At 66.4% G+C, this 56,120-nt stretch carries 53 protein-coding genes and 1 tRNA gene (2 of these 54 running past the window's edge); 28 read left to right on the plus strand and 26 right to left on the minus strand.

The annotated features are described in order from the left end of the window. Positions 1-194, plus strand: the 3' portion of a protein-coding gene (locus tag ABG80_RS03505; protein ID WP_058086390.1) for a MerR family transcriptional regulator. It extends 826 nt beyond the left edge of the window; only the last 194 of its 1,020 coding nucleotides appear in the window; its start codon lies beyond the left edge, outside the window; it ends in the stop codon at positions 192-194. Next, a complete protein-coding gene (locus ABG80_RS03510) occupies positions 191-910 on the plus strand; it encodes an SDR family NAD(P)-dependent oxidoreductase (RefSeq protein WP_058086391.1) in 720 nt (239 codons plus the stop codon). Before ABG80_RS03505 ends, ABG80_RS03510 begins: the two co-directional genes overlap by 4 nt. On the opposite strand, the gene ABG80_RS03515 is transcribed toward ABG80_RS03510, so the two are convergent. Both ABG80_RS03515 and ppk2 read right to left on the minus strand, forming a co-directional pair. Next, complete coding sequence (locus tag ABG80_RS03515; RefSeq protein ID WP_058086392.1) at positions 911-2,776, minus strand: ABC transporter ATP-binding protein; 1,866 nt, start codon at positions 2,774-2,776, stop codon at positions 911-913. Positions 2,777-2,871: 95 nt separating this feature from the next. Next, positions 2,872-3,786 (minus strand): polyphosphate kinase 2, encoded by a 915-nt coding sequence (ppk2, locus tag ABG80_RS03520; RefSeq protein ID WP_058086393.1) that lies wholly within the window; start codon positions 3,784-3,786, stop codon positions 2,872-2,874. A 131-nt stretch (positions 3,787-3,917) separates the two neighbouring features. Here ppk2 and ABG80_RS03525 point away from each other — a divergent pair, with 131 nt between their 5' ends. Then, positions 3,918-4,799: an acyltransferase gene (locus tag ABG80_RS03525; protein ID WP_235513737.1), complete on the plus strand. Its 882-nt coding sequence runs from the start codon at positions 3,918-3,920 to the stop codon at positions 4,797-4,799. Positions 4,800-4,846: 47 nt separating this feature from the next. On the opposite strand, the gene ABG80_RS03530 is transcribed toward ABG80_RS03525, so the two are convergent. The 7 genes from ABG80_RS03530 to ABG80_RS03560 all read right to left on the minus strand — a co-directional run bounded on the left by ABG80_RS03530 (position 4,847) and on the right by ABG80_RS03560 (position 13,885). Beyond that, on the minus strand, positions 4,847-5,812 hold the full coding sequence (locus ABG80_RS03530; RefSeq protein ID WP_160322421.1) for an HD-GYP domain-containing protein: 966 nt from the start codon (positions 5,810-5,812) through the stop codon (positions 4,847-4,849). Positions 5,813-5,960: 148 nt separating this feature from the next. Next, positions 5,961-6,683 carry a hypothetical protein gene (locus ABG80_RS03535; RefSeq protein ID WP_058086396.1) on the minus strand — a complete coding sequence of 241 codons (723 nt, stop codon included), beginning with the start codon at positions 6,681-6,683 and terminating at the stop codon, positions 5,961-5,963. Beyond that, positions 6,680-7,438 carry a class II aldolase/adducin family protein gene (locus ABG80_RS03540; protein WP_058086452.1) on the minus strand — a complete coding sequence of 253 codons (759 nt, stop codon included), beginning with the start codon at positions 7,436-7,438 and terminating at the stop codon, positions 6,680-6,682. The genes ABG80_RS03535 and ABG80_RS03540 overlap by 4 nt, the downstream gene beginning before the upstream one ends. 82 nt (positions 7,439-7,520) lie before the next feature. Continuing rightward, on the minus strand, positions 7,521-9,098 hold the full coding sequence (locus ABG80_RS03545; RefSeq protein ID WP_058086397.1) for an AMP-binding protein: 1,578 nt from the start codon (positions 9,096-9,098) through the stop codon (positions 7,521-7,523). Positions 9,099-9,150: 52 nt separating this feature from the next. Continuing rightward, positions 9,151-11,544 (minus strand): sensor domain-containing diguanylate cyclase, encoded by a 2,394-nt coding sequence (locus ABG80_RS03550; RefSeq protein WP_058086398.1) that lies wholly within the window; start codon positions 11,542-11,544, stop codon positions 9,151-9,153. Positions 11,545-11,817: 273 nt separating this feature from the next. Then, positions 11,818-13,476: an acyl-CoA synthetase gene (locus ABG80_RS03555; protein WP_058086399.1), complete on the minus strand. Its 1,659-nt coding sequence runs from the start codon at positions 13,474-13,476 to the stop codon at positions 11,818-11,820. A 139-nt stretch (positions 13,477-13,615) separates the two neighbouring features. After that, on the minus strand, positions 13,616-13,885 hold the full coding sequence (locus ABG80_RS03560; RefSeq protein ID WP_058086400.1) for an RNA-binding S4 domain-containing protein: 270 nt from the start codon (positions 13,883-13,885) through the stop codon (positions 13,616-13,618). Between the two features lie 179 nt (positions 13,886-14,064). Here ABG80_RS03560 and ABG80_RS23910 point away from each other — a divergent pair, with 179 nt between their 5' ends. The 6 genes from ABG80_RS23910 (at position 14,065) to ABG80_RS03590 (ending at position 19,850) form a co-directional block, all read left to right on the plus strand. Further along, positions 14,065-14,589, plus strand: a complete 525-nt coding sequence (locus tag ABG80_RS23910) for a hypothetical protein (RefSeq protein WP_321166028.1) — start codon at positions 14,065-14,067, stop codon at positions 14,587-14,589. Positions 14,590-14,621: 32 nt separating this feature from the next. Further along, entirely contained in the window at positions 14,622-16,091 is a 1,470-nt protein-coding gene (locus ABG80_RS03570) for an aldehyde dehydrogenase family protein (RefSeq protein WP_083505784.1), read from the plus strand. Positions 16,092-16,183: 92 nt separating this feature from the next. Beyond that, positions 16,184-17,107, plus strand: coding sequence for a branched-chain amino acid ABC transporter permease (locus ABG80_RS03575; RefSeq protein WP_058086401.1), 924 nt, complete (start codon positions 16,184-16,186; stop codon positions 17,105-17,107). A gap of 72 nt (positions 17,108-17,179) precedes the next feature. After that, on the plus strand, positions 17,180-18,319 hold the full coding sequence (locus ABG80_RS03580) for a branched-chain amino acid ABC transporter permease (protein ID WP_058086454.1): 1,140 nt from the start codon (positions 17,180-17,182) through the stop codon (positions 18,317-18,319). Further along, positions 18,316-19,128 (plus strand): ABC transporter ATP-binding protein, encoded by an 813-nt coding sequence (locus ABG80_RS03585; protein ID WP_058086402.1) that lies wholly within the window; start codon positions 18,316-18,318, stop codon positions 19,126-19,128. Before ABG80_RS03580 ends, ABG80_RS03585 begins: the two co-directional genes overlap by 4 nt. Then, complete coding sequence (locus ABG80_RS03590) at positions 19,128-19,850, plus strand: ABC transporter ATP-binding protein (RefSeq protein ID WP_200964248.1); 723 nt, start codon at positions 19,128-19,130, stop codon at positions 19,848-19,850. Before ABG80_RS03585 ends, ABG80_RS03590 begins: the two co-directional genes overlap by 1 nt. A gap of 60 nt (positions 19,851-19,910) precedes the next feature. Here the strand turns inward: ABG80_RS03590 and ABG80_RS03595 are convergent, their stop codons facing one another. The 4 genes from ABG80_RS03595 to ABG80_RS03610 form a co-directional block, all read right to left on the minus strand. After that, on the minus strand, positions 19,911-21,176 hold the full coding sequence (locus ABG80_RS03595; RefSeq protein WP_058086403.1) for a HupA family protein: 1,266 nt from the start codon (positions 21,174-21,176) through the stop codon (positions 19,911-19,913). A 16-nt stretch (positions 21,177-21,192) separates the two neighbouring features. After that, the gene (locus tag ABG80_RS03600) at positions 21,193-22,476 is read right to left on the minus strand and encodes a tetratricopeptide repeat protein (protein ID WP_058086404.1); all 1,284 of its coding nucleotides are present in this window, start codon (positions 22,474-22,476) and stop codon (positions 21,193-21,195) included. A gap of 257 nt (positions 22,477-22,733) precedes the next feature. After that, complete coding sequence (locus tag ABG80_RS03605) at positions 22,734-23,150, minus strand: HIT family protein (protein WP_058086456.1); 417 nt, start codon at positions 23,148-23,150, stop codon at positions 22,734-22,736. Positions 23,151-23,183: 33 nt separating this feature from the next. Then, a complete protein-coding gene (locus ABG80_RS03610; protein WP_058086405.1) occupies positions 23,184-24,230 on the minus strand; it encodes a CDP-6-deoxy-delta-3,4-glucoseen reductase in 1,047 nt (348 codons plus the stop codon). A gap of 158 nt (positions 24,231-24,388) precedes the next feature. Here ABG80_RS03610 and ABG80_RS03615 point away from each other — a divergent pair, with 158 nt between their 5' ends. Both ABG80_RS03615 and ABG80_RS03620 read left to right on the plus strand, forming a co-directional pair. Further along, positions 24,389-25,312, plus strand: a complete 924-nt coding sequence (locus ABG80_RS03615; protein ID WP_058086406.1) for a Rossmann-fold NAD(P)-binding domain-containing protein — start codon at positions 24,389-24,391, stop codon at positions 25,310-25,312. Positions 25,313-25,378: 66 nt separating this feature from the next. Beyond that, the gene (locus ABG80_RS03620; RefSeq protein ID WP_058086407.1) at positions 25,379-26,389 is read left to right on the plus strand and encodes an SGNH/GDSL hydrolase family protein; all 1,011 of its coding nucleotides are present in this window, start codon (positions 25,379-25,381) and stop codon (positions 26,387-26,389) included. Here the strand turns inward: ABG80_RS03620 and nth are convergent. The 8 genes from nth to ABG80_RS03660 all read right to left on the minus strand — a co-directional run bounded on the left by nth (position 26,361) and on the right by ABG80_RS03660 (position 34,721). Continuing rightward, on the minus strand, positions 26,361-27,002 hold the full coding sequence (gene nth / locus ABG80_RS03625) for an endonuclease III (protein WP_058086408.1): 642 nt from the start codon (positions 27,000-27,002) through the stop codon (positions 26,361-26,363). The two genes, ABG80_RS03620 and nth, sit on opposite strands and share 29 nt — an antisense overlap. Before the next feature lie 32 nt (positions 27,003-27,034). Continuing rightward, positions 27,035-27,571, minus strand: coding sequence for a TPM domain-containing protein (locus ABG80_RS03630; protein WP_058086409.1), 537 nt, complete (start codon positions 27,569-27,571; stop codon positions 27,035-27,037). A 3-nt stretch (positions 27,572-27,574) separates the two neighbouring features. Beyond that, positions 27,575-28,477 carry a TPM domain-containing protein gene (locus ABG80_RS03635; protein WP_058086410.1) on the minus strand — a complete coding sequence of 301 codons (903 nt, stop codon included), beginning with the start codon at positions 28,475-28,477 and terminating at the stop codon, positions 27,575-27,577. Between the two features lie 17 nt (positions 28,478-28,494). Next, positions 28,495-29,124 carry a LemA family protein gene (locus tag ABG80_RS03640; protein WP_407638728.1) on the minus strand — a complete coding sequence of 210 codons (630 nt, stop codon included), beginning with the start codon at positions 29,122-29,124 and terminating at the stop codon, positions 28,495-28,497. A 150-nt stretch (positions 29,125-29,274) separates the two neighbouring features. Then, positions 29,275-29,496: a hypothetical protein gene (locus ABG80_RS03645; protein WP_058086411.1), complete on the minus strand. Its 222-nt coding sequence runs from the start codon at positions 29,494-29,496 to the stop codon at positions 29,275-29,277. A gap of 225 nt (positions 29,497-29,721) precedes the next feature. After that, a complete protein-coding gene (locus ABG80_RS03650; RefSeq protein ID WP_058086412.1) occupies positions 29,722-32,643 on the minus strand; it encodes an ExeM/NucH family extracellular endonuclease in 2,922 nt (973 codons plus the stop codon). A 115-nt stretch (positions 32,644-32,758) separates the two neighbouring features. Continuing rightward, positions 32,759-33,421 (minus strand): electron transport complex subunit RsxB, encoded by a 663-nt coding sequence (gene rsxB / locus ABG80_RS03655; protein ID WP_058086413.1) that lies wholly within the window; start codon positions 33,419-33,421, stop codon positions 32,759-32,761. A 43-nt stretch (positions 33,422-33,464) separates the two neighbouring features. Then, on the minus strand, positions 33,465-34,721 hold the full coding sequence (locus ABG80_RS03660) for a polyhydroxyalkanoate depolymerase (RefSeq protein ID WP_058086414.1): 1,257 nt from the start codon (positions 34,719-34,721) through the stop codon (positions 33,465-33,467). 328 nt (positions 34,722-35,049) lie between these two features. Here ABG80_RS03660 and ABG80_RS03665 point away from each other — a divergent pair, with 328 nt between their 5' ends. Further along, positions 35,050-36,627 (plus strand): glyoxal oxidase, encoded by a 1,578-nt coding sequence (locus ABG80_RS03665; protein ID WP_058086415.1) that lies wholly within the window; start codon positions 35,050-35,052, stop codon positions 36,625-36,627. 71 nt (positions 36,628-36,698) lie between these two features. On the opposite strand, the gene ABG80_RS03670 is transcribed toward ABG80_RS03665, so the two are convergent. From ABG80_RS03670 to ABG80_RS03680, 3 genes are all read right to left on the minus strand, one after another. After that, positions 36,699-37,343, minus strand: a complete 645-nt coding sequence (locus tag ABG80_RS03670; RefSeq protein WP_058086416.1) for a PEP-CTERM sorting domain-containing protein — start codon at positions 37,341-37,343, stop codon at positions 36,699-36,701. 40 nt (positions 37,344-37,383) lie between these two features. Further along, positions 37,384-39,591: a PhoX family protein gene (locus ABG80_RS03675; protein WP_058086417.1), complete on the minus strand. Its 2,208-nt coding sequence runs from the start codon at positions 39,589-39,591 to the stop codon at positions 37,384-37,386. A gap of 268 nt (positions 39,592-39,859) precedes the next feature. Next, positions 39,860-41,059 (minus strand): amino acid aminotransferase, encoded by a 1,200-nt coding sequence (locus ABG80_RS03680; RefSeq protein ID WP_058086418.1) that lies wholly within the window; start codon positions 41,057-41,059, stop codon positions 39,860-39,862. Between the two features lie 145 nt (positions 41,060-41,204). Between ABG80_RS03680 and uvrB the strand changes: the two genes are divergently transcribed. The 16 genes from uvrB (at position 41,205) to ABG80_RS03760 (ending at position 53,988) form a co-directional block, all read left to right on the plus strand. Continuing rightward, positions 41,205-43,364 (plus strand): excinuclease ABC subunit UvrB, encoded by a 2,160-nt coding sequence (gene uvrB, locus ABG80_RS03685; RefSeq protein WP_058086419.1) that lies wholly within the window; start codon positions 41,205-41,207, stop codon positions 43,362-43,364. A gap of 123 nt (positions 43,365-43,487) precedes the next feature. Further along, a complete protein-coding gene (locus ABG80_RS03690; RefSeq protein ID WP_058086458.1) occupies positions 43,488-43,973 on the plus strand; it encodes a low molecular weight protein-tyrosine-phosphatase in 486 nt (161 codons plus the stop codon). Between the two features lie 196 nt (positions 43,974-44,169). Continuing rightward, positions 44,170-44,703, plus strand: a complete 534-nt coding sequence (gene iscR / locus ABG80_RS03695) for a Fe-S cluster assembly transcriptional regulator IscR (RefSeq protein WP_058086420.1) — start codon at positions 44,170-44,172, stop codon at positions 44,701-44,703. A 169-nt stretch (positions 44,704-44,872) separates the two neighbouring features. Next, positions 44,873-46,093, plus strand: coding sequence for an IscS subfamily cysteine desulfurase (locus ABG80_RS03700; protein ID WP_058086421.1), 1,221 nt, complete (start codon positions 44,873-44,875; stop codon positions 46,091-46,093). Positions 46,094-46,111: 18 nt separating this feature from the next. Beyond that, positions 46,112-46,498: a Fe-S cluster assembly scaffold IscU gene (gene iscU / locus ABG80_RS03705; protein WP_058086422.1), complete on the plus strand. Its 387-nt coding sequence runs from the start codon at positions 46,112-46,114 to the stop codon at positions 46,496-46,498. A gap of 64 nt (positions 46,499-46,562) precedes the next feature. Then, complete coding sequence (gene iscA, locus ABG80_RS03710; protein WP_058086459.1) at positions 46,563-46,886, plus strand: iron-sulfur cluster assembly protein IscA; 324 nt, start codon at positions 46,563-46,565, stop codon at positions 46,884-46,886. Between the two features lie 111 nt (positions 46,887-46,997). After that, a complete protein-coding gene (hscB, locus tag ABG80_RS03715; protein WP_058086423.1) occupies positions 46,998-47,558 on the plus strand; it encodes a Fe-S protein assembly co-chaperone HscB in 561 nt (186 codons plus the stop codon). Positions 47,559-47,561: 3 nt separating this feature from the next. Then, entirely contained in the window at positions 47,562-49,430 is a 1,869-nt protein-coding gene (hscA, locus tag ABG80_RS03720; RefSeq protein WP_058086424.1) for a Fe-S protein assembly chaperone HscA, read from the plus strand. A gap of 52 nt (positions 49,431-49,482) precedes the next feature. Next, entirely contained in the window at positions 49,483-49,821 is a 339-nt protein-coding gene (fdx, locus tag ABG80_RS03725) for an ISC system 2Fe-2S type ferredoxin (RefSeq protein WP_058086425.1), read from the plus strand. Positions 49,822-49,881: 60 nt separating this feature from the next. Continuing rightward, the gene (dnaQ, locus tag ABG80_RS03730) at positions 49,882-50,607 is read left to right on the plus strand and encodes a DNA polymerase III subunit epsilon (RefSeq protein WP_058086426.1); all 726 of its coding nucleotides are present in this window, start codon (positions 49,882-49,884) and stop codon (positions 50,605-50,607) included. Between the two features lie 79 nt (positions 50,608-50,686). After that, positions 50,687-50,761, plus strand: a tRNA-Val gene (locus ABG80_RS03735). 232 nt (positions 50,762-50,993) lie between these two features. After that, entirely contained in the window at positions 50,994-51,611 is a 618-nt protein-coding gene (locus tag ABG80_RS21205; RefSeq protein ID WP_083505780.1) for a PAAR domain-containing protein, read from the plus strand. A gap of 34 nt (positions 51,612-51,645) precedes the next feature. Continuing rightward, positions 51,646-52,143: a hypothetical protein gene (locus tag ABG80_RS03745; RefSeq protein WP_235513738.1), complete on the plus strand. Its 498-nt coding sequence runs from the start codon at positions 51,646-51,648 to the stop codon at positions 52,141-52,143. Beyond that, the gene (locus ABG80_RS03750; protein WP_152987439.1) at positions 52,103-52,660 is read left to right on the plus strand and encodes a hypothetical protein; all 558 of its coding nucleotides are present in this window, start codon (positions 52,103-52,105) and stop codon (positions 52,658-52,660) included. The genes ABG80_RS03745 and ABG80_RS03750 overlap by 41 nt, the downstream gene beginning before the upstream one ends. A gap of 98 nt (positions 52,661-52,758) precedes the next feature. Beyond that, the gene (locus ABG80_RS03755) at positions 52,759-53,109 is read left to right on the plus strand and encodes a hypothetical protein (RefSeq protein WP_160322423.1); all 351 of its coding nucleotides are present in this window, start codon (positions 52,759-52,761) and stop codon (positions 53,107-53,109) included. A gap of 330 nt (positions 53,110-53,439) precedes the next feature. Continuing rightward, on the plus strand, positions 53,440-53,988 hold the full coding sequence (locus ABG80_RS03760; protein ID WP_058086430.1) for an isochorismatase family protein: 549 nt from the start codon (positions 53,440-53,442) through the stop codon (positions 53,986-53,988). 48 nt (positions 53,989-54,036) lie between these two features. Here the strand turns inward: ABG80_RS03760 and ABG80_RS03765 are convergent, their stop codons facing one another. Together ABG80_RS03765 and adeC are read right to left on the minus strand one after the other, a co-directional pair. Then, positions 54,037-54,651 (minus strand): TetR/AcrR family transcriptional regulator, encoded by a 615-nt coding sequence (locus ABG80_RS03765; protein ID WP_058086431.1) that lies wholly within the window; start codon positions 54,649-54,651, stop codon positions 54,037-54,039. 32 nt (positions 54,652-54,683) lie between these two features. Further along, on the minus strand, positions 54,684-56,120 hold the 3' portion of the coding sequence (adeC, locus tag ABG80_RS03770) for an AdeC/AdeK/OprM family multidrug efflux complex outer membrane factor (RefSeq protein WP_058086432.1). Its footprint extends 108 nt past the window's final position; 1,437 of the gene's 1,545 nt are visible here — the last part of the coding sequence; its start codon lies off the right edge, out of view; its stop codon occupies positions 54,684-54,686.

The raw sequence follows: 56,120 nt of genomic DNA on the forward strand, positions 1-56,120 counted from the left end.
AGCACCTGGCCGAACTCATCACCTTGCTGGGGCAGTTCGAGACCTACAGCGCCGATTGCGAGAGCCGCCAACCGGCGGACGTGGCCCTGCACGCTTACCTCTACCGCATCGCTGGCCATGCCCGGGCCATGATGGAGGAGGCTTTGGCGACCGTGGCCATCGCAGAAGGCGTGAGCCTGCCGAGGTCGGCATGAGCAGCGCCGCCGATCCGCGCGGGTTGGTGCTCGTCATCGGAGCCAGCGGTGGGCTGGGGGGGGCCTTTGTGGAAGCGGCGGCGCAGCGTTGGCCTCAGGCCGAGGTCATGGCCTTGTCGCGCCAATCAACGCCAGCGCTCGACTTGCTGGACGAAGCCTCGCTGCGGGTGTGCGCCCAGGCGGTGCAGGCACGCCTGCATGAAACCGGTCGATCGCTGGACTTGGTGATCGATGCGACCGGTTGGTTGCATGGCAATGGCTGGATGCCCGAGAAGAGCTGGCGCCAACTCGATCCGGCTCACCTGGCCCACCAGTTCGCGGTCAACGCCACCGGGCCCGCGCTGCTGATGAAGCACTTCCTGCCGCTGTTGCCCAGGCAGCAGCGAGCGGTGTTCGCGACCTTGTCTGCCAAGGTGGGCAGCATCGGTGACAACCGGCTGGGAGGTTGGTGGGGCTACCGCGCTGCCAAGGCCGCGCTCAACCAGTTCGTGCGCACGGCAGCCATCGAGCTCGCTCGAAGCCACCCGCAGGCCATTTGCGTGGCCCTGCACCCGGGCACGGTCGACACGGCGCTGTCGCAGCCCTTCTCGCACACAGGCCTGACGGTGCGCTCGCCAGCCGAGGCGGCCGAGCGCTTGCTGGCGGTCATCGACGGCCTGGGTACCGGGCACACGGGCGGGTTCCTGGACCACACCGGTGAGCCTTTGCCTTGGTGATCAGACTGCGCCCGCCGCGAGGGGGGCAGGTTCGCCGTCGTCCTCTTCGATGAGGAAGCCACCACTTTGGTGGGCCCAAAGGCGCGCATACAAGCCGCCCTTGGCCAGCAGCGAGGCGTGGTCGCCCTCTTCGACGATGCGGCCTTGGTCCATGACGATGAGGCGGTCCATGGCCGCGATGGTGGACAGGCGGTGCGCCACGGCCACCACGGTCTTGCCCTCCATGAGTTTGTAGAGGCTGCCCTGGATGGCGGCCTCGACCTCGGAGTCGAGCGCGCTGGTGGCCTCGTCGAGCAGCAGGATGGGCGCGTCCTTGAGCATGACGCGGGCGATGGCGATGCGCTGACGTTGCCCGCCGGAGAGCTTGACGCCGCGCTCGCCCACGTGGGCCTCGAAGCCGTGACGGCCGTGTGGGTCGGTCAGCGTGTGGATGAAGTCGATCGCTTCGGCGCGTTCGGCCGCGCGGACCATGTCGGCATCGCTGGCGTCGGGCCGACCGTAGAGGATGTTGTCGCGCACGGAGCGGTGCAGCAGGGAGGTGTCCTGCGTGACCATGCCGACCTGTGCACGCACGCTGTCTTGCTGCACCTGCGAGATGTCCTGCCCGTCGATCAGCACGCGGCCCGACTCGACGTCGTAGAAGCGCAGCAGCAGGTTGAGGATGGTGGTCTTGCCCGCGCCGGAGCGGCCGACCAGGCCGATTTTTTCGCCGGGGCGGATGCGCAGGTTCAGGCCGTCGATGACGGTGCGCTGGCCGCCGTAGCTGAAGCGCAAGTTGTCGAAGTGCACCTCGCCTTGGCTCACCTTCAGCGCGGGTGCGCCGGGGCGGTCGAGCACGGTGTGGGGCTTGGAGAGCGTGTTGATGCCGTCCTGCACGGTGCCGATGTGCTCGAACAGCGAAGCCATCTCCCACATCATCCAGTGCGAGATGCCGTTCAGGCGCAGGGCCATGGCGGTGGCCGCCGCCACGCCGCCGATGCCCACCTGACCTTGCGTCCACAGCCACAGGGCCACGCCCGAGGTCGACAGGATCAGCAGCATGCTCAGCGTGTGGTTGACCACCTCGAAGCCGGTGACCAGGCGCATTTGGCCGTGCACGGTTTTCATGAAGTCCTGCATGGCCGAGCGGGCGTAGCCGGCCTCGCGGTTGGCGTGCGAGAACAGCTTGACGGTGGTGATGTTGGTGTAGGCGTCGGTGACGCGGCCAGTCATCAGCGAGCGGGCGTCGGCCTGGCTGCGCGCGGCGCGGCTCAGGCGCGGCACGAACCAGCGCACGGCGAGGGCATAGAGCGCCAGCCAGCTCAGGAAGGGAGCCATCAGCAGCAGGTCGAAGCCGCCGACCACGGCCGTCATCGTGAAGAAGTAGATGACGACGAAGACGAGGATGTCACCCAGGATGAAACAGGTGTCGCGCACGGCCAGCGCGGTCTGCATGACCTTGGCGGCCACGCGGCCGGCGAACTCGTCCTGATAAAAGCTCAGACTCTGGCTGAGCATCAGGCGGTGAAAGACCCAGCGCAGGCGCATGGGGAAGTTGCCAGCCAGCGTCTGGTGCTTGAGCGTGGTGTGCAGCCAGACGATCAGCGGGCTGGCCATGAGGATCGCGGCCAGGGCCAGCAGGTGGCCTTCGGTGTTCTCCCAGAACTTGCCTGGCGGCACGTTCGAGAGCCGCTCGACGATGCCGCCCATCATGTTGAAGAGCAGGGCTTCGAAGGCGCCGATGCTGGCGGTCAGCAGCGTCATGGCCAGCAGCCATGGGCGCATGCCCTGGGTGCCGGCCCAGACGAAGGCCATGAAGCCTTTCGGTGGGGGACTGGGGGGCGTCTCGGGGTACGGGTCGACTCGGGTTTCGAACCAGCTCAGCACAGGGGGCTCCGCAAAAGGCGTGTAACCCGCCAGCGTAACGCGTTTGGCGAATGCGTGCCCGGGCCAAGTGAACCAGGCGGGTTCACCGTGGGCCCTCAGTAAACGTCCGGCACGTGCATCGAGGCGGGCACCGAGTTGCGGATGTAGTCTTCGCGGCGCTCGCGCGGGGGCAGGTGCACCGGCTCGTGCTCGACCTCGTGGTAGTCGAACTGCGACAGCAGGTGGTGGATGCAGTTCAGTCGGGCGCGCTTTTTGTCGACGGCCTGCACCACCCACCAGGGCGCCTCGGGGATGTGGGTGCGCTCGAGCATCACCTCTTTGGCGCGGGTGTAGTCCTCCCAGCGGCGGCGGCTCTCCAGGTCCATGGGGCTGAGCTTCCACTGCTTGAGCGGGTCGTTGATGCGGGCAATGAAGCGCGCGCTCTGCTCTTCGTCGGAGATGGAGAACCAGTACTTGATGACGCGGATGCCGCTGCGCACCAGCATCTTTTCGAACTCGGGCACGGAGCGGAAGAACTCTTCGAGGTCTTCGTCGGAGCAAAAACCCATGACGCGCTCGACGCCGGCGCGGTTGTACCAGCTGCGGTCGAACAGCACGATCTCGCCTGCCGCGGGCAGGTGGGCCACGTAGCGCTGGAAGTACCACTGCGTTTTTTCGCGGTCGTTGGGGGCGGGCAGGGCGGCCACGCGGCACACGCGCGGGTTCAGGCGCTGGGTGATGCGCTTGATGGCGCCGCCCTTGCCTGCGGCGTCGCGGCCTTCGAAGAGCACCACCACGCGCTCGCCGGTGTGCACCACCCAGTCCTGCAGCTTGACCAGCTCGCCCTGCAGGCGAAAGAGCTCACGGAAGTACAGGCGGCGCAGTTCCTGCTGCTCGCTGGGGCGCCCGGCCTGCTGGTCGATGAATCGGTCGTCGAGCTCTTGCTCCAGCTCCTCGTCGTAGCTGTCGAGGATGTCGTCCTGCAGGCGGCGAAGCAGTTCGGGGTCGAGGGGGGGCAGGGGCTGGTCCATGGCGGATTTCGGGTGTGGGCAACGCAACTGGCGAGCTTGACAGGTGTGTGTGACAGCCCGGCGACAGGGAGCATCGTGCGAATTGCTGCACATCTGTGCACATAATTCGGGTGTTTCAACCGAGGGGCTCGATGCCCCTTTTGCCCATGAATGCCCTCAAGGCCCTGTTCGCCAGCCTGGTGCTGCTGATCAACACGCTGTTCCACATCTCTTTCCTGCTGCCGCTGGCGCTGGTCAAGCTGGTGCTGCCCTTTCGGGTCGTGCGCCGCGTGATCGACGCGGTGCTCAGCGCCTTCGCCGAGAGCTGGATCGGGGTCAACAAGTTCTGGATGAACGCGGTGGGGCGCACGCGCTGGCAGGTCTCGGGCGTCGATGGCCTGCGTTACCGCGGCTGGTACCTGGTGAGCTGCAACCACCAGAGTTGGGTCGACATCCTGGTGCTGCAATGGGTGTTCAACCGCAAGATCCCGCTGCTCAAGTTCTTCATCAAGCACGAGCTGATCTACGTGCCGATCATGGGTCTGGCCTGGTGGGCGCTCGATTTCCCCTTCATGAAACGCCGTGGTGGCGCCTCGGCTCAGAAAGACCTGGAGACCGCGCGCAAGGCCTGCGAGAAATTCAAGGTCATCCCGACCTCGGTGATCAGCTTCATGGAAGGCACACGCCACACGCCGGACAAGCACGCGCAGCAGAAGTCGCCCTACAGGCACCTGCTCAAGCCCAAGACGGGTGGCGTGGGCATGGCCCTGGAGACCATGGGCGAGCTGTTCGATGGCATGGTGGACGTGACCATCGTGTACCCGGGCGGGGTGCCGACCTTCATGGACCTGATGACGGGCCGGATCCCGGAGGTGATCGTCCGGGTTCAGACGCGACCGATCCCCAAGGAGCTGCTGGTGAACGACCAGGGGCAGGCGGCCGACCGCGCGGTGCTGCAGCGCTGGATCAATGGCCTGTGGGAAGAAAAGGACGCCGAGATCGCGCAGATCAAGGCGGGCTTGACGTCACGCTGAGGGCTTGAGGGCGTCAGGTGTGACACGGCCGCTCTCGCCGGCGGGTTTCAGCAAAGCGCCAGCACCTGCCGCATGTCCAGGCGGTGCGCCCACTCGTTGGCCTCGTGCACCATGGTGATGGCCAGGTTGGTGTCGTGGGTCTGCACGCGGGCCAGGGGGGCCCACCGCCCGTCGCCGGTGTCTTGCAGGATGACGACCACGGGCAAGCCGAGGTCCGTGCCGCGTCGCACGGCCACCGCCTCCTGACCGCTGGACAAATGCACCAGGGTGCCGGGTGGGTACAGGCCCATCTCGCGCGTCAGCGTGGCGCCGAAGTAGTTGGCGCTGCGCTCGCGAAAGATCTGCGTGGCAGCCTGGGGCGACTGCATCACGCTGCGGCCCACGCGCGGCGCCATCTTGGCGCTGTAGACGTCACAGGTGCGCAAGGCGTCGGCCAGCAGGCTGACCTGGGTCATGCCGGCGGGGTAGCCCTTGCCATCGGCCTGCTCGTGGTGCTGCAGCACGGCCTGCAACCAGTCTTCGTCGGTGACCCCCAGTTCGCGCAGGCGCTGCACGCTGGCTTGCGGGTGGGCGTGGATGTCGGCGCGCTGGATCAGGCTCAGGGGCTCGGTTTGCAGCGCCAGGGCCGATTGCAGCGCGGTGATGGACAGGTTCATCGTCAGGCCGGCTTGCACGGCGCTGAAGGACAGCGTCGGGCTCCAGTCGCGGCGACGGGCGACCAGGGCCAGCAGCATGGCCGTGTGCACCGCATGCAGCACACCGTAGCGCAGCAGCTTGTCAGGGGTGTCGTGCACCATGAAGGCGATGGCGACGTCGGCGTCTTGCTGGCACAGGTTGAGCACCGTGCGTGCGCAGGTTTCGATGGATGGCCCGAATTGGGCTTGATCAAACGGGGCTGCGAGCAATGGCTCCAGCCGATCGGTGAGGTCTTGCCAGCCTTGCCAGCAGGTCAGGGCGTGGGTCAGGGGCGCCGGCTCGGCGGACGTCGGCGACAGGAGGGGCTGTGCCTGCACGGGTGTCTCCATCGGGGTGATGAAGCGACGATAAGGCAAGCCTGCCTTCGCGTGGCGATGCCAGCCAGGCAGGCAAGCGAGGCGGCGTGATGCTTCTCACGAGGGTGGGCGACCGAACGCCCGTTTGACACGCGGGTTTGACCCCCGATCAGGGCGCCGGAGGCTGGCTGGCAGCCAGCGGTGCGTTCAGTCGCTCGAAAGCCGCCGGGGCCACGTACTGCAGCAGCTCCTTGCCCTCCGAGTCGAGGATCACGTCCAGTCCCTTGTCGGGGTAGAGGAAGTGCTCCAGGTGGCCGTTGCTTTTCACGCGGCGCGCCGGTTGACCGAAGCGGGCCAGGATCGCATCGACGTCCAGGCGCGCCTGCGGGATGAAACTCAAGGAGGCGATCGGGGCCTTCAGGGCCAGGGCCTCGTCTTCGGGCGACAGCGTGTACTTGCGCGTGGCGCTCTCCATGAAGTCGCTCTTGAGGGCGCGTTCGCGCAGGCCTTTGAGCGCGTCGTTCTCGAGTTTCGCCGTGACCACGAGCTTGCCGCTGACGAAGCCCAGCTGGGCCGGGTCCACGAAGGCTTCGAGCGAGCCGGCTTCACCCGGCGCCGCGATGATGGCGACCTGCACTTCGGCGCCAAAGAGGCGTCGCACGTCGGCCAGCGTGCTGGCGTCGGGCCCGCTGGACAGCGTCAGGCCCATGACGCGGCTGCTGCCGTCGGAGCGCGCCTCGATCTGCCAGGGCAAGCCAGGAGCGGGTTCGGCGCCTGCGGTCTGGCTGTCCTGATGAGGCGGCGCCTTCATGCGATCGCCGCCGACCACCACCAGCGTGCCCAGCAGCAGCGAACCGGCGACCATGCCGGCCAGGATGGCGACCTTGTTCATGCGCGCCAGCCCGTGTCGACGCGGTCGAGCTTGCGGATCAGCGCGGGCCACACGAAGGCGCCGCCCATGCCGCCGGTCTGCACCTTCATGGCGTGAGCCACGCCTTGCACGATTTGCGGGTTGACCTCGGTCAGTGGCACACCGCCGCTTTGCGCGGCCAGCTGAATCTGGCAGGTGCTCTCGAAGATGTACATGTGCAGGAAGGCGTCGGCGATGGTGCGGCCCACGGTGAGCAGGCCGTGGTTGCGCAGCATGAGGAAGTTCTTGTCGCCCAGGTCGGCTTGCAGGCGCGGCTTCTCGTCTTCGCGGAAGGCCACGCCTTCGTAGTCGTGATAGGCCAGCGAAGCCAGCACGAAGGTGCTTTGCTGAGAGATGGGCAGCACGCCAGCCTGCTGGGCCGAGACGCCCACGCCGGCACGCGTGTGGGTGTGCAGCACGCAGCCCGCGTCTTCGCGCACGGCGTGGATGGCGCTGTGGATGGTGAAGCCGGCCGGGTTGACGGGGAAGGGCGAGTCAGAGAGCTTGTTGCAGTCCTGGTCGACCTTGACGAGGCTGGAGGCGGTGATCTCGTCGAACATCAGCCCGTAGGGGTTGATGAGGAAGTGGTGCTCGGGGCCGGGGATGCGCGCCGAGATGTGGGTGAAGACCAGGTCGCTCCAGCCGTGCAGCGCCACCAGGCGGTAGGCGGCGGCGAGGTCCAGGCGCAGTTGCCACTCTTCAGGGCTGACCTGTGCTTGCAGCGATGGGGTGTTCAAGTTGTTCTCCTCATGGTGGCGCCGGCCCTTCTCTTGGCGAGGGTCCGGTGCGGCGGTGCTGGGGATTTTGGCAGGCCTGGCTTCAGGAGCCGGTGCGCGCTTGTGTCGGCTGAGCCTCATCGGCGAACGCATCGGCATGCCGTTGGCGCAGCAGGTTCTTCTGCACCTTGCCCATGGCGTTGCGCGGCAGCTCGTCGGTCACGAAGATGCGCTTGGGGCACTTGTAGGCCGAGAGTTGCTCGCGCATGGCTCGGATCACCTCGGCCTCGTCGAGCACGTGGCCAGGCTGGGTGGTGAGCACGGCCACCACGCCTTCGCCGAAGTCGGGGTGGGGCACACCAATGACGGCGGACTCGGTCACGCCGGGCAGGCGGTCGAGCAGGCCTTCCACCTCGGCCGGGTAGACGTTGAGGCCGCCGGTGATGACGAGGTCCTTGGCGCGGCCAACCAGGTGCACGCGGCCATCGTCGTCGATGCGGCCAACGTCGCCGGTGCGGAACCAGCCGTCGGGCGTGAAGGCCTCGGCCGTCTTCTCCGGCATGCCGAGGTAGCCGACGAAGACGTTGGGTCCGTGGACTTCGACATGGCCGGTCTGGCCTTTGGCCAGCGCCGCACCTTCGTCATCGACGATGCGCAGCTGGGTACCCGGCAGGGGCTTGCCAACGCTGCCCGCCATGCGCGTGCCTTCGCGGCTGCGGCAGGGGTTGGAGCACAGCATGCCGGTCTCGCTCATGCCGTAGCGCTCGAGGATGGTGTGGCCGGTGCGCGCCTGGAAGGCTTCGAAGGCGGCGGGCAGCAAGGGCGCCGAGCCGCTGATGAACAGGCGCATGCCTTGCACCGTTTCATGGTTGAGCTGCGCTTGCGCGAGCAGGCGGCCATACATGGTGGGCACGCCCATGAAGAGCGTGGCCTGCGGCGCGCTGCGATCGGCGATGTGCTGGAGCACTTGCGCCGGCTGGAACGCATCGAGCCAGCGCATGGGCGTGCCCGAGAGCAGCGCGCAGTGGCAGGCCACGAACAGGCCGTGGATGTGGAAGATGGGCAGGGCATGGACCAGGCAGTCGTCGTGGCGCCAGTCCCAGTGGCGCAGCAGGGTGCGCGCGTTGCTCAGCAGGTTGCCGTGCGTGAGCATGGCGCCTTTGCTGCGGCCGGTGGTGCCCGAGGTGTAGAGGATGGCGGCCAGGTCGCCTTCATGGCGGCTCGCAGGTTCGTGCACATCGCTGTGCAGGCCGGCGTGGGTCAGCAAGCTGCCATTGCCTTGCGTGCCCAGCGTGAAGAGGTGGCCGACCTGCCCGTGCGCGGCCAGCGGGATCACCCATTCCTGGTCTTCGGGGCGGCACACCAGCACGGCGGGGCGGGCGTCTTCCAGGAAGTAGCCCAGCTCGGCCGAGCGGTAGGCCGGGTTCAGTGGCAGGAAGACGGCGCCGCAGCGCAAGGTGGCCAGGTACAGCACCAGCGACTCGACCGACTTGTCCACGTGCGCGGCCACGATGGGCGGGTGACCGTTGCGCTGCGGCAGGTGCAGGCTCTCCAACAGGTTGGCCACCATGGCCGTGGCGCGGTCCAGGTCGTCCCAGCTCCAGGTGCCTCGCTCGGTCAGGATGGCGGCGTCCTGGCGCGTGACGGGCCAGGCGCTGTGCAGCGCGGTGAACAGGTTCATGGTCGTTTCCGGGGCTGGGTCGGCGCGGGTTGCGCCAGGCCGTTACGGTAACTCAAGCCGCGTCGTTCGCCGCGCGCGGTGCGGGTGGGGTGGTGCCGGGGTCCAGGTCGTGGCGGTGCAGGTGGATGCGGTTGCGGCCCAGGCGCTTGGCCGTGTAGAGGGCCTCGTCGGCCTGGGCCATCATGGCGTCGATGCCGTGGTGCTCTGGGCGCCATTGCACGGCACCGATGCTCACGGTGGCGCGAATGCTGTGCGCGCCAACCTCGATGAGGCGCACGTCCAGCGAGGCGCGCACGCGCTCCAGCGCATGCATGGCCTCGTCCTGCGGCGTGTTGCTCAGCAGCACCGCGAACTCTTCGCCGCCGATGCGAGCGGCCGTGTCGCTGTCGCGCAGTGACTCCCGCAGCACCTCTGCAAAGACCTTGAGCACGGCGTCACCAGCCGCGTGGCCATGCGTGTCGTTGATGTGCTTGAAGTGGTCCAGGTCCATCAAGGCCACGGTCAGCGGGCTGCCGTAGCGGCGCGTTTGGGCCAGGCCCGCATCGGCCACGTCGAAGAACTGGCGACGGTTGGCCAGGCCCGTGAGCGTGTCGCGGCTGGCCAGGCGCATGAGCTCGGCCTCGGCGGCTTCGCGGGCGGTCTCCTGCTCGCGGGCGTGAAAGAGCGTGCCCAGCGTCACCACCAGGGGTTCGAGCAACTGCACCAGGGTCTCGTCGAAATCTTCCGGGCGGTTGCCCAGTCCGATCATGCCCACCACCTGGTGATCGAAACGGATGGGCAGGCCCAGGAAGTTGCGCAGCTCGGCGCGGTGCTGGGGCAACTCGCCGGCCAAGGGGTGTCGCACCGGGTGGTTGATCAGCACCACCTCGTTGGTCGTGACCGCCTGGCCGAAGCAGCTGTCGAGCGCGCGCAACACGGCCGATTCGCGGCGTGGGGTGTCCACCAGCGGGTCGGTGAGCGTGTCGCGCCATTCGTTGTCGGACAGCGTGGGGATGCGCAGGTAGGGCCTGCCCTGGGTGTCGCGCTGCACGACGCCGATGAAGCCGAAGTGGCAGTCGCTGATGCGCAGCAGGGGCTCGAACAGCGCTTCGCAGGCCTCCTGCACGCTGCGGTTGAGCAGGAAGGAGGTTTGCGCCTGGTTGAGCAGGTCCAGCAGCTGGCGCTGGCGGTTGCGCAGGCCTTCCTTTTGTTTGTCCTCGGTGATGTCGATGAGGGTGCCGACCACCCGGCGCGGCTCGCCTCGGCGGTCGTGTTCGACCACCCGGCCGTGGCTGCGCACCCAGACGTGGTGACCGCGCTTGTGGCGGATGCGGTACTCGACCATGACGACGTCGTTGTCCCGGTCGCGGTAGCGCTCGCTGGCGCGTTCGATGGCCATGCGGTCGTGCGGGTGCACCAGGTCCATCCAGGCCAGCTGGCTGTGCTCGAGCTCGTCTTCTCGGTAGCCCAGCATGGCCGCGGCGCGTGTGTTGAGCAGGCGCTCTTGCGTGGCGAGGTTGAGGTCCCAGGTGCCGATGCGGGCCGATTCGAGCGCGAGGTAGAGGCGCTCTTTCGTCGATTCGATCGAGGACTCGAGCTGCTTTTGTCGCGTGAGGTCGAACAGGTAGCCACGGATGCGGCGCAGTCGGCCGTGTTCGTCTCGGTCGGCCTGGGTGACCTGGTTGATCCAGCGTGGGTGCCGGCCGCTGGTCTGCAGCCTGTAGCTGATTTCCAGCTCGGGCAGCTCGCCGACCTGGTGGCTGCTCAGGCCGGTGCGCCACAGCTCCTGGTCATCGGGGTGAACGATGGTCTCGAAGGGGCGACCGCTGCGCAACTCGCGCGCCAGGTGGTCGCCCAGCAGCGCGTCGAGGTTGGCAGACAGGTAGGTGGCGCGCGGTGGCGTGCCGGTGTCCCACACCACAGCGCCGACGGGGCCCTCGGCAAACAGGGTGCGTTCCTGGCGACTGAGCTGGCCTTCGCGGCGCTGCTGCAACTGGTCGTGTGCAAGCTCCGTGAAGCGCGCGAGTTGGGCCAGCTTGCGCTCGTCGAAATCATGACGGGGGCGCTGGTCGAGCACGGCCACGGTGCCCACCACCTGATCTTCAAACACCAGCGGCATGCCGGCGTAAAAGCGCAAGGGCGGCATGCGCTGGGTGACGAGCTCGAGGTCCGCGAAGCGCTCGTCGAGCCGCAGGTCGTGCGCGAGGATGGGGCGACCGCTGGCGATCACGTGCGCGCACAGGCTCTGCTCTCGCCGCCAATGCGTGTGCCGGGTGCCATGGTGGGCCTTGAACCACAGCGTGTCGCGGTCGAGCAGCGTGATCACGCACACCGGCACATCGAGCACCTCGGCGATGGTGGTGCTCAGGCGTTGCAAGGCGTCGTCCTGGCCGATCTCCAGCAGACCCAGGCTGTCGAGCACAGCCAGTCTCAGGTCTTCGTCCCGGGGCAGGGCGGCAGCGGGCATGCAACGTGACTCCGTCTGGGGTGAGCGTGAGCGGTGGCACGGTCGCGCCCAGGCCCAGACCTGCAACCTCCCGTGAAACCAACATGATGTTACAAGTGTCGGTGGGGGTTCGTGAGGGTCATCACGGGTTTTCGGCGGCGCAAGGGGCGCAAACGCCGGTGATTTCAGGGGGTGAACGATGGCCGCCCGTTTTGTTGACGGGCGGCGACAGACCGTGGCGTTGACGCCGCAGTCACGCTCGTGTCACGTCGGGCCGAACGGGTCGGCCCTGGCTCAGACGTCGATCGCGGCCGCCGAGCCGGCCTGTTTGCGCAGCTCGAACTTCTGGATCTTGCCGGTCGACGTCTTGGGCAGCTCACCGAACACCACCGCGCGCGGGATCTTGAAGCCAGCGAGGTGCTGACGGCAGTGCTGGACGATGTCTTCGGCCGTGACCTGGGCGCCGGCCTTGAGCTCGATGAAGGCGCAGGGCGTCTCGCCCCACTTCTCGTCGGGCTTGGCGACGACGGCCGCGGCCATCACGGCGGGGTGGCGGTAGAGCACGTCTTCGACCTCGATGGACGAGATGTTCTCGCCGCCCGAGATGATGATGTCCTTGCTGCGGTCCTTGATCTTGACGTAGCCGTCGGGGTACATCACGGCCAGGTCGCCGGTGTGGAACCAGCCGCCACGGAAGGCCTCTTCGGTGGCCTTGGGGTTCTTGAGGTAACCCTTCATCGTGATGTTGCCGCGGAACATGATCTCGCCCATGGTTTCGCCGTCGGCGGGCACGGGCTGCATGCTCAAAGGGTCCATCACGGCGATGCCGCGTTGCAGGTGGTAGTTCACGCCCTGGCGAGCGTTCAGGCGGGCGCGCTCGCCCACGTCGAGCAGGTCCCACTCGGCGTGCTTGACGCACACCGCCGCCGGCCCATAGATCTCGGTGAGACCATAGACATGGGTGAGGTCGAAGCCCATTTGCTCCATGCCTTCGATCATGGCCGCGGGTGGCGCGGCGCCGGCCACCATGGCCTTGACCTGGTGCGTGATGCCTTGTTTGAGTTCGGCCGGTGCCGCCACCATGGCCGCGTGCACGATGGGCGCGCCGCAATAGTGGGTCACGCCATGCGTGCGGATGGCATCGAAAATGGCCTTGGGGTCCACGCGGCGCAGGCAAACGTTGACGGCCGCGCGCGCCGCCACCGTCCACGGGAAGCACCAGCCGTTGCAGTGGAACATGGGCAGCGTCCACAGGTAGGTGGCGTGCTTGGGCATGTCCCATTCGAGGATGTTGGAGACAGCGTTCATGGCCGCGCCCCGGTGGTGGTAGACCACGCCCTTGGGGTTGCCGGTGGTGCCCGAGGTGTAGTTCAGGCTGATGGCGTTCCACTCGTCTTCGGGCATGTGCCAGTCGAAGTTGGCATCGCCCTCGGTCAGCAATTGCTCGTACGTCAGGCTGCCGATGCGCTCGGCCTTGCCAGTGAACAGCGCGTCTTCTGTGTCGATCACCAGGATGGGTTCGGGGCGCGTGCGCAGCTTGAGCGCGGCGGCGATGGTGCCGCTGAATTCGGGGTCGACCACGATGGCCTTGGCCTCGCCGTGGTCGAGCATGAAGGCGATGGCCTCGGGGTCAAGCCGGGTGTTGAGTGTGTTGAGCACCGCGCCGGCCATGGGGATGCCGAAGTGGGCTTCGACCATGGGAGGCGTGTTGGGCAGCATCACCGCCACCGTGTCGCCGATGGCGATGCCGCGTTGGCGCAGGGCGCTGGCGAGTCGGCGGCACCGGTCGTGGGTTTGCGACCAGGTCTGGCGCAGGCTGCCGTGCACGATGGCGAGTCGGTCCGGGTAGACGGCCGCCGTGCGCTCCAGGAAGCTCAGCGGGGTGAAGGGGGCGTGGTTGGCCGGGGTCTTGGGCAGGTCTTGCTCGTGGATGCGGGACGTCGTCTGGGACATGGGGGTTCTCCGTTGGTTCGGGCCCCTTGTGAGGGCCGCCGAAGATCCTGCCCCAGGGAAACCCTGGTCCGCATCGGGCCATTCCCCTGTGCCAAACGAGGACACAGGGAATTGTTTAACGCGTCTCGGTTGAGTGTGCTCAGCCCGCGTCGCTGGCGTCAGCCTCGCCTGGCCCGTCCGCCTCGACGGCTTCGACCCGGATGCGCGCACCCGGCATGCTCACCACCTGGCCGGCCCGGATCTTGGCTGTCTTGCGCAGCTCTTGCTGCCCATCGACCTGCACCAGGCCATCGGCCACCATGGCCTTGGCCTGCCCCCCGCTGTTGGCCAGGCCACAGGCCTTGATCAGGCTGTCGAGGGTGATGAATTCGCTGCGAAGCGGGAAGGTGATCTGCTGGAGACGGGTCATGGGGAAGGTGATGCGGGGGAAACCGGCGCTGGCCTCAGGGAAAACCGGCGTCGCGCCATGCTGCGCCGATGGGTGGCTGCAGGCACAATGTCATGATTTGGTGAGCGACGTCTTCAGATGCGCGCCCACCACGTTTGTGACATTGTCGCCCCTGGGGTCACCACGCCCCCTGTTTTCGCATGAGCCTGAAACGAACCGACCTCGCCAAGAACCTGAATCTCAAGATCCAGGGCCAGATGCAGCACGCTGGTGTGCCCAGCCGCTTTGCGCAAGGGGCCGCCTTGCCTGATCGCCGTGAACAGCGCAAGCTGGACCAAGCAGCTGGCCTGGTGCCATTCGCCGTCAAGCTCAACAAGGAGCTCGTGGCGCGCCTGGGTGACCTGGCCTCGGCCCGTCAGGTAACGCTCAATGCATTCGTTGACGAGGTGCTGCGCGCCGGCCTGGCACAACTGCCCGCTGCCATGGTGACCGCTGCGGCGCCTCAGGCCCCGAAAAAATCCGCCAAGCCAGCCGCCGAGAAGGTGCCCGCTGCGCCCGCGCCCAAGGCCCCGGCCAACAAGGCAGCCGGCAAGCCCGCCGCGAAGCAGGCCGCTGAGAAGGCCCCTGTGAAGAAGGCCGCAGCCAAGAAGGCGGCAGCTCAAAAGACGGCTGCCAAGACCGCTGCCAAGACTGCCACCAAGACCGCCAAGAAGGCGGCACGCTGACCCCCAGCCACGCCAGCCCGATGGAGACCGCCATGAACCGACCCATGATGCACCTCGTTGACCCCCAGACCGGCGAATCCAACCCGGAAGACATCCGCCGCGTCTTCGCGTCGCAAGAGTCCACGGCCATCGCCTGGCGTGAGTCCACCATCGCCGAGCGCATCGCGCGCCTCAAGAAGCTGCGCGAAGCCATGCTGGCGCGCCGCGAGGATTTCTACGCGGCCTTCCAGAAGGACTACCACAAGCCCTCGGCCGAGGTCGAAGGCACCGAGTTCATGCCGGTGCTCGACGAGATCCGCCACGCCATCGGCAACCTGAAGAAATGGGCCCAGCCCAAGCGCGTGTGGCCCACCATGACGACCATGGGCACGCAGGCCTGGGTGGAAGTGCAGCCGCGCGGCCGCGTGCTCATCGTCGCGCCCTGGAACTTCCCGCTCAACCTGTGCTTCGGCCCGCTGGTCTCGGCCCTGGCCGCTGGCAACACCGTCATCCTCAAGCCCTCCGAGATGACGCCCGCCGTCAGCACCGTGATGGCCGAGGTCATCGCCGCCACCTTCCAGCCCAACGAAGTCGCCCTGTTCGAGGGCAGCCTGCCGACCTCGCAGGCGCTGCTCGAGCTGCCCTTCGACCACATCTTCTTCACTGGTTCGCCCGCCGTGGGCAAGGTGGTGATGGCCGCCGCCGCCAAGCACCTGACCAGCGTCACGCTGGAGCTGGGCGGCAAGTCGCCCGTCATCGTCGACGAGACGGCCGACATCAAGCTGGCGGCCGAAACCCTGATGTGGGGCAAGCTGACCAACTGCGGTCAGATCTGCGTGGCACCCGACCACGTTTTCGTGCACGAGTCGATCCGCGAGCGCTTCGTGGCCGCCTGCCGCACCGTCATCGCCCAGCGCTATGGCGCCACGGCCGACGCGCAGCGCAACAGCCCCGACCTCACCCGTGTCATCAACCAGCGCCACACCCAGCGCATCGCCGGCCTGCTGCAGGATGCCGTCAGCCGTGGTGCCAAGGTGGCCGTGGGGGGCGAGGTGGACGTGGCGCAGTGCTTCATCGCACCGACGCTGCTGGAGCAAATCCCGGAAGAAGCGTCGATCATGTCCGAAGAAATCTTCGGTCCGGTGCTGCCCATCATCGGCTTCCGCGACCTCGACAAGGTCGTGCGCGAGATCAACGCCAACCCCAAGCCGCTGGCGCTCTACATCTTCAGCACCGACAAGGCGCGCACCCGCGACCTGATTGCCAAGACCAGCTCGGGCGGCGTGGCAATCAACCACTGCGTGCTGCACTACGCCCACGGCAACCTGCCGTTTGGCGGCGTGAACAACTCGGGCATCGGCAACGCCCACGGTGAGTACGGCTTCAAGGCCTTCTCGCACGAGCGCGCGGTGCTGAAGTCCGGCCCGATCATGATGGCCAAGCTGTTCTTCCCGCCGTACACCGGTTTCAAGCAGAAGCTCATCCGCTGGACGGTGGACTCGTTGCGCCTGCCTTCGCTCTGATTTCGGAGCCGGCGTCGGTCTGACCGATAATCCCGGCATCCCGATGGTCAACGGCCCGCCTCCCTGGCGGGCTTTTTGCATCCGAAACGCCTGTGGACATCTTCATTCAGCAACTGATCAATGGCTTGGTGCTGGGCAGCATGTACGCCCTGGTCGCGCTCGGCTACACGATGGTGTACGGCATCATCAACCTCATCAACTTCGCCCATGGCGAGGTGCTGATGGTGGGCGCCCTGGTGAGCTGGACGGTGGTCACCGTGTTCGCCGACAGCGGCCTGCCGGGCTGGGCGCTGTTGTCCATCTCGCTGGTGGCGGCCATGCTGGCGTGCATGGCCTTGAACTTCCTGATTGAAAAGCTCGCCTACCGGCCGCTGCGCAATGCACCGCGCCTGGCGCCGTTGATCACGGCCATGGGCATGTCGCTGCTGCTGCAGACGATGGCCATGATCATCTGGAAGCCGGACTACAAGCCGTACCCCATCCTGCTGCCCGATGAGCCCTACGAGTTCATGGGCGCGACCATCAACCTGGTGCAGATCCTGATCCTGGTGGTGACGGCGCTGACCCTGGCGGGCCTGATGGCCCTGATCCACGGCACTCAGCTGGGCCGGGCCATGCGCGCCACGGCCGAGAACCCGCGCGTGGCTCAGCTCATGGGGGTGCGACCGGACCGCGTGATCTCGGCCACCTTCGTCATCGGGGCGGCGCTGGCGGCGCTGGCCGGTGTGATGTGGGCGGCCAATTACGGCTCGGTGCAGCACACCATGGGCTTTTTGCCGGGCCTCAAGGCCTTCACTGCGGCGGTGTTCGGTGGCATCGGCAACCTGGGTGGTGCGATGGTGGGCGGCATCCTGCTGGGCGTGATCGAGGCCATGGGAGCTGGCTACATCGGTGACCTCACCGGTGGCGTGCTGGGCAGCCATTACCAGGACATCTTCGCCTTCACCGTGCTCATCCTCGTGCTGACGCTGCGCCCGCAGGGGCTGCTGGGCGAGCGCGTGGCCGATCGCGCCTGAGGCCTGGAGATCGATGCCATGTCTGCCATGAAGCCCGTCTCGTCTTCTGTGAACAAGCTGTTGCGCGCTCGCATGCCGGGCGGCGTCCAGGCTCGCCTTCAAGGCCGGGTTGCGGCCTTCCTCGTCTGCGCCGTGGCCCTGCTGGTGCTGCCCGTGGTCCTGCAGCCGCTGGGCGAGGCCTGGGTGCGCATCCTCGACACCGCGCTGCTCTACATCCTGCTGGCGCTGGGCCTGAACATCGTGGTGGGTTTTGCCGGCCTGCTCGACCTGGGCTACATCGCCTTCTACGCCGTGGGCTCCTACCTGTTCGCGCTGCTGGCCTCTCCGCATTTGCTGGAGCATTTCCCGGCGGTGGCGGCGGCCTTCCCCGACGGCCTGCACATGCCGGTGTGGGCCGTGATCCCGCTGGGCGCAGGTGTGGCGGCCATGGTCGGCGTGCTGCTGGGCGCGCCCACGCTGCGCCTGCGCGGCGACTACCTGGCCATCGTGACGCTGGGCTTTGGCGAGATCATCCGCGTCTTCCTCAACAACCTGGACGCGCCGGTCAACGTCACCAACGGACCGATGGGCATCAGCAGCATCGATCCGATGACCATTGGTGGCGTCAGCCTGGGCGAGCCGCTGCACGTCTTCGGTCTCACGCTGGCGCCTGTCACGCTGAATTACTACCTGTTCCTGTTCATCGTGGTGATCGCGGTGGTGGTGTGCAGCCGGTTGCACGACTCGCGACTTGGTCGAGCCTGGATGGCCATCCGCGAGGACGAGATCGCTGCCAAGGCCATGGGCCTGAACGTGCGCAACCTCAAGCTGCTGGCCTTCGGGCTGGGCGCCACCTTCGGCGGTGTGGCGGGCGTGCTGTTCGCGAGCTTTCAGGGTTTCGTCTCACCTGAATCGTTCAGCCTGCAGGAGTCGGTGCTGGTGGTGGCCATGGTGGTGCTGGGCGGGTTGGGGCACATCCCCGGCGTGATCCTGGGCGCCTTCCTGTTGGCGGCTTTGCCCGAGGTGCTGCGCCACGTCGCAGGCCCCTTGCAAGCCATGACCGATGGGCGGCTGGACGCGGCCATCTTGCGTCAGCTGCTGGTGGCCCTGGCCATGATCGGCATCATGCTGCTGCGCCCGCGCGGGCTGTGGCCCTCTCCGCGCCACGAAGACCGGCTGATCCCGGATGAGGGCACGCCTGCCGCGGGTCAGGTCAAGGGAGGCCAGGCATGAGCCGACCGTTGCTTCAGGTGCAAGGTGTGAGCAAGCGCTTTGGCGGCGTGCAGGCGCTCAGCGACGTGGGCCTGGACGTGTTGCCGGGGCAGGTGCACGGCCTCATCGGCCCCAATGGCGCCGGCAAGACCACTTTCTTCAACACCATCACCGGTCTGGTGCCCGTGGATGCGGGGCGCTTCGAGCTCGATGGCCGCGCTTACAAGCCCAGCGCCGTGCACCTGGTGGCCAAGGCCGGCATCGCGCGCACCTTCCAGAACATCCGCCTGTTCGCCGACATGACCGCGATCGACAACGTGCGCGTGGGTCGCCACGTGCGCAGCCGCGTGGGCTGGTGGCAGGCGGTGCTGCGCACGCGCTCCTTCCTGCACGAAGAGCAGCTCATCACCGACAAGGCCCGCGAGCTGCTGGCCTTCGTCGGGCTCGAGGGCCGGGCGCAGCAAACGGCGCGGACCCTGAGCTACGGCGACCAGCGTCGCCTGGAGATCGCGCGCGCGCTGGCCACCGAACCCAAGCTGCTGGCCCTGGACGAGCCCGCCGCCGGCATGAACGCGACCGAGAAGGTGCAGCTGCGGGAGTTGATCGAGCGCATCCGTCAGCAGGGCCGAGCCGTGCTGCTGATCGAGCACGATGTGAAGCTGGTCATGGGCCTGTGTGACCACGTGACCGTGCTGGATCAAGGCAAGCTGATCGCCAGCGGCTCGCCCGCCGAGGTTCAGCGCCACCCGGCGGTGATCGCGGCATACCTGGGCACCTCGCACGCGCCGGTGGCGGCCAAGGATGATGCCCGGCAGGGGGAGGGCGCCTGATGACGAACCCATCGAACAAGCTGCTGGAGCTGCGCGACCTGCGCGTGGCCTATGGCGGCATCCAGGCCGTCAAGGGTCTGAACCTCGAATTGCGTGAAGGGGAGTTGGTCAGCCTGATCGGTGCCAATGGCGCTGGCAAGTCGACCACGCTCAAAGCCATCTGCGGCTTGCTCCAGCCTCAGGGTGGTGAGGTGCGCTACCAAGGCCGCGCCATCGGGGCACAAGGTCCGTGGGGCCTGGTCGCGCAAGGCCTGGTGATGGTGCCCGAAGGGCGCGGCATCTTCGCGCGCATGAGCATCGAAGAGAACCTGCGCATGGGGGCCTACTTGCGCCGCGATGGCGAAGTCGACGCCGACATCGACGCGGTGTACCAGCGCTTTCCGCGCCTGAAGGAGCGCCATCGTCAGCTGGCCGGCACCTTGTCGGGTGGTGAGCAGCAGATGCTGGCCATGGGCCGCGCGCTGCTGGCCCGTCCCAAGCTGCTGCTGCTCGACGAACCCACCATGGGCCTGGCGCCCATCATCGTCGACCAGATCTTCGAGGTCGTGCGCGATGTGCACGCGCAAGGCGTGACGGTGCTGCTGGTCGAGCAGAACGCGCAGCGTGCCTTGCAGATGGCCGATCGGGCTTACGTGCTGGAGTCGGGCGAGCTGGCGCTCAGTGGTGCGGCGGCCGAACTGTTGGGTGACGCGCGGGTGCAGGCGGCGTACCTGGGAGGCTGAGCCCCAAAGAAAAACGCCCCCGAAGGGGGCGTCGATGCGAAGGCCTGAGACCCTGCAGATTTATTTTTCGATTCTGGGCTCGCCTTTGACGGCGACGAACGGCGTGGCGTAGCGGGCGTAAACCGGGCTGGTGAAACCTGGGGCAGTGACCACGGCGGACACATCAGCCACACCGCCTGCCACGGCAGCGTTCTGACCGAAGAAGGCGCCTTCCACCTTGCCGGTGATGGCCTTGTAGGGACCTCCGATGTCCAGCGACTTGGAGCTGAACTGGCTGCCGCTGATGGTGCCTGCCGCGCTGAAGCTCAGGGCACCGTTGACCTGGTAGCCACCGTTGGCGGTCTGTTGCAACTGGCCGCCCATGAGGGGGTTCGACACACCGGAGCCGCCGTTGAAATCGGCTTTGAAGGTGCTGGTACCGAAGTTCACGCTCATCTGAACAGAGCCGGTCGCGTTGCCAGCGCCATTGAACGTGTTGCCGTAGTAGTTGGCCTGGGCATTGCTCAAGCGCAGGTTGTCCATGTCCTGTGCCGGGGTCGTGATGCCCCAGACGCCGTACATCTCACCGAATTGCTCAGTTCCGGACAGCGGCGGCGAGTCAGTGCCACCAGACACGTACCGAACGATCGTCAGGCCACCTTGGAACTTGCCCACTGGAACGCCAGAAGGAGACGATTCAAGGTCGGTTTCGATGCTCACGCGCTCGTAATTGCCTTCTGCACCAACTGGCAAGTCGGCGAAGGGGGTTTCGTAGTCGTGGCTGTTGAGGCCATCAAGAACCAGAGGTCCTTGAACATTGAAGCTCGGCACGGTCGCCGGCTCGTCGGAGCGAATCGGCTGTGTGCTGATCGACATCGACTCAGGCAGCCAGGTGGGTGCCGTCGTGGTTTGGGGGAAGAGCTGGAAGCCAACGCGCAGGTCGTTGGACTCCCCTTCAGAGATCGCTGCCACTTCGAGTTGTTTCTGGTCCCAGGAGTAGGTCGACAGGGCCATCACGCCGAAGCCACACAGGCCACCGCTGGTGCAGGCGCTGACCACGGGGGGTTGCACAGGGGGCTGCACGGGCGTGGACGGTGTCACAGCACCCACCGGGCGGTAGAGCTCGGTGGTGCCTGCCAGCAGCGGCAGCGGTGTTTGCGGGCCGGCGGCGGTGGGTTCGAGCTCTTCCCAGATGCCCCATTGGCTGGACGAATCCTGCGCAATCGTCACGTTCGAATAGAGCACGACCTTGGCGAAATCGGCCTGGGTAGGGCCATTGGCATGGGCGCTCAGGCTGCATGCGGCGGCCACTGCGGTGGCCAGGAGGGTCGGGATGCGGTTTGCCATGGTGGTGCTCCTGCTATCAGAAACTGCGATTGAGGTTGATCGTGACGGTGTCGCGGTCGTAGCCGTACAAGGTCAGGTTGGCCTTGTTGTGGATGTTGGCGAGGGTGGCGGCGAGCTGCCACTTCTCCATCAGGCCGGCGTTGAAGGTGTAGGCCGCGCCCAGTTCGATGCGGCGCTCGGTCTCGCGGCGGCTGACCGCAAACACAGGCTCGACACCGATGTGGCGTGCGTTGCGCCAGGCGGCGCGGGTGAACAGGTCGATGCCGGCAAGCTGCGCGCGAGCGCCCACGAACCACTCGTCACCGGTGTAGCTGAAGCGGTCTTCGCGAGCCGATTCTTCGAACAGGCGCACGCCGCCTTGCAGCGACCAAGTCTGGTTGCCCATCATGCGGCCATAGCTGGCGCCGACGCTGCGGTACTGGCCTTCGCGGGCAGAGTCACCAGCGCGGTGGAAGTCGCGCTTGACCCACTGCGCGTCAAGCGTGAGTTCGCCGCTGCGGCCGACCTTCCAGGTGCCCGAGGGGCTGATGGAGCTGTAGAGGCCCAGGTGCTCGCCACCGAAATGCAGGTCGTCGAGCTGGAAGTTCAGGTTGCCGCGCCAGCTGTTGCCAACGATGAGGGCAGGACCGGTGGCCACGGTCACGACATCCAGGTCGTACTCGTTGAACTGCTTGTAGCCCTTGTGATAGAGGCCCAGGGAGCTGGTCCACAGCAGGCGCGAGGGCTGGTCGAGCACGCGCACGGGGGCAGGGCGTTGCCAGGTGTGGCGCAGCTCGGCCTGGGCGATGCTGCCCCAGTCGGACTTGTTGGTGAACTCGGAGTTGAGCAGCAGGTCACCACCGTTGAACGAGCCCAGCAGGGTCGAATCGGGGCCGGCGTTGACGTTGCTGTCGTAGATCAGACCGAGCGAGACGTTGGCTTCGAAGCGGTGGGGCTGACCGAAGTTGGCGCGCTCTTCCAGCTCGATCTGCTTGAGGAAGCTGCTGATCGACAGGCGAACGGTCTCAGGGGTGTTCGGGTCCTTGAGCACGCGCTCGGCTTCGGCGCGGGCACGGGCGTAGTCCAGCGTGCGGTGGTAGGCAACGGCGAGCTCGAGGCGTGCGCGGTTGAGCGTCGGGTTGGCCGCCAGCAAAGACTCCAGGGTCTCGATCGAGGCGTAAGGCAGCCCCGTCTCGCGCTGGTACAGGCCGAGGCGGTACTGATCGTCCACGCTCGATTGAGCCAGGCTGGCAGTGGACAGGGCGAAGAGCACACAGGCGGTCAGGCCTTTGAGGCCGGATCGTCCGAGGATCTGAGGCATGGAAATCTCCGTGTGGGCCTGGAACCCACATGTAAATTTTGTAAGTGATCCAGTATGGGTGGTTTGACCCATCTTGGGGGCATGGCTCCCCCCTGCGCCTTGGGGGGGCAGAGGCGCAAAAAGCGAGGGTTCCCTCGAAAAAGGGGGGAGCTGACCGGTATTTTTGCACTAATGGCCCGGAGCCGAGCCAGCGCAGTGTACGAACCCGAGCCCCGCGCCACACCATCCAAAAGGACGGCTTTGGGCGAGGTCGCTCTTCAGAGCGCGGCGGTGATGCGCTCTGCGACGGACTTCAGGTGTGCCATGTCCGCCATCACGGCGGCGTGCGGCCTGCGCAGGTCGGCGATCGAGCCAGGGATCACGTGGATGTGAAAGTGCGGCACGGTCTGGCCGGCGGCCTCACCATTGAGTTGCATCAGCACGATGCCTTGGGCACCCAGGCCCTTCTTTTGCGCGTTGCCGATGCGGCGCACGGTGGCCATGCAGGCGGCCGCAGCGGCGTCGGACAGCTCGAACAGCGTGGTGGCCGCCTCCTTGGGGATGACCAGCGCGTGGCCTTCGGCCTGCGGCATGATGTCCATGAAGGCCAGCGTGTGCTCATCCTCGAAGAGCTTGATGCACGGGATCTCGCCGCGCAGGATCTTGGCAAAGATGTTGTTCGTGTCGTAGGCCATGGTCATCTCCTGTTCCTGTTGAAGGTGTGGGGTTCAGCCGCCGTGCTTGTCGGCTTCGCTGGTGAAAGCGTCGGCGTAGAAGAATTCGTCAGGCAGGCCTGCCCGGGTGGTGAAGTCACTGCGGGCGCTGCTGACCATGATCGGGGCGCCGCAGGCATAGACCTCGTGGGCAGACAGGTCTGGCAGGTCGGCCAGCACGGCCTGGTGCACGAAGCCGGTGCGGCCCTGCCAGCCGTCTTCGGGGTGGGCGTCGGAGAGCACGGGCACGTAGTTCAACCAGGGCAGCTCTGCGGCTTGCTGCGTGGCCCAGTCGTGCAGGTAGAGGTCGGCTCGGCTGCGGCAGCCCCAATACAGCGTGGTCGGGCGTTCGATGCCCTCGTGGCGCATGTGCTCGACGATGGCCTTGATGGGGGCAAAGCCGGTGCCCGAGGCCAGCAGCACGATGGGGCGGTCGGAGTCGTCGCGCAGGAAGAAGGTGCCGTGCGGGCCTTCGACACGCAGGATTTCCTTTTCCCTCATGCCACCGAAAACGTGGTCCGTGAACAGGCCACCCGGCATGTGGCGGATGTGCAGCTCGATGCCACCCGCAGCGCCCGGCTCTTTGGCGGTGTGCGGGGCGTTGGCCATGGAGTAGCTGCGCCGCACGCCGTCTTTGAGGATGAACTCGATGTACTGGCCGGCACGAAAGCCGAATTGATGGGTGGCGGGCAGCTGCAGCCGGATCACCATCACATCGGGCGCGACCGGCGTCAGGCTGGTCACGCGGGTGGGCATCTTGATGACCGGGTGATCGCCCAGGCCCACCACCTGACGCGACTCGATGACGAGGTCGGTCTGAGGCGTGGCGCAGCAGCTCAGCATCCAGCCGGCGGCTTCTTCGGCCTCACTCAGGGCCTTGGCCTGGTGGGCGCCGTGGATGACGCGGCCCTCCAGCAGCTTGCACTTGCAGGAGCCACAGGCGCCGTCCTTGCAGCCGTAGGGCAGGCCGACACCGGAGCCGATGGCGGCGCTCAGCACGGTCTCATCGCGCTGCATGGAAAAAGAACGCCCGCTGGGCTGGATCGAGACGGTGAAACTCATGATCGAGGCGAAGAAAGAGGGCGCACGGCAAGGCGATTGGAAACAGGCATGATTCTCCCATGTCCCTTTTCAGGTCGTCCCCCGCTGTCGCTCCCGCCACCTGGTGTCCCCGTGCTTCGCCGAGGGTGCACAGGCCCCGGGCTTTTCGCCAGGCTCGCTTGCTGATCGTGGGCTGCGGCGACGTGGGGCAGCGCGTGTTGCGCGAACTCGGCGGCAGGCTTCGCGTGCGCGTGCTGACCTCGTCTGCGTCGCGCGTGCCGGCCCTGCGGCAATGGGGCGTCACACCCTTGGTGGGCTCGCTCGATGTGCCTGGTTCATTGGCTCGGCTGGCAGGGCTGGCCCCACGCGTGCTGCACCTGGCGCCACCGCCCGGCAGCGGCAGCCGCGACCCCCGCACGGCGGCCCTGCTGCACGCATTGGCGCAGCGCGGCGGGTCGGTCAGCCTGGTTTATGGCAGCACCACTGGTGTGTATGGCGATGCGGCGGGCGCTTTATTTGACGAGACGCGCACGGTCGCACCTCAGTCGGACCGCGCGCGCAGGCGCGTGGATGCCGAGCAGCGCTTGAGGGCGTTCGGGCGTCGCAAGGCGCGGGCCGCGCACCGTCACAGCGCTCGGCTGGAAGGTGGCGTGGCCGTGGGCATCCTGCGCATACCCGGCATCTACGCCGTGGGCCGCGAGGGTGGGGACCCGCGCGAGCGCGTGCGCAGAGGCTCGCCGGTGCTGGCGCGCGAGCACGACGTCTACACCAACCACATCCACGCCGATGACCTGGCCCGCGCCTGCATGCTGGCCTTGTGGCGGCTCAAGCCGCAGCGCGTGGTGCATGTGTGCGACGACACCCAGCACCTGATGGGCGATCACTTCGATCGGGTGGCCGACCTCAGCGGCTTGCCTCGCCCACCCAGGCTGGCGCGCGACGAGTTGCGTGCGCGGGTCAGTCCGATGCAATGGAGCTTCCTGTGCGAGTCGCGTCGACTGAGCAATGTCCGGATGAAACACGAACTTGGCCTGGTGTTGCGTCACCCGGGGCTGTCGCTGGACCCGTCCCCCCTGGACATGGGGGCAACCCCGACCGGCTGAGGCGAACTTCGGGGGCAGACTCGCCAACCATCCGAGTTCAACACACACCACCAGAGGGGTTCCCACATGCGCATCAGCTTGCACACCAGCGTCCGACTGGCCCTGACCGCCGCTGCCTTGGCCGCAGCATCGTCGGCCCAGGCTTACTCTCAGATCGTCGCCTTTGGCGACAGCCTGTCCGACAACGGCAACCTGCATGCCCTGATGGCGAAGTTCGGTGTGGACACGCCCGCCTCGCCGTATTTCGAGGGTCGGTTCAGCGACGGCCCCGTGGCGGTGGAAGTCATGGCCAAGCAGCTGGGCCTGGCGCTCGATGACCGCGCATACGGTGGCGCCACCACCGGCACGGGCAACAAGACGGCCACGCCCATCCTGGACGCCACCGGCATGACCTCTCAGGTCAAGCAGTACCTCGGCGAGAAGTCGAACGCGGTGGACGCCGAGGCTTTGTACTTCGTGTGGGGCGGCGGCAATGATGTCTTCAAGCTGCTCGACAGCGCCACGCCGATCACGACGGAGACGGTCACCCAGCTGTTGATTCAGGCTCGCAGCAACTACGAGGGCATGATCCGCTCGCTGGACGCCGGTGGTGCGCAGCACTTCTTCCTGCCGACGCTGCCCGACCTGGGCGCCAGTGGCCTGGGCTTTGCGGGTGGCACGCAGCTGCAGAACGCCTTGCATCAGATCAGCGTGGCCTTCAACCAGGGCCTGACCTTCACCGCCAACAAGCTGGAGGCCGAGCTGGGCGTGGACATCACCTTGTTCGATGTCTACCCCTCGTTCCTGGCCGTGACCAAGGAGATCGTCGGCGCGGGTGGCACCGCCAGCCTGCCTTGCTGGACCGGCAACTACAGCGGCACCGGCGGCACCCTTTGCGCCGACTCCGATCAACACGTGCTGTTCGACAAAGTGCACCCAACGGCTTACGTGCACAACCACCTGGGGCTGCAAATGGCTGCCGCCGTGCCCGAGCCTGGCACCTGGGTGCTGAGCTTCACCGGCCTGTTGGCCGTGGGTGCGCTGGCCCGTCGTCGCCAACAGGCGGCCGTCAAGTCGGCGCTGGTGTCTTGTCCTTGAAGTGACAGGTCGCGGCCACGCTGCATTCCCAGCAGCGTGGTTTGCGTGCCTGGCAAACATAGCGCCCATGCAGGATCAACCAATGGTGCGCGTGCTGCAGGTAAGGCGCAGGGATGCGCTTGAGCAGCTTGAGCTCCACCGCCAGCGGCGTCTTGCCAGGCGCGAGCCCGGTTCGGTTGCCCATGCGAAAGATGTGCGTGTCCACCGCCATGGTGGGCTCGCCGAATGCCACGTTGAGCACGACATTGGCTGTTTTGCGCCCCACGCCCGGCAGCGCCTCCAGGGCCTCTCTGTCGTGCGGCACCTCGCCGCCGTGCTGCTCGATGAGGATGCGGCAGGTTTCCAGCAGGTGCCGGGCCTTGCTTTTGTACAGACCGATGGTGCGGATGTGTTCGCACAGGCCTTCTTCGCCCAGCGCCAGGATGGCGGCGGGCGTGTTGGCCACGGGAAAGAGCTTGGCCGTGGCCTTGTTGACGCCCACGTCGGTCGCCTGAGCTGAGAGCAGCACGGCGGTCAGCAACTCGAAGGGCGTGCTGTAGTGCAGCTCGGTCTCGGGGTGGGGGTTGGCGGCCTGGAGCGTCTGGAAAAACGCTTCGATCTCGGCCGGTTTCATCAGGGTGCTGGGACGGGTCACTTCGGGTCGATTCAGATCAGGACGATGGCGTCGGGCAGTTCGTTGGGGTTGTGCGCGTGGGCCGGGGCCGGGAAGTGTGCGTGCAGCAGGTCACCGACGCGGGCGATGGCTTGCTGCAGGCCTGCTTCGATTTGGCCTTGCGCCAGGGCCTGGCCCAGGTGATCGGCCAGCGCCTGCCAGGTCTCGGGCGGCACGCGCTGGCTCAGGCCTCGGTCGGCCACCACCTCGATGCGGCGGTCGGCCAGCAGCAGGTGGATGAGCACGCCATTGTTGTGCTCGGTGTCCCAAACGCGCAGCAGGCCGAAGCACTCGATGGCGCGTTGGCGGGGGCTTTGGCCGCGCCACAGCCTGGGCAGGCTCAAGCCTGCTTCCACGCAGATGCGCAGCTCACCCAGGTGGCGCGCCTCGCTGGCGCGCACCGCCGCTTCAAGGCGTTGCCGGGCGTCGTCAGGCAGGTGCCGACGGCTGTCGGCAGCGTCCAGCCAGAGGTGGCGCAGCCAGCTGGCAGCCGTGCGCTGGAAGGCGGGTGTGTTCGGGTGTTCAGCCATGTGTCACCAGCGGCCCGATGCGCCGCCGCCTCCGAAGTCGCCACCGCCGCCCGATGACCAGCCGCCCCCGCCGGAGGACCAGCCACCACCACCTCCTCCCCAGCCGCCACCCGGGCCACCGCCCCAGCCGCCTCTGCGCGCGCCGCCGTTGCCCATGGCCAGCGCGAAGATGGCCACCACCACGCTGGCCACCCCGCCCAGCATCAAGCTGGTGGTGAGCCACCACACGATGCCGCCGCCCAGCCCGCCGGTGAGCATGGCGCCGAGTTTGCGGCCGAAGATGGCGCCGAGCACCCCCGCGACGATGGGCACGCCGATGAGGCCGAAGACGACGAGGTCTTCAAGTTGCGCCCCGGGCGGGGAGTGGGGGCGGCCAGGCTCGGGCAGGGGCAGGTCTTCTCCTCGGACGCGGGCCATCAACTGATCGACCCCCGCGTCGATGCCCGCAGCCACGTCACCGCGCTTGAAGGCCGGCACGATGGCGCCTTCGATGATGCGGCTGGCGGCCAGGTCGGGCACCGCGCCCTCCAGGGCCTTGGCCACCTCGATGCGCACGCGCCGGTCGTTGAGGGCAACGACGAGCAGCAGGCCATCGCCCACGTTGCGCCTGCCGATCTTCCAGGTGTCGCCCACGCGCTGGGCGTAGGCGGCGATGTCTTCGGGCTGCGTGGTGGGCACGATCAGCACAACGAGTTGCGTGCCGCGTTCGCGCTCGAAGGCCGAGAGCTTGTCGTCGATCGCCTGGCGCTGCGGTGCGGCGAGTGCGCTGGCCTGATCGATGACGTGACCACTGAGCGCTGGAACGGGCAGCACGCCGCCGTCCTGGGCGTGTGCGGCCACGCCCAGACCGCCCAGCATCAGCCAGGTCAGCAGCATGCTCAGGAAGCCGCGCAGCACCGCTGTCATCGCGCGCCCGCCTCAGTTCACTTCTTGTCGCCGAAATCGACCGTGGGCGGCTGCGAGATCTGGGCTTCGTTTTGCACCGTGAAGCCGGGCTTGACCTCGTAGCCCATCACCTTGGCGGTGAGGTTGCTGGGGAAGCTGCGCGCGAGGACGTTGTACTCCTGCACGGTCTGGATGTAGCGGTTGCGTGCCACGGTGATGCGGTTCTCGGTGCCTTCGAGCTGCACGCGCAGGTCCTGGAAGCCCTGGTTGGCCTTCAGGTTGGGGTAGTTTTCGCTGACCACGAGCAGGCGAGACAGCGCGCCCGACAGCTCGCCTTGGGCCTGCTGGAACTTGTTGAACGCTTCCGGGTTGTTGATCAGCTCGGGCGTGGCCTGGATGCTGGTGGCCTTGGCGCGGGCCTCAACGACCTTGGTCAGCGTTTCCTGCTCGAAGTTGGCCTCGCCCTTGACGGTGGCCACGATGTTGGGGATCAGGTCGGCGCGGCGCTGGTACTGGTTGAGCACTTCCGACCAGGCGGACTTGGTTTGCTCATCCAGGCGCTGGAAGTCGTTGTAGCCGCAGCCGGTCAGGGCGGCCGAGGTGGCGAGCGTGGCGATCAGGGCGGTGCGACGCAGGCTTCGGATCGAGGGGGACTTCATCAGGTGCATGGCGCTTCCTCTCGGTGCATGGAGCGAAGGGATTTCGCCAGCATAAATGAGGATGCGCGATGCGGCTTTCAAGGGGCTTGAAAGCGCCTCTGGGGGCAAGGCGGCCGCACCACACCGCTTCGGCGTGGAAGGGTGGGGCACCAGGCTGGGTCAGGCGGGCGAGAGGCCTTCCAGCATGCGGCAGGACACGACCTGGTGCGCACGGGAGCGGGGGTAGCGGTCTCGCACGATGGAGATCGCACCCATCGGGGTGTCGGCCATCACCTTGAGCACGCGTTGCACGGCTTTGCACGACGGGTCGATCACGACCATCGTGGACACTTCGTACAGCTTGAGGGCAGGCTCGATGGCCAGGTTCATCAGGGCACGCATGATGCACTTCTCCAGGGGGTGCGCGGCGCCGGGGCGCTGCTCACGTCGTCAGAATGCATGTTGCGGGCCAGCTGTGACACGGTGGTGACCCCCGTTCCAGGGTTTGCCTGAAGACAGTTTCGCCACAAATGAACGAGGAAGGCCGCTTTGTGAGCATTCCTGCCCGGTGCATGTTGGCGTCAGGTGGTGTGTCGCGCGCCGCCCCTCATGCAGATCGTTTGCTGTTCACTGGATCAGGTCGCGCGATGCCACGATGTGGGAGCTGTGCACGCCGCTGAGCGTGGCCAGCAGCAAGGCACCCGCAGGGCCCGCGCTGCCATCGGTGTCCACGCGCACTTGCAGGCCGGACGCGCTGTCGACCAGGCGGATGTGACCGCTGGCGATCAGGTCGGCGCTGGTCACGCCATGCGTGCTGCGCAGCAGGGCCACCACGGCGCTCAGGTCGATGCGGTCGGTGCCGGGCACGAAGTCGGTGATGGTGTCGCTGCCGTCGCGCAGGCTGGTGTAGACGAAGGTGTCGCGACCATGGCCGCCGCTGAGTCGGTCGGCACCCGCCAGGCCGGTGATGACGTCGTCACCCGGCGTGCCCACCAACGTGTCGCGGCCGGCGGTGCCCGTGAGCGACTTCAGCAGGTTCAGGCCGATCAACACCGGGTCATGGTCCGACGAGCGGTAGGGCGTGGCGGTGTAGAGGTCGGGGCTGCAAGCGGTGAGCGAGGCGTTGTAGCACTGGCCGGTGCTGGGCGAGCGCTTGAAGTTCATGTCGTAGTCGATCACGAAGGGCTCATCTGCGTTGATGTGCCAGTGCGTCACGCCGCTGACCTGGCCCAGTGCGCTGGCTGTGGCCAGGGCGTGGTCCAGGTAGCCCACCTCGCCGTCGAAGACGTAGGAGTAGCCAGCTTCGCCTTCAAAGGCCTCGATCAGGTCGGTGAAGCCGCCCCGGGTCAGCGTGAGGATCGGGTCTTCCTTGCCGTAGGCGTTGAGGTCGCCGATGACCAGCACGTCGCTGTCGCCGGTGCGGGTCTGCAGCTCGCTCACGAAGCTCAGCAGGCGGCTGGCCTGGGCCTGGCGGTTGGCGTTGTAGCAGCCTTGGCCGTCACCTTGGTCGGTGTTGGCGCCGGCCGCGTCAGAACAGCCCTTGGACTTGAAGTGGTTGACGACGACGGCAAAGCGCTCGCCGTTGGGCGTGGCGAACACTTGTGCCAGCGGCGGGCGGTTGTGGATCGGGTCGGTGTCTGCCAGTGCGCTGCCCTGCGGCGTGACCTTGGTCGGCTTGTGGATGAGCGCGACACGGATGGCATCGGTGCCGGTGGGGTTGCCGCCCACGGTGGCATCGAAGGCCACGGGCAGGGACACGACGGCGTAGGTGCCGGCGCCGGCCACGGCGTTGAGCGCATCGACCAGGTTCTGCGCAGCGGTGTTGCCGTTGTTCTGGATCTCCATGAGGCCGACCACGTCGGCGTCCAGCCCTAGCAGGGCTTGCACGATCTTGTCGCGCTGGCGGGTGAACTCGGTGAGGTTGTCGGCGCCACGGCAGTTACCGGCCGCCACGCTGCTGCCCAGCGAGCAACCCTGGCCGCTGGCGCCGCTGGCGGTCTGGCCGTTGGTGAAGGTGGTGAAGTAGTTCAGCACGTTGAAGCTGGCCACCTTGAGGTTGCCGCCCACGTCCGCTGGTTGCGTGCTGCGAGGGTGCGCGCGCTGGAAGCTCACGGCTTGCGTGGGGTGCACCTTGTAGCTGGCCAGGCCGGTGTTGCTGGTGGTGCTCAGGCCGTAGTCGAGCACGCCGACCAGGCCGTCCAGCGTGTCGCCAGCGCGCAGCGTGTTGTCCGCGCCGATGTAGGGGATGGGCGTGGGGTTCTGCAGCGAGCTGCCATCATCAAGCAACAGCTGGCGTTGCGCGTTGGCTTCGGCGAGTTGCAGTGCCGCGACCGAGCCGGCGGGGTGAACGTTGGTGGGCTTGACCAGGCGACCGTCGGCCGACAGCGTGACCTGGCCATAGCGGCCCTGGAAGTAGTTCTGCGAGGCGGTCAGCGTGTTGGTGACCTGCACCAGCATGCCTTCCAGGGCTTCGAGTTCGTCCTGTGTGGCGGGCAGGGTCAGTGGCGTGGGTGCGATGGCCTGGTTGCTGGCCAACACGCTCAGCCCGCTCACGCTGGTCAGCTGCGTGATGGGGCGGCTGGCGGTGAGGGCGTTGGAGGCGGCGCCGGTGTTGAACTCGGTCACGGTGCCGGTGAGCTGCACCAACTGCTTGACGCTGACGGTGGGGGCGCTGCTGGTGAAGACGAACAGTCCTTCCGACGTGAGCGGGTTGCCGTCGGGCGCGTCACTCTGGATGAAGAAGCCGTTGTTGTTGACGCGCGTGACGATGCCGCGCGTGGTCACGCTCTGGCCCACGAGCGAGCTGGTGTGGCCCGTGCCCTGGATCTGCGAGATGGGCGTGACCGATGGCGAGGGGCTGGGCGAAGGCGAGGGAGACGGCGACGGCGCAGGAGAGGGCGCGGGCGCGCCGCTGCATGGCTTGAGCGGGCTGCTGCTGTTGCGCGGCGCGGGCGCGGCGGTGATGAAGTCGGCCGCGTTGTTGTTCGTGTCGGTGCAGCCGTCGTTGACCCGCCAGGCGGCCAGGGTGGTGCTCAGCGCGGTGCCGGTGGGCGAGCCTTCGGTGGCGTTGCTGGTGCTGCCGTAACTGACGATGTCTTCGGCGCCGCTGGGGTTGGTGCCCGTCAGCGCGGTGGTGCCTTGCACCAGGGCGACCTTGCCACTGGCCGCTGCCATCGAGACGGTGCCGGTGGCGTCTGCGGAGGGCAGGGCGCTGCCGCTGCCGCCGCCGGACTGTTGGACCAGGAAGTACTGGCCGGGCTGCAGGGTGAAGACCGGCAGGTCGGTCTTGTTGCCCCAGCTTGAGCCGGTGGCCGAGGCGTATTGCACCGACCAGCCTGCCAGGTTCAACGGCGCGCTGCCGGCGTTGAACAGCTCGATGTAGTCGGCGTTGAGCAGCGCACCGCTGTTGCCACCCGCACCGTAGACCTGGCTGATGACGAGCCCGCTGGGCGATGCCTGGGCGGCGGCGGCCAGGCTCAGGGCCAAGGCGGCGCACAGCGGGCGCAGGGCGAAACTTGGGGAGGCGGAAGCGGGGGCGCGGTTCGGCATGGCGGTGTGCAGTGCAGGGTGGACCAGATCTGCACAGTCTGCTGAGCGCGCGTGTCAGGCCTGCGTGTTGCCACCCTGCCATCCGGGCGCCACCCGGCTCATCCCGCGTGGCAATTCACTCGCTGCGTCGCCGCGCCCGAGCCCTGGCCAGCGCGGCCTCGATCACCGCGCGCTTGGCGTCGAGCTCGGCCGGCTCGGTCAGCTTGCTGACCTCGGGCAGGTGAGCCAGCTTGTGCTCGGCCTTGGCCTGCAGGCGCTCGTCATGCTCGACCTTGGCGCGGCGCGTGCGCACCTGGTGCCAGGCGTACTGCTCACGGGCCCGATCGGCCTGTTCGGCGGACCACGCGGCCCAGCCCGTGGGCGCGGGCTCGGCGTGCACGGGCACCAGCGAGATGCAGTCCACCGGGCACACGGGGATGCACAGCTCGCAGCCGGTGCAGTCCGGCTCGATCACGGTGTGCATGTGCTTGTTGGTGCCGATGATGGCGTCGACCGGGCAGGCCTTGACGCACAGGGTGCAGCCGATGCACCAGGCCTCGTCGATGACCGCGAGCTGGCGCGGGCCCTCCAGGCCGTGCGCTTCGCTCAGTGGGGCAAACGGCTGGCCGGTCAGGGCGGCGAGGCGGCGCACCCCTTCTTCTCCGCCGGGTGGGCACTGGTTGATGCCGGCCTCGCCTTGCGCGATGGCCTGCGCGTAGCTGGCGCAATCGGGGTAGCCGCAGCGCGTGCACTGCGTCTGGGGCAGCAGGGCGTTGATCTGATCGGCGTGCGGCGACATGGGGCGGGAGTGTAGCCGCCCCATGCCGGTCAGGCGCCGGGGCTCACTTGTTGTGAGACAGGATGAAGGCGCGGATCTCAGGGTAGGCCTTCTCGCGCCAGCGGCGGCCCGAGAAGATGCCGTAGTGGCCCGCGCCGATCACGTCGTAGTGCTTCTTGCGGGCCTTGGGGATGCCGGCGCACAGCTCTTGCGCCGCGCGGGTCTGGCCCGCGCCCGAGATGTCGTCGAGCTCGCCTTCGACGGTCAGCAGCGCCGTGGTCTTGATGTCCTGCGGCTTGACCAGCTCGAGCTTGCCCTTGGGGTTGGCGACCTTCCAGGTGCCGTTGACCAGCGAGAAGTCCTGGAACACCGTCTTGATGGTGTCCAGGTAGTACTCGGCCGGCATGTCCAGCACGGCGTTGTACTCGTCGTAGAAGTCGCGGTGGGACTCGGCGCTGTCGTCGTCACCGCGCACCAGGTCCAGGAAGTAGTCGTAGTGCGAGGTCGCGTGGCGGTCGGGGTTCATGGCCACGAAGCCCGTGTGCTGCAGGAAGCCCGGGTAAACGGGGCGACCGGCGCCAGGGTAGTTGGGCGGCACGCGGTAGATCACGTTGTTCTCGAACCATTCGTACGACTTGTTCATCGCCAGGTTGTTGACCGCGGTCGGCGATTTGCGGGCGTCGATGGGGCCGCCCATCATGGTCATGGAGCGAGGAGTCGGCTCGCCTCGGCTGGCCATCAGCGAGACGGCGGCCAGCACCGGCACGGTGGGCTGGCACACGGAGATCACGTGCACATCGGTGCCCACCTTGCGGATGAACTCCTGCACGTAGTTGATGTAGTCGTCGAGGTGGAAGGCGCCTTCCTCGGTGGGCACCATGCGGGCGTCCACCCAGTCGGTGATGTAGACCTTGTGGTCTTGCAGCAGCGTGCGCACGGTGTCGCGCAGCAGGGTCGAGTGGTGACCCGACAGCGGCGCCACCACCAGCACGGAAGGCTGCAGGCGCATCTTGTCCAGCAACTTGCCGTCGTCCGTGAAGCGCTTGAAGCGCAACAGGCGGCAAAACGGCTTGGCTTCAACCACCTGTTCCTGGATCACCACGTCGGTGCCGTCCACCGTCACCTTGTTGATGCCGAACTCGGGCTTCTCGTACTCCTTGGTCAGCCGGTGCACCAGGTCAAAGCCGGCCGAGATGCGGTGGGCAGAGGGCATTTGCGCCATCGGCGACAGCGGGTTGCTGTAGAGCTTCGAGGCCGCGCTGGCAAACTCGGAGAAGGGGCTGATCCAGGCGCGGTGTGTTTCGTAGATCTGGTAGAGCATGGCGGGACCTTTGTTCTCGGTTGGACCTCATGGCCTGACCATGGGTGCCGACGGGTGCCATCGGTGCATGGTGCAGTGCAGCATATGAGGGATTTTGCATCTTTGCACGCCCGTCTGATCACAGAGCGTGTCAACAGACCGGATCTGTCCGGCTTATTTCGGTGCATGGAGTGGTGATTGACCCGCAATGGGGCGCAGTTGACGCCTGCTTGAGGGGGTCGATGCCTTTCGCCATGCAGCAAACCTGGCCACATTGGCAGGCCTGGGTTAACGTTCTGTCGCATTTTTGCGGCCTCGAGCGCGTCCCCGCATTCAAACAGGAGCCCCCATGCCCATCCATCCCGGTCTTCCCTTCGTCGGTTCGTTCGATGGTCGTTGTGTCCGAAAAAGCAAGGTGCAGGCGGGTGGCGTGAGGGTGATGGGTGCCGCTGGTGCCGTCCTGGTGGGCGTGCTGAGCCCCGCAGTGCACGCGGCCACCGACACCTATCAACGCGGCTCTTTCGGCCCGGTGGTGAGCTGGCCCCTGATCCCCATCCACGCTGCGCTGCTGCCAGATGGCCGACTGCTGACCTACGGCACAGACGGTCAGGGCAACCAGACCGGTCAGTTCACCTACGACGTCTGGGACCCGAGCAAGGGCACGGGCGCCACTTCACACCTGACCTTGCCCAACACCACGGGCGCCGACACCTTCTGCAGCGGTCAGATCGTGTTGCCTGCCAGCGGTGCGGTGTTGTTGACCGGGGGCGACCGCACCATCAACGGCGTGCGCAATTACTCGATCAACGACGTCAACCTGTTCGACTGGCGCAGCAACGCGCTGTATTCGGCCCAGGCGCCCATGGCGTTTTTGCGCTGGTACCCGACCGTGCTGACGCTGGCCAATGGCTCGACGCTGGTGCTGGGCGGGCGCCAGACCCCCGCGGTGCCTGGCGCCTCGACCGAGAGCTGGGTGGCCACCCCCGAGGTCTACACCGAAGGCATCGGCTGGCGCAGCCTGCCGGCGGTGGCCAGCGACGACGCCTATGGTGCGCGCAACTGGAGCTACCCCCGCGCTTGGCAAGCACCCAACGGTCAGGTCTTCATCGCCACCAAGTGGGGAGGCACCTACTACCTGGACCCGAATGCCGCGGCTGGCGCCGGGCAACTCACCCGCACGCCGCTGAAGCTGGCCGAGAGCGACGACTACCTGCCTTCGGTGATGTTCGCGCCGGGCAAGGTCCTGTCGCTGCGCAAGCTCAACCGCGCGGTGGTGATCGACCTCAATGGCACCACGCCCACCTCCAAATCGGTCTGGGGTGTGGGCCAGGACCGCTACCACGCATCGGCCACCGTCATGGCCGACGGCAAGGTGCTGGTCAGCGGCGGCTCGATGGTCTCGAACGTGGCGATTGGCGTGACGTACTCAGCGCGCATCTGGAACCCGGCCAACAACAGCTGGACCACCACCCCATCGGGCACGAAGATGCGGCTGTACCACTCGGTGGCGATGCTGCTGCCCGATGGGCGCGTGCTACTGGGGGGCGGTGGCGCACCCGGTCCGCAGAACAACCTCAACGCCGAGATCTACACGCCGCCTTACCTGTACAAGCAGGACCGCACCGCAACGCTGGCCACGCGGCCAGTGATCACCTCGGCGCCGCAGACGGCGGCCTGGGGCGCGCGCATCAACGTGGGCGTTGACGTGGCGGGCATCAGCCGCGTGACCTTGGTCAAGACCGGTTCGGCCACGCACACCGTGGACTTCGACCAGCGCTTCCTGCCGCTGACGCACACGGTTTCCGGCACGCAGCTGAGCGTGACCATGCCTGCCAACGCCAACCTGGCGCCGCCCGGTTACTACATGCTGTTTGTGTTCAACAGCGCAGGGGTGCCCTCGGTGGCCAAGATCATCAAGTTGGGGTGACGTGCTGAAGAGCGCATGAAAAAGGGGCCCCGAAGGGCCCCTCACCTTTGACGCGAGCGGGTCGCGTGCGATCAGGCGCGACGGCGCCGAGCCACGAAACCAGCAACGCCCAGGCCAGCCAGCATCAGGCCCCAGGTGCCCGGCTCGGGCACAGCGGTCGTGACGTTGTCGATCACCACCGAACCATCGACGAAGCCGAAGCCGTAGATGTCGGCCGTGGCGCGTTGGAAGCCCAGGAACTTGCCTTCGTCGTAGCCGAAAGCATCGGTGTCGATCGACACGCGGAAGCTCTCCAGCACGTAGCCGTCGATGTCATAAGCCACCACCAGCATGCTGTTGTTGGTCTTGCCTGCAGCCTGGAACTGGTTGACGAATGCGCCGACCGACGACACCGGGTTGGCGAACGAGAAACCGATCTCGCCGCGCCCGGTGGTGAAGGCCGAAGCCAGGAAGGAGCCGTCGCGGTTGGCGTTGCCCACCACGCTCCACAGGCCGTTGTCACCCAGGTCCTGGGCGTACTGACCCGCGATGGCGTTGGCCGTGGTCGTCAGCGTCACGCCGTTGCCCAGGTCGAGGCTGCTGCCCACGGTCAGGCCGTCGAACTCGTTGAAGGTGATGACGTCACCGGTGAAGGTGGCGCTGTCGGCGATGACCGGGGCGGCTTGGGCGCCCATGGAGGCTGCCATCAGGGCGGCAGCAAACAGCTTGGTTTTCATGAGTGAATCCTTTCTTGGGGAGCTTGAACTGCGGCGCCCGTCAGGAGCCGATGATCCCGCCGTCGTCCTTGGTGATGACGACCACGGAAGAGCGGGGACGACCGGCGGGCAGCACGGTCACGCCGTCCGATTCCACGGCGTACTGGTTCTGAGGCCAGTTCGAGAACTGCGTCGGGTTGGCGAAGGTCGAGTCCTCGCCCGGGTGCTGGATGCCCACGAACATGGTCTTGCCGTCCGGGGTCATCGTCACGCCGGTGACTTCGCACTTGTTGGGCGCGGTCATGAAGCGGCGGGTCACGCCGGTGTTCGGGTCGGCGCACACCATCATGTTGCCGCCGATGTTGACGAAGTCACCCGAGCCATCGCCGACCTGGTCGGTCTGCACCCACAGGCGACCGAAGTAGTCGAACCACAGGCCGTCCGGGGCACCGTAGTCGGCGCTGCCGTTGGGGGCGTCGACGATGTTGCCCTTGTAGTCGTTGGTCGGCTTGGCGGCCTTGGTGGTGGCGGTGTCACCGGCCTGTGCGAACAGGTCCCAGCTGAAAGTCGTCGAGGTGACCGACTTGTTGGTCTCGCGCCAGCGGATGATGTGGCCGTAGACGTTGTCGGCACGCGGGTTGGCCGCGTCCACAGCGGGACGGGCCGAAGCAGCGGTGGTGCTGCCGTCGATGGCATTGGACGAAGGCGTGGTGCTGCTGCCGCGGCGGTTGTTGTTGGTCAGGGTGCAGTACACCTCGACTTCGTCGAAACCGTTGATGCGGGGGCGCGCGCCGGTCCACTCGGGGCGGTCCATCATCGTGGCACCGACGGCGTCAGCGGCCATGCGGGTCTTGATGAGGATCTTGGCTTGCACCTCGGCGTCGTTGGCGCCGGTGAAGTTGGGGTTGTCGCGCAGGGCCTGGCCGTTGACACCGATGGTGCCGGGCTCCAGGGCGACCCACTGACCTTGCAGGCTGCTGTCGAAGCGAGCGACGTACAGGGTGCCGCTGTCGAGCAGGTTGCGGTTGGCGGCGCGGTTGGTCGGGTTGAACTTGCCGGAGCAGACGAATTTGTAGATGTACTCGTTGCGCTCGTCGTCACCCATGTAGAAGGCAACGTTGTTCTGGGCATCGACGACGTACTGGGCGCTCTCGTGCTTGAAGCGGCCCAGGGCGGTGCGCTTGACCGGCAGGCTGCGCGGGTCGTAGGGGTCGATTTCGACCACCCAACCGAACAGGTTGGTCTCGTTCGGGTTGACCGACAGGTCGAAGCGAGGGTCGGTGGTGTGCCAGCGGTAGCCGAAGCCACCAGCGGTCACGCCGTAGCGGTTGTACAGCTTGCCTGTTTCGGTGCTGGTGGCGGGCAGGGCGGCGTTCGAGCCGAAGTTGCCGTTCCAGTTCTCTTCGCAGGTCAGGTAGGTGCCCCAGGGCGTGATGCCGTGGGCGCAGTTGTTGATGGTGCCGTAGGCGGTGAAGCCGTCGAGCTGGTTGCCGGTGGGCACCGAGCCGTTTTCGCCAATGACGTACTCGTTGGCCTTCATCAGGGCGTGGCCGGCGGCCGGGCCCGACACGCGGCTCTTGGTGTTGGCGGTGATGCGGCGGCCGTAGATCGAGTTCTTGACGACGGTCCACTTGCCGTTGATGCGGCGGCCTTCAACGATCGACACGCCGTGGGCAGCTTGCGACTTGCGGGTCTTGGCGATGTTGTAGCCGTTGGCCTGACCGTCGGTGAACAGGATGTCTTCGTGCGTGTACTCGTTGTTGGCGCACAGCAGGCCGCGGTCGCTGGCGGCGGCACCGCTGGCACCCGGGAAGGGGAAGAAGTGCATGCCATCGGTGTGCATGCCGTACTGCTTGGCTTGTTGTGCGGCCGTTTCGGAGGCGTTGCCGACGAAGGCGGTGCCACCGGGCATGATCGGGTCGCCCCAGGCCACGAAGACCTGAGCGGTGTAGCCAGCGGGCACGGTGACCTTGTCAACCGTGGAGGTGGCGGAGCCACCCAGCGAGGCGTTCAGCGCGCGGGTGTTGGCGGGCACGCTTTCGAAACCGATGCCGGGGAAGCCCACGCTGGGCGGCACGGCAGCGGCTTCGACGGTGCCGACCAGACCACCCAGGGTCAAGCCACCCACAGATGCCAGTGCGGCGGCGCTCACGCCACCCTGGATGAACTGCCGACGGCTGGCTTCTACGCTGTCGATGACGTCGCGGATGGTGGGAACGTGCGACTCGGCGAGCGTCACGTCGTTGGTGGGATGGGAAGCACCCTTCATCGAAATCTCCGGTGGGTTGATGCAGATGGTTGCCTGTGGGGCAGGCATGAAAACCGTTCACCGGGATCTTCGTAAAAGGGTGTGACAAGGGTTGGGTGGTGGCGACCGAGGGTGTTGATCCGATCGGATCATGCTGTCTGTCATGGACGTAAAAAAACCTGCAACGGCGTGAGCCGAAGCAGGTTTGTTCGGGGGTCCTTGCGCCTGGTGAAAAACGCCCCTTGTGCGTCGCAGGCAGGGCCTCAGGCCCGCCGCGACCTCAGTGCCTTCACATCACGGCCTTGATGGACGAGGCGACGTACGCCAGGTTGCCGGTGTTCAGGGCGGCCACGCAGATGCGGCCCGAGTCCACGCCGTAAACGCCGAACTCGCTGCGCAGGCGCTGCATCTGGGCGGCGTTCAGGCCGGAGTAGCTGAACATGCCCTTCTGGCGGGTGATGTAGCCCAGGTCGCCTTCAACGCCAGCGGCCTTGAGGTTCTCGACCAGCGCACCGCGCATCACCTTGATGCGGTCGCGCATCTCGGCCAGCTCGTCTTCCCACATCTGGCGCAGGGCCGGGGTGGTCAGCACGGTGGCGACCACTTGCGCGCCGTGCGTCGGCGGGTTGGAGTAGTTGGTGCGGATCACGCGCTTGAGCTGGCTGAGCACGCGGGCCGACTCTTCAGCCGTTTCGCTCACGATGCTCAGGGCGCCCACGCGCTCGCCGTACAGCGAGAAGCTCTTGGAGAAGCTGGTCGACACGAAGTAGCTCAGGCCGGCGTCGAGGAACTTGATGACCACGGCGCCGTCTTCGGCGATGCCGTTGCCGAAGCCTTGGTAGGCCATGTCCAGGAAGGGCACCAGGCCACCGGCCTTGATCACGGCGATGACTTCGTCCCACTGGGCGTCGGTCATGTCGTAGCCGGTCGGGTTGTGGCAGCAGGCGTGCAGCAGCACGATGGTGCCGGCGGCAGCCGCCTTCAGCTTGGCGATCAGGCCATCGAAGTTGATGCCGCGCTTGTCGGCGTCGTAGTAGGGGTAGGTGTCGACCGGGAAGCCGGCCGACTCGAACAGGGCGCGGTGGTTTTCCCAGCTCGGGTCCGAGATCAGGACCTGGGCGTTGGGGTTCAGGCGCTTGAGGAAATCGGCGCCCAGCTTCAGACCGCCCGTGCCGCCGATGGCCTGGGCGGTGGCGATGCGGCCGCCCTTGACGGCGGGGTGTTCGGCGCCGAAGACCAGGCCTTGCACAGCCTTGTCATAGGCCACGATGCCGTCGATGGGCAGGTAGCCACGTGCCTTGGGGGCTTCGAGCATCTGCTTTTCAGCGGCGGCCACGCACTTGAGCAGGGGCAGCTTGCCCTGGTCGTCGGTGTACACGCCCACGCCCAGGTTCACCTTCTTGGGGTTGGGGTCGGCGTTGAACTGTTCGTTGAGGCCCAGGATCGGGTCGCGGGGGGCCATTTCAACGGAAGCAAACAGTGAGGCCATGCAAGCAGTCTCCGGTCGGTTGAGATAAGCTGAAAGATTCGGTGCCGCGGCCAGCGCTTCCTGTGGGATGCGTCGCCTCGGGTGCCACCGTTCAGCCAGTGCCCGATGTGGGCAAACCCTTGATTTTAGCCCGTAGTCGCCTCGGATGCCCGCCTCCACCGCCCAATCCCCTGCTGCCAGCCGTTCAGGTGTCACGGAATCCGACGCATCCTCGGGTCAGCCCACCGGCCAGTTCGTGAGCTTTGAAGGCTCGCCTTTCGAGCTTTTTCAGCCCTACCCGCCGGCGGGTGACCAGCCCACCGCCATCGCCCAGCTCTGCGAGGGCATCGAAGACGGCCTGAGCTACCAGACCCTGCTGGGCGTGACCGGCTCGGGCAAGACCTTCACCATGGCCAACGTCATCGCCCGTGAAGGCCGCCCGGCCATCGTCTTCGCGCCCAACAAAACCCTGGCTGCGCAGCTCTACGCCGAGTTCCGCGAGTTCTTCCCCAACAACGCCGTCGAGTACTTCGTCAGCTACTACGACTACTACCAGCCCGAAGCCTACGTGCCGCAGCGCGACCTGTTCATCGAGAAGGACAGCGCCATCAACGAGGCCATCGAGCAGATGCGGCTGAGCGCCACCAAGAGCCTGCTGGAGCGCCGCGACGTGGTCATCGTCGCCACCGTGTCGGCCATCTACGGCATCGGCAAGCCCGAGGACTACACGCAGATGCGTTTCATCGTGCGCAAGTGCGACAAGGTCGGCCAGCGTGACGTGATCGCCCAGCTGATTCGCATGCAGTACAAGCGCAACGATGCCGATTTCAGCCGAGGCACCTTCCGCGTGCGCGGCGACACCATCGACATCTTCCCGGCAGAACACTCCGAGCTGGCCCTGCGCCTGGAACTCTTTGACGACGAGGTCGATTCGCTCTCGCTGTTCGACCCGCTCACCGGCCGCATCCAGCAGAAGATCCCGCGCTTCGTCGTCTACCCCTCGAGCCACTACGTGACGCCGCGCGAGCAGGTGCTGCGCGCCATCGAAGGCATCAAGGAAGAGCTCAACGTGCGCGTCAAGGAGCTGGTGGCCGCAGGCAAGCTGGTCGAGGCCCAGCGCGTCGAGCAGCGCACCCGGTTCGACCTGGAAATGCTCCAGGAAGTCGGCCACTGCAAGGGCATCGAGAACTACACCCGCCACCTGTCAGGCGCCAAGCCGGGCGACCCGCCGCCCACGCTGGTGGACTACATGCCGGCCGACTCGCTCATGTTCCTCGACGAGAGCCACGTGATGATCGGCCAGCTCAGCGCCATGTACAACGGCGACCGCGCCCGCAAGACCACGTTGGTCGAATACGGTTTCCGCCTGCCCTCGGCGATGGACAACCGCCCGCTCAAGTTCGAGGAGTTCGAGGGCAAGATGCGCCAGTGCATCTTCGTGACGGCCACCCCTGCTGTGTACGAGCAGCAGCACGCCGGCCAGGTGGTCGAGCAGGTGGTGCGCCCCACCGGCCTGGTCGACCCGGTCGTCGAGGTGCGCCCCGCCACCCACCAGGTCGACGACGTGCTGCAGGAGATCCGCATCCGCGTCGAGAAAAACGAGCGCGTGCTCATCACCACGCTGACCAAGCGCATGGCCGAGCAGCTCACCGACTACCTGACCGAGAACGGCGTCAAGGTGCGCTACCTGCACTCCGACATCGACACCGTCGAGCGCGTCGAGATCCTGCGCGACCTGCGCCTGGGCACCTTCGACGTGCTGGTGGGCATCAACCTGCTGCGCGAGGGCCTGGACATCCCCGAAGTCTCGCTGGTGGCGATTCTGGACGCTGACAAGGAGGGTTTCCTGCGCGCCGAGCGCAGCCTGATCCAGACCATCGGCCGCGCCGCCCGCAACCAGAACGGCCACGCCATCCTGTATGCCGACAAGGTGACCGAGTCGATGCGCAAGGCGATGGACGAGACCGCCCGCCGCCGCAACAAGCAGATCGCCCACAACGAGGCCCACGGCATCACCCCCAAGACCATCAACAAGAAGGTCAAGGAGCTGATCGATGGCGTGATGTCCAACGCCGCCAAGGACGACCTCAAGGCCGCCGAGGCCCTGGCCAAGTCGATGGAAGGCGCCGAGGCCCTGTCCGAGCGCGACCTGGGCAAGCGCATCAAGCAACTCGAAAAGGACATGCTCGAAGCCGCCCGCGCGCTGGAGTTCGAAAAAGCCGCCCGCCTGCGCGACCAACTCGCCCTGCTCAAGGAGCAGGCCTTTGGCGCCGCCGGCCACGACCACGTCCTGGCCGCATCGGCCGCCCAGCCTGCACGCAAGTAAGTGAGCAAGAAGTCCAAGCCTCCGATGTCCAGCCTGCTGTCTCGCATCCTCGGCGCCGCCGGCGTCACCGCGCCTGGCGACGCGTCCATTGAGCGCAACCCGGGTGCCCGCGTGCGCGTGCTCATGGTCTGCATGGGCAACATCTGCCGCAGCCCCACCGCCGAAGCCGTGCTGCGCCAGCGACTGGAGCAGGCCGGCCTGGCCGACCAGGTCGAGGTCGATTCTGCCGGCACCCACGCCTACCACGTGGGCAGCCCGCCCGACGACCGCTCGCAAGACGCTGGCAGCCGACGCGGCTACCGCCTGGACGGGCTGCGCGCGCGCAAGGTCGTGCCGCTTGACTTCGAGCGCTTCGACCTGGTGCTGGCCATGGATTGGGACAACCTGGCCCTGCTCGAAGAGCGCTGCCCCGACGAGCAGCGCCGCAAGCTGCGTCGGTTGACGGAGTTCATCCCGGGTGCCCATCCCCTGGCGGGCTCCGTCGTGGTGCCCGACCCGTACTACGGCGGGCGCGAAGGCTTTGACCACGTGCTCGACCTGGTCGAAGCTGCCTGCGACGGGCTGATGGAGCACCTGCGCATGCGCTTGCACATCCTGAACAAGAAATAGGCCCAGGCCATCGGGTGCATTGGCAATGACTCCGGGTTACCCCTTGCTGAAACTTGACAGAATCACTCGGCTTTCCTAGAATCTGACTAACCCACTCGGGAATTGACGCCGGGGCCGGTAGACCCCACCCTGGCAGGCCACATTCAGGCAAACCCTCGCTTGAAGAGGCCCCGAGTCTTGATTCAGGAGAAGCGCCATGCGTCTGACCACCAAAGGCCGTTTTGCCGTCACCGCGATGATCGACCTCGCCTTGCGCGAGCACACCGGTCCCGTCGCCCTTGCTGCCATCAGCCAACGCCAGCAGATCTCGCTGTCTTATCTGGAGCAGCTGTTCGGCAAGCTGCGCCGGCATGAGCTGGTCGAGAGCACCCGCGGCCCCGGCGGCGGTTACTCGTTGGGCCGCAAGGCCGAAGACATCACGGTGGCCGACATCATCGTGGCCGTTGACGAGCCCATCGACGCCACCGGCTGCGGCGGCAAGGAAAACTGCATGGGCGAGGACGGCGGGCGCTGCATGACGCACGACCTCTGGACCAGCCTGAACAACAAGATGATCGAGTACCTCGACTCGATCTCGCTGCGCAAACTGGTCGATGACCAGATCGCCAAGGGTGTTTCCATCGAGGCCGCCCCCATCAAGCGGGCCATTTCCACGGCGCCCGTGGTCAAGCCGATCAAGGTGACGGCACCGAATTCGGTGTTCGCCCTCGGAGCGGCCCTGACCAAGTGAGGGTCATGGCAGGACAGGGCTTCCCGCCCCCTGCCTGAAGCCCGGATAATGGAAGGTTTTCCGCCTGACCTCGGTTGGCGACCGGGGCGGGCGTCAGCGTGAGCCGGACTCAGCACACCGGTTTTCGCGATTTGCAAGTGTTCGCAAGACAAGAAGCAGTGCCCCCACCATGGACATGACCCCGCACTTCCCGATCTACATGGACTACGGCGCCACCACGCCGTGCGACCCCCGCGTCGTCGATGCCATGATCCCCTGGCTGCGTGAGCACTTCGGCAACCCGGCTTCGCGCACCCACGCCTATGGCTGGGAAGCGGAAGAAGCCGTCGAGCGCGCCCGCACCCAGGTGGCCGAGCTGATCGGCGCCGACCCGCGCGAGATCGTCTGGACCTCTGGCGCCACCGAGTCCAACAACCTGGCACTCAAGGGCGCTGCGCACTTCTACCAGTCGCGCGGCAAGCACATCATCACCGTCAAGACCGAGCACAAGGCAGTGCTCGACACGGTGCGTGAGCTCGAGCGCCAGGGCTTCGAAGCCACCTACCTCGATGTCAAGGACGACGGCCTGCTCGACATGGACGCGCTCAAGGCCGCCATCCGCCCGGACACCATCCTGATCTCGGTCATGTACGTGAACAACGAGATCGGCGTCATCCAGGACATCCCCGCCATCGGCGCGCTGTGCCGCGAAAAGGGCATCGTCTTCCATGTGGACGCTGCTCAGGCCACCGGCAAGATCGACATCGACCTGAACCAGCTGCCGGTCGATCTGATGAGCCTGGCTTCGCACAAGACCTACGGCCCCAAGGGCATCGGTGCGCTGTACGTGCGCCGCAAGCCCCGCGTGCGCCTGGAAGCCCAGATGCACGGTGGCGGCCACGAGCGCGGCATGCGCTCGGGCACGCTGCCCACGCACCAGATCGTCGGCATGGGCGAGGCCTTCCGCATCGCCAAGGAAGAGATGCACGCCGAGAACGAGCGCATCCGCGCGCTGCAGCAGCGACTGCTGTCGGGCTTGCAGGGCATCGAGCAGATCTTCGTCAACGGCGACCTGACCCAGCGCATCCCGCACAACCTGAACGTCTCCTTCAACTACGTCGAAGGCGAGTCGCTGATCATGGGCATCAAGGGCATCGCGGTGTCCTCGGGCTCGGCCTGCACCTCGGCTTCGCTCGAGCCCAGCTACGTGCTGCGCGCCCTGGGCCGCTCTGATGAACTGGCCCACAGCTCGCTGCGCATGACCATCGGCCGCTTCACCACCGAAGAAGAGGTCGACACCGTCGTCACCACCCTGAAGGAGCGCGTGGCCAAGTTGCGCGAGCTGTCCCCGCTGTGGGACATGTACAAGGACGGCATCGACCTGAGCACCATCCAATGGTCCGCTCACTGAAGAATTTGGAGTACTGACATGGCATACAGCGACAAGGTCATCGACCACTACGAAAACCCCCGCAACGTCGGCTCCTTCGAAAAGGGCGACGAATCGGTTGGCACTGGCATGGTGGGCGCCCCGGCTTGCGGCGACGTCATGAAGCTGCAGATCAAGGTCAACCCGTCCACCGGCGTGATCGAAGATGCGCGCTTCAAGACCTACGGCTGCGGCTCCGCCATCGCCTCGAGCTCGCTCGTGACCGAGTGGGTGCGCGGCAAGACGCTGGACGAAGCGCTGACCATCAAGAACACCCAGATCGCCGAAGAGCTGGCCTTGCCCCCGGTCAAGATCCACTGCTCGATCCTGGCGGAAGATGCCATCAAGGCAGCTGTGAACGACTACAAGGCCAAGCATGCAAACTGACGCATCCTGCACCGCCGGCCCCGGCAAGGAGCCGCTGCCCGAGATCGCCTTGGCGACCGAAGGCATGCGCGTTTCGCTCAGCGATGCCGCGGCGCGCCACATCACGCGCTACCTGGCCCGCCGGGGCAAGGGGGTGGGCGTGCGCCTGGGTGTCAAGACCACCGGTTGCTCCGGCCTGGCCTACAAGATCGAGTTCGCCGACGAGGTGGCGCCCGAAGACATCGTCTTCGAGCAGCAGGGTGTGAAGATCCTGGTCGATCCCAAGAGCCTGCCCTACATCGATGGCACCGAGCTGGACTTCGTGCGCGAAGGCCTGAACGAAGGCTTCAAATTCAACAATCCCAACGAACGCGATCGTTGCGGTTGTGGGGAATCCTTCCGCATCTGAGCATCCGCGCTCGGGATGGCCCTGGTGCTGCCCCGCACGACGCGCCAAGGCACACACCTTGCGTCGAACGAAGCCCCGCCCCCTCGGTGGGGTTTCGCACTTTGACCGACCATGAACATCGACGCCGACGACTTCACCTTGCTGGGCCTGCCGCGCCGTTTTGCGCTGGAGCGCGCCCTGCTGGACAACGCCTGGAAGGCGCTGCAGGCCAAGGTCCACCCCGATCGTTTCGCTGCCGAAGGTGGCGCCGCGCAAAGGCTGGCCATGCAGTGGGCTGTGCGCGTGAACGAGGCCCATCAGCGCCTGAAAGACCCGCTCAAGCGCGCCGCCTACTTGTGCGAGCTCGCGGGTGCCCAGGTGCAGGCGCACGACAACACCGCCATGCCTGGCGACTTCCTGATGCAACAGATGACGTGGCGCGAGGCCCTGGAAGAAGCTGGCAATGCGGCCGAGGTCGAGGCTTTGTCGACCGAGGTGACGGCCCAGCGCCGCGCCCGGCTGGCCCGCGTGGGTGAGCTGCTCGATGGTGCAGCCGCGCACACCGACGGCACTGCTCAGGCGGCTCAGGCCGCCCAAGCTGCGCAGGAGGTGAGGGCGCTCATGTTCATCGACCGCCTGCTCGAAGAAGTCGACACCCGGCTGCAACGCTACGAAGACGAGGAAGGCGCCTGACGCATGGCCCTGCTGCAAATTTCCGAACCCGGGCAGTCGCCCGATCCGCACCAGCGCCGCATCGCCGTCGGCATCGACCTGGGCACCACGCACTCGCTGGTGGCCGCCGTGCGCAATGGCGCCGCCGAATGCCTGCCCGATGAACAAGGCCGCGTGATCCTGCCTTCGGCCGTTCGCTACCTGGTCGATGCGCAAGGTCGCACGCGCCGCCAGATCGGCTTCGACGCCATCCATGCGCAGGCCGAAGACCCGCTCAACACGGTGGTGTCGGTCAAGCGCTTCATGGGCCGCCGCCTGGCTGATCTGCCCGACGCCGGCAAGCTGCCCTACCAGTTCGAAGACCAGCCTGGCATGGTCGGCGTCAAGACCGTGGACGGTGTGAAGTCGCCGGTCGAGGTCTCGGCCGAGATCCTGGCCAGCCTGCGCCAGCGCGCCGAAGACACCTTCAACGACGACCTGTTCGGTGCCGTCATCACGGTGCCCGCCTACTTCGACGACGCCCAGCGCCAGGCCACGAAGGACGCGGCCCAGATGGCCGGCATCAACGTGCTGCGCCTGCTCAACGAGCCCACGGCCGCTGCCATCGCCTATGGCCTGGACAACGGCTCCGAAGGCCTCTACGCCATCTACGACCTGGGTGGCGGCACCTTCGACATCTCGATGCTGCAACTCAGCCGTGGTGTGTTCGAGGTCGTGGCCACGGGCGGTGACTCGGCCCTGGGCGGCGACGACATCGACCACGTGCTGGCCGACGCGGCCCTGGCCGATGCCCGCATGGAGGCCGTCACGCCGCAGGACAAGCGCGCCGTGCTCGTGGCAGCTCGCCGTGCCAAGGAAAAGCTCTCCACCGATGGCAGCGTGCATTTCTCGTGTGCGCTGTCGGGCGGCATGGTCTCGACCACCATCACGCGTGAGCGCCTGAACGAGCTGGCCAAGCCGCTCATCGACAAGACGCTGGCTTCGGTCAAGCGCGTGCTGCGCGACGCCAAGGTCAAGCCCGACGAGGTCAAGGGCGTGGTCATGGTGGGGGGCTCGACCCGCATGCCCGCCGTGCGCGACGCCGTGGGCGCCTTCTTCGGCCAGGCCCCGCTGACCGACCTCAACCCCGATGAGGTGGTGGCGCTGGGCGCGGCCATCCAGGCCAACCAGCTCGCGGGCAACAACGTCAACGGTGAGCTGCTGCTGCTCGACGTGCTGCCGCTGTCGCTGGGCCTGGAAACCATGGGTGGCCTGGTCGAGCGCATCATCCCGCGCAACACCCCGATCCCGTCGGCCCGCGCGCAAGACTTCACCACCTTCAAGGACGGCCAGACCGCCTTGGCCGTGCACGTGGTGCAGGGCGAGCGCGAGCAGGTCGAGCACTGCCGCTCGCTGGCGCGCTTCGAGCTGCGCGGCATCCCGCCGATGGCCGCCGGTGCCGCGCGCATCCGCGTGAGCTTCCAGGTCGATGCCGATGGCCTGCTGAGCGTGTCGGCCAAAGAGCAGCTCTCCGGCGTGGAAGCCTCGGTTGTCGTCAAGCCCAGCTACGGCCTGAGCGACGAGCAGGTGGCCCACATGCTGCGCGAAGGCTTCACCACCGCCGCCGAAGACATGAAGGACCGCGCTCTGCGCGAAGCTCGCGTCGAAGCCGAGCGCATGCTCGAAGCCACGCGCACCGCCCTGGCCGCCGACGGCGACCTGCTGACCGCCGAACAACGTGCCGAGATCGATCAGCTCATGGCCCAGATCGGTCAGCGCTGTGACCGCGGTGACTTGGTCGCGCTGGAAGCCGCCACCAAGGCCCTGGCCGACGGCACCGAGTACTTCGCGGCCGAGCGCATGAACCGCGGCATCCGCCAGGCGCTGGCTGGCCGCACGCTTGATCAGATCTGACAAGGCGCTTCAACGCCCTCGACCGCCCCAGAGCCCCACACGAAGCCCCACCATGCCCGTCATCAAGATCCTGCCCCACGCCACGCTGTGCCCGCAGGGCGCCGAGATCCAGGCCGCGCCCGGCACCAGCATCTGCGAAGCCCTGCTCGACAACCACATCGAGATCGAGCACGCCTGTGACATGAGCGCGGCCTGCACCACCTGCCACGTCATCGTGCGCCAGGGCTTCAACAGCCTCAACGAAATCGAAGAGACCGAAGAAGACCTGCTCGACCGCGCCTGGGGCCTGGAGCCCAACTCGCGCCTGAGCTGCCAGGCCATCGTGGCCGGTCAGGACCTGACCGTGGAGATCCCCAAATACACGATCAACCACGCGAGAGAGAATCACTGACCCGGCCGGCTTGAGGCGGCCCGGTGCCGCTCCTTCCTGCACCCCTGAGGCTCAGTTCACATGACTCGCCAGATCTTTCTTGACACCGAAACCACGGGCCTGAGCCCCGAGTCCGGCGACCGCATCATCGAAATCGGTTGCGTGGAGATGGTCAACCGCCGCCTCACCGGCCGGCACCTGCACCACTACTTCAACCCCGAGCGTCCCAACCACGAAGACGCCGTGCGCATCCACGGCCTGACCGACGAGTTCCTGGCCGACAAACCGCTGTTCGCGTCGCTCGCCGACGAGATCGTCGAGTACTGCCGTGGCGCCGAGGTCATCATCCACAACGCGAGCTTCGACATCGGCTTCCTCGATGCCGAGCTCAAGCGCCTGGGCAAGGGCAAGTTCCGCGACCACGTCGCCGGGGTCATCGACAGCCTGGTCATGGCCCGCGATATGTTCCCGGGCAAAAGCAATTCGCTGGACGCGCTGTGCCGCCGCCTGGAGGTCGACAACACCCACCGCACGCTGCACGGCGCCTTGATGGACGCGGAGCTGCTGGCCGAGGTCTACATCAACATGACTCGGGGCCAGGACGCCCTGCTGATGGACACCGACGCGGGTGAAGGCGATGGCATGGGCGGCACGGTCGAAGCCGTGGCGGTGGACTTCAGTGCCTTCGAGCTGCCTGTGCTGGCGCCAACGCCTGAAGAGGCCGAAGCCTTCGACAAGGCGTTGCAGGATCTCGACAAAGCTGCGGGCGGTGAGTGTGTTTGGAGAAAGCTAGAAGGTGTGGTATAGTTTTGGTCTTCGCTGATTGCTGAGGGCAGCAATGCACCAAGCAGTCAGCAGGTGGATCAAAAGTCCCGAAACCAGTTTCGGGCGGTTAGCTCAGCGGTAGAGCACTGCCTTCACACGGCAGGGGTCGCAGGTTCGAACCCTGCACCGCCCACCAGAACAAACCTCGTGAATCGAAAGGTTCACGGGGTTTTTTCATTGCCATTTCAGTTCGAACTGTTTGGGCAATGGGGCTGCAGGCCGTTCTGAGGTGCAGAGCGGCCATTTCCGATCGGTGTTCGGAGATCGGCAACAACTGGGAACGCTGTGTCACAGCTATCGCTCCGTTGGGGGCGTTGGCAACATTTCTTCCGCTGCTAGAGTTTCAGCCAAACTAACCAGGGGAAGAGATGAGGCCGTTCATCGTCATCGGTGACAGGACCGATCACGGCGGCGTGGTCATTGGTTCGACCATGACCACCGACACGCATGGCAAACGCTTGGCTCGCGTGGGCGACCAGGTTACCTGTCCGAAGAAGGGGCACGGCACCACGGTGATCGTCACGGGTGATCCGACGATGATCGTTGATGGTGCTCCCGTCGCCAGGCACGGGGACAAGTGCGCGTGTGGCGCGACATTGATTTCCAGCCAGGTGGTGTCGCGCGTGGGAGATGGTGGTGGCGGTGGTGGTGGAGCCCGTGCCAGCACCGGTGCGGCCTCCAGTTCATCTGCTCCGGTTGGCGCAAAGGCGGCGGGCCTCATCAGCTCTCTGCTACCCGAGAACCATGAGTACGACATTCACTTCGTTGTTCGTGACGAGCTCACTGGCCAGCCGTTACCCAGGGTGTCATACAAGATCACCCTGGAGGATGGCCGCTCCATCACAGGCGTCACAGACGATAAGGGGCTGACAGAAAAGATCAGCTCCAACACCAAACAAAAAGCGACATTGGAGGTTCATCACTATGGCGACGACGGTGACTGCGGAGCTGACGCCCAAGGCCGATACGACGCCTGCTGTTGCTGAGGTACCTGCGAAGGAAAAGAGTGGAGCCCAATGGGTGTCTCGCTTCCCCGGCAGTGCCAGCTTGAATGACCTTGAATCCACGTTCAAGGAAAAGGCGGAGAAGTTCATCTCTGCCATCAAGACCGCCGGCGGGTCTGTCAGCATTGCAGCGACCTATCGCCCGAGGGAGCGCGCCTACCTCATGCACTACGCTTCGAAAATCGCTCGTGGCGAGATCACGGCGGACAAGGTGCCTGCCATGGCTGGCGTGAACATCGATTGGGTTCATGACACGGATGATGCGTCGAAGGCCGCCGCCTCGGCCATGGCGAAGGGGTACACGATCGTGTACCCGCCCGCCTTGATTTCACGTCACACAGAACGCGCGGCGGTTGACATGACGATCACGGGCATCGTCGGTAAGAAAATCAAGAATGCGTCGGGCGAGGATGTCGAGATCAAGAAGCTCAGCGACCTCAATGCCGTCGGCGCAACCTATGGAGTGAACAAGCTTGTTTCAGATCCGCCTCACTGGTCCGACAACGGGCATTAAGTTGCTTGCGCTGTGGCTATGTGCCATGGCCACGGGCATTGCCTCCGCATCGGATGCGCGCTACGCCATCGTCCAGATGGATGGTGCTGGACATGGCCATTTGATCGCCTCCGCGCCGCTCGCCAGGGGCGATTCGGTGCACATGCAGTATCCCGCTGCAGCAGGGGGCAGCGCATGTTGCAAGCGCCTGATGGCGAGTGACTTCACAGAAGCCTCATCCGACGAACTGCTGGCAACGAACGAGGTCAGCGGAGAACGGGTCTTCGTCTACCGTGTTCGGGTTCCCCGACTTTGGTACGTGGCGCCATTCATTGGGGTCGCCGCGGTGGGCAAGAACATGAAAACGCGCAATGCGGGTGCTGAACTGGTGTCGGTGGATCGCGGCCAGGGCATCCGCCGAGCCGGGTTGTGTACGAGCGAAGAGGGCGTTCATCTCATCGAGAGAGCGGGGGCATCCGAACGCACGCACCTGTACCGGTCTGTAGGTTACGCCATCGAGTCACCCACATGCCGTTGATTCGCACTGGGGCCTGACTGGTGGAGCGCATCAAGAGGTTCGCTTTACAGCCCAGGGCGCCTGCGCGAGATCCGGACACGACGAGTACCGAGCTTTTGATGGATGGCAAGCCAATCGGCATTGCCATTGAAGGCTTGCAACTCGTTGACCAATTCGACACAGGGCAAGGCTATCTGCTCGTTGCGGACTACAACGACCCGTGGGAAGAACTGACCGTGGTGACCTTGTTGAGCAAGGGGCTCAAGCCCCTGGCAAGCAAGCTTTTGGGCAAGTTCGTTTACGTCTTTCCGTCCAGGACCTTTGCCGTCCAGCGCATCGAAATCGATGGTGATGCATTGGTCCTTCTCGGAAGCAGCCCAGACGAAGGTCGCTATCGCGTGGAGGTCGCGGACGTGTGGACGTTGCGTGGACGCAGGCTGGGCGTGAAGGCCGTTTGGACGCCGACATGAGCCTCTTGTGCCCAAGGGCGCGCACCCCTCGCGTTGGGACAATTTTGGGACACTGACACTTGGATATCGAAGGACAAACAAGTACACTGATGTACGCTAAGTGATTGTCGCTCTTGGAGTTTTTCTCTAAGTCGTTGATCTGAAAGACCGATTTTTTTGTTTTCACACGGCAGGGGTCGCAGGTTCGAACCCTGCACCGCCCACCAGAACAAACCTCGTGAATCGAAAGGTTCACGGGGTTTTTTCTTGCCAGTCATGGCGACGAAAGTTGCTTGAGCCCCCCATGTGGTGCACACGACGTGCCTTGGCAGCAAGCACTAAGATCCCGCCATGCTGCTGGACCTCAACCGAAGCGCCCTCGTCCTGGTGGACTTCCAGTCCCGCTTGATGCCGGTGATCCACGATGCCGAGCGTGTGCTCGACGGCGCCGTTTTCCTGGCGCGCACGGCCCGTGAGCTGGATGTGCCGGTGCTGGGCACCGAACAGAACCCGCGCGCGCTGGGCCCCAACGACCCTCGCGTGAGCGAACTTTGTGACCGCACCTTGCCGAAGGCGCAGTTCAGCGCCGTAGCCGATGGCCTGCTGGCCGAGTTGATCTCGCTGGCGCCCCGTGCGCAGCAGGTGGTGCTGGCCGGCTGCGAAACCCACGTCTGCCTGCTTCAGACCGCGCTGGAAGTCCAGCAGGCCGGCATCCAGGCCTTCGTGGTGGCCGAGGCCTGCGGCAGTCGCAGGCCTGAGGACAAGCGGGCGGCCCTGCAGCGCATGCAGCAGGTGGGTGTGACCTTGGTGTCGGCCGAGATGGTGGCCTTCGAGTGGCTGCGCTCCTGCGAGCACCCCGCCTTTCGGCAGGTGCTCGCGCTGATCAAGGCCAGGCCCTGAGCGCGCGTTGATGCACCGTGATGCACTGCGGCGACGCGAGGTGCGTCATCAAGGCTCGATGAGCACGCGCATCACGCGCTGCATCACCCGCGTGACCGCGAGCTGGTTCAAGTCGGGCTGGCTGACGGTGAGCACCATCAGGCCATTGAACAGCGCACCCACCACCGTGGCGCGAGCTTCGATGTCGTCGGCGGGCAGCGAGTCGGCCGCAGGGCCCAGGGCCATGCGGATGAGCACCATGGCCTTGTTGCGGATCATCGTTTCGCTGCCCACCACGACCTCGGCGAGCTTCGGGTTGCGACTGGCCTCGGCCAGCACCTCGATGTTGAGCACTGCCTCGGCTTCTCGGTTGGGCTCCTGGAAGCTCTCTTCGATGCAGCCCAGCATGGCGCTGGTCACGTCTTCGCCATCCAGCGTTTCCTGGATGCGGCGCACGATCTCATCGCGGTCGCGCTCGACGATGGCCGTGATCACATCGTCCTTGTTCTCGAACAGGTTGTAGATGTGCCCCGGGCTCATGCCTGCGGTTTTGGCGATCTCGGCCATCGAGGCGCCGTGAAAGCCCTTGCGGCGAAAGCACTCGGCAGCGGCATCGAGCACCTGCTGGCGGCGCGCCAGGGCTCGGTCGTTGAGGGCGTGGTCGGGGTTGAAGGCTGCGCACATGGCTGGGAAGGGGGTGAGCGTGAGTTGGGGGCTCAGGACCCCGATTGTCGCTGCGCGGCGGGCAAGGCCATGGTCGTCGTCGATGACGATGACGATGACGATGACGATGACGCGTCGCGCACGCCGCCTCCCAGTACTTTGTACAGGGTGATGCGGTTGACCTGCTGGGACAGGCGCGCCGTGATCAGCCCCTGCTGGGCGCTGTAGAGCGAGCGCTGGGCATCGAGCGTGCTGAGGTAGTCGTCCAGGCCGCGGCGGTAGCGGGCGTCGGACAGGCGATAGGCGTCCTGGCTAGCGGTGACGAGGTCTTGCTGAGCGGCAGTCTGCTCGCCGATGGTGGCGCGCTGGGCGAGTGCATCTGCCACGTCCTTGAAGGCCAACTGGATGGCCTTTTCGTACTGGGCCACGCCGATGTCTCGCTCGACCTCGGCCACCTTCAGGTTGGCGCTGTTGCGCCCGCCGTCGAAGATGGGCAGCGTGATCTGTGGCGCAAAGGACCAGAATCCCTGGCCGCCCTGGAAGAGCTGGTCGAGTGAGGCGCTGGCCGCGCCCGCGCTGCCGGTGAGCGTGATGCGCGGGAAGAACGCTGCACGCGCCGCGCCGATGTTGGCGTTGGCCGCCTGCAAGGCTCGCTCGGCCTGTTGCACGTCGGGGCGTTGCAGCAGCACTTCCGATGGCACGCCGGCGGGCAGGTCTTGGGTGAGCGTCAGCGCGGCCTGGGTGCCGCTGGCGGGCAGCAAATCGGCCTTGATCGGGATGCCCACGAGCAGGGTCAGCGCATTGCGGTCCTGCGCGACGAGGCTGGTGTAGCTGGCGACGTCGGCGCGCGCGGCTTCGACCGTGGTCTGCACCTGGCGCACGTCGAGCGCGGAAGACGCGCCGAACTCGTGGCTCTTTTGCGTGATGCGCAGCGTCTCCTGGCGGCTGGCCAGCGTTTGCTTGGCCAGCTCCAGCCGCTCCTGGTCGGCGGCCAGCGTCAGGTAGGCGGTGGCGACCTGGGCGACCAGGCTGATCTGCGTGCTGCGCTGGGCGTCTTCGGTGGCCAGGTACTGCGCCAGCGCGGCGTCGCGCAGGCTGCGCACGCGGCCGAACAGGTCGAGCTCGTACGCGCTCACGCCGAGCGTGGCGGTGTACTGGCGCGTGATGGTGGGCTCGCCCGTGCTGCTCAGGTCAGCGGGCAGGCGCTGGGCGCTCTGGCCGCCAGCGGCGCTGACGCCAGGGAAGAGGTCGGCGCGCTGCACGCGGAACTGTGCCTGCGCCTTCTCGACGTTGAGCGCGGCCACGCGCAGGTCGCGGTTGTTGTTCAAGGCCTGTTCGATCACCTGACGCAGCCTGTCGTCGGTGAAGAACTCGCGCCAGCCCAGGTCGGCAGCGGTCTGACTGTCAGTGGTTGTTGTTTGGGCTGCCGCTGTGGCGGTGGCTGCCGGCGTCGACGCGGCACCGTCGGACCAACTTGCCGCCACGGGGGC

Origin of the sequence: Aquabacterium parvum (assembly GCF_001447195.1) — a bacterium.
Taxonomy (GTDB): Bacteria; Pseudomonadota; Gammaproteobacteria; order Burkholderiales; family Burkholderiaceae_C; genus Aquabacterium; species Aquabacterium parvum.

What these genes read in the sequence shown, in the direction of transcription:
- rsxB (WP_058086413.1), bottom strand. Translation starts at nt 33,421, where the DNA reads ATGTCGCCGCACGCCGATCAGATCAACGCCCTGCTGCCCCAGACGCAG.
- ABG80_RS03660 (WP_058086414.1), bottom strand. Translation starts at nt 34,721, where the DNA reads ATGCTCTACCAGATCTACGAAACACACCGCGCCTGGATCAGCCCCTTC.
- ABG80_RS03610 (WP_058086405.1), bottom strand. Translation starts at nt 24,230, where the DNA reads ATGAGTTTCACCGTCTCGATCCAGCCCAGCGGGCGTTCTTTTTCCATG.
- dnaQ (WP_058086426.1), top strand. Translation starts at nt 49,882, where the DNA reads ATGACTCGCCAGATCTTTCTTGACACCGAAACCACGGGCCTGAGCCCC.
- ABG80_RS03700 (WP_058086421.1), top strand. Translation starts at nt 44,873, where the DNA reads ATGGACATGACCCCGCACTTCCCGATCTACATGGACTACGGCGCCACC.
- ABG80_RS03755 (WP_160322423.1), top strand. Translation starts at nt 52,759, where the DNA reads ATGGATGGCAAGCCAATCGGCATTGCCATTGAAGGCTTGCAACTCGTT.
- ABG80_RS03555 (WP_058086399.1), bottom strand. Translation starts at nt 13,476, where the DNA reads ATGTCCCAGACGACGTCCCGCATCCACGAGCAAGACCTGCCCAAGACC.
- iscA (WP_058086459.1), top strand. Translation starts at nt 46,563, where the DNA reads ATGCGCGTTTCGCTCAGCGATGCCGCGGCGCGCCACATCACGCGCTAC.
- ppk2 (WP_058086393.1), bottom strand. Translation starts at nt 3,786, where the DNA reads ATGGACCAGCCCCTGCCCCCCCTCGACCCCGAACTGCTTCGCCGCCTG.
- ABG80_RS03760 (WP_058086430.1), top strand. Translation starts at nt 53,440, where the DNA reads ATGCTGCTGGACCTCAACCGAAGCGCCCTCGTCCTGGTGGACTTCCAG.
- ABG80_RS03765 (WP_058086431.1), bottom strand. Translation starts at nt 54,651, where the DNA reads ATGTGCGCAGCCTTCAACCCCGACCACGCCCTCAACGACCGAGCCCTG.
- fdx (WP_058086425.1), top strand. Translation starts at nt 49,483, where the DNA reads ATGCCCGTCATCAAGATCCTGCCCCACGCCACGCTGTGCCCGCAGGGC.
- ABG80_RS03590 (WP_200964248.1), top strand. Translation starts at nt 19,128, where the DNA reads ATGACGAACCCATCGAACAAGCTGCTGGAGCTGCGCGACCTGCGCGTG.
- ABG80_RS03550 (WP_058086398.1), bottom strand. Translation starts at nt 11,544, where the DNA reads ATGCCCGCTGCCGCCCTGCCCCGGGACGAAGACCTGAGACTGGCTGTG.
- ABG80_RS03570 (WP_083505784.1), top strand. Translation starts at nt 14,622, where the DNA reads ATGAACCGACCCATGATGCACCTCGTTGACCCCCAGACCGGCGAATCC.
- ABG80_RS03560 (WP_058086400.1), bottom strand. Translation starts at nt 13,885, where the DNA reads ATGACCCGTCTCCAGCAGATCACCTTCCCGCTTCGCAGCGAATTCATC.
- ABG80_RS03620 (WP_058086407.1), top strand. Translation starts at nt 25,379, where the DNA reads ATGCGCATCAGCTTGCACACCAGCGTCCGACTGGCCCTGACCGCCGCT.
- ABG80_RS23910 (WP_321166028.1), top strand. Translation starts at nt 14,065, where the DNA reads ATGAGCCTGAAACGAACCGACCTCGCCAAGAACCTGAATCTCAAGATC.
- ABG80_RS03670 (WP_058086416.1), bottom strand. Translation starts at nt 37,343, where the DNA reads ATGAAAACCAAGCTGTTTGCTGCCGCCCTGATGGCAGCCTCCATGGGC.
- ABG80_RS03585 (WP_058086402.1), top strand. Translation starts at nt 18,316, where the DNA reads ATGAGCCGACCGTTGCTTCAGGTGCAAGGTGTGAGCAAGCGCTTTGGC.
- iscU (WP_058086422.1), top strand. Translation starts at nt 46,112, where the DNA reads ATGGCATACAGCGACAAGGTCATCGACCACTACGAAAACCCCCGCAAC.
- ABG80_RS03525 (WP_235513737.1), top strand. Translation starts at nt 3,918, where the DNA reads ATGCCCCTTTTGCCCATGAATGCCCTCAAGGCCCTGTTCGCCAGCCTG.
- ABG80_RS03580 (WP_058086454.1), top strand. Translation starts at nt 17,180, where the DNA reads ATGCCGGGCGGCGTCCAGGCTCGCCTTCAAGGCCGGGTTGCGGCCTTC.
- iscR (WP_058086420.1), top strand. Translation starts at nt 44,170, where the DNA reads ATGCGTCTGACCACCAAAGGCCGTTTTGCCGTCACCGCGATGATCGAC.
- nth (WP_058086408.1), bottom strand. Translation starts at nt 27,002, where the DNA reads ATGAAACCGGCCGAGATCGAAGCGTTTTTCCAGACGCTCCAGGCCGCC.
- ABG80_RS03635 (WP_058086410.1), bottom strand. Translation starts at nt 28,477, where the DNA reads ATGACAGCGGTGCTGCGCGGCTTCCTGAGCATGCTGCTGACCTGGCTG.
- ABG80_RS03510 (WP_058086391.1), top strand. Translation starts at nt 191, where the DNA reads ATGAGCAGCGCCGCCGATCCGCGCGGGTTGGTGCTCGTCATCGGAGCC.
- ABG80_RS03595 (WP_058086403.1), bottom strand. Translation starts at nt 21,176, where the DNA reads ATGGCAAACCGCATCCCGACCCTCCTGGCCACCGCAGTGGCCGCCGCA.
- ABG80_RS03680 (WP_058086418.1), bottom strand. Translation starts at nt 41,059, where the DNA reads ATGGCCTCACTGTTTGCTTCCGTTGAAATGGCCCCCCGCGACCCGATC.
- ABG80_RS03605 (WP_058086456.1), bottom strand. Translation starts at nt 23,150, where the DNA reads ATGGCCTACGACACGAACAACATCTTTGCCAAGATCCTGCGCGGCGAG.
- ABG80_RS21205 (WP_083505780.1), top strand. Translation starts at nt 50,994, where the DNA reads ATGAGGCCGTTCATCGTCATCGGTGACAGGACCGATCACGGCGGCGTG.
- ABG80_RS03600 (WP_058086404.1), bottom strand. Translation starts at nt 22,476, where the DNA reads ATGCCTCAGATCCTCGGACGATCCGGCCTCAAAGGCCTGACCGCCTGT.
- ABG80_RS03535 (WP_058086396.1), bottom strand. Translation starts at nt 6,683, where the DNA reads ATGAACAAGGTCGCCATCCTGGCCGGCATGGTCGCCGGTTCGCTGCTG.
- ABG80_RS03630 (WP_058086409.1), bottom strand. Translation starts at nt 27,571, where the DNA reads ATGGCTGAACACCCGAACACACCCGCCTTCCAGCGCACGGCTGCCAGC.
- ABG80_RS03645 (WP_058086411.1), bottom strand. Translation starts at nt 29,496, where the DNA reads ATGCGTGCCCTGATGAACCTGGCCATCGAGCCTGCCCTCAAGCTGTAC.
- ABG80_RS03650 (WP_058086412.1), bottom strand. Translation starts at nt 32,643, where the DNA reads ATGCCGAACCGCGCCCCCGCTTCCGCCTCCCCAAGTTTCGCCCTGCGC.
- ABG80_RS03675 (WP_058086417.1), bottom strand. Translation starts at nt 39,591, where the DNA reads ATGAAGGGTGCTTCCCATCCCACCAACGACGTGACGCTCGCCGAGTCG.
- ABG80_RS03690 (WP_058086458.1), top strand. Translation starts at nt 43,488, where the DNA reads ATGGTCTGCATGGGCAACATCTGCCGCAGCCCCACCGCCGAAGCCGTG.
- uvrB (WP_058086419.1), top strand. Translation starts at nt 41,205, where the DNA reads ATGCCCGCCTCCACCGCCCAATCCCCTGCTGCCAGCCGTTCAGGTGTC.
- hscB (WP_058086423.1), top strand. Translation starts at nt 46,998, where the DNA reads ATGAACATCGACGCCGACGACTTCACCTTGCTGGGCCTGCCGCGCCGT.
- ABG80_RS03640 (WP_407638728.1), bottom strand. Translation starts at nt 29,124, where the DNA reads ATGCACCTGATGAAGTCCCCCTCGATCCGAAGCCTGCGTCGCACCGCC.
- ABG80_RS03545 (WP_058086397.1), bottom strand. Translation starts at nt 9,098, where the DNA reads ATGAACCTGTTCACCGCGCTGCACAGCGCCTGGCCCGTCACGCGCCAG.
- hscA (WP_058086424.1), top strand. Translation starts at nt 47,562, where the DNA reads ATGGCCCTGCTGCAAATTTCCGAACCCGGGCAGTCGCCCGATCCGCAC.
- ABG80_RS03665 (WP_058086415.1), top strand. Translation starts at nt 35,050, where the DNA reads ATGCCCATCCATCCCGGTCTTCCCTTCGTCGGTTCGTTCGATGGTCGT.